Origin of the sequence: Streptomyces populi (assembly GCF_002911015.1) — a bacterium.
GTDB classification, from domain to species: Bacteria; Actinomycetota; Actinomycetes; order Streptomycetales; family Streptomycetaceae; genus Streptomyces; species Streptomyces populi.
Window position 1 is genome coordinate 1 of sequence record NZ_KZ626852.1, and the last position, 57,671, is coordinate 57,671.

Below are 57,671 nucleotides of genomic sequence, written 5' to 3' on the forward strand. Positions count from 1 at the left end.
TCGTCGCCCTCGACCACGCCTTCGTCCTGCTGACCCTGCTGTGCCTCACCACCGCCGCGGCCGCCGGAGTCCTGCGCACCGGATCCGACCGCGCACCCCATGACGAGATGGCCCCCACCGGCGGCTGACCGCCGGTGCGGCACGGTCCTGACCCCCGTGCCGCACCGGCCTCCCCCCGGCCGACAGCGCTGGGGAGGGGGAGACCACCGTCGGCGGGCAGGCCGGCGTCATCGATGAGGGCAGGGGTACCGCCCTGTCGGTCCACGAGGAGAAGCCGCCCGTCGAGGCGGCGGTCGTGCTCAACCCGTGCAGAATTGACGGGAGTTGTGAAAGGCGACGAGAATGTCGCTCGCTTCGCCGCGTCTGAAGAGAGCGAAGTGGCGCGAGTGACACGGGCGACCACGTCTTCGTCGGCCATGTCTTCATGGCACCCGTCCGTGTCGGCTGCTCGCGCTCTGCCACCTCCCACACCCTGACCTTCACAGAGGCTCATTTTGTCGCGTTCGCAACAAACAAGAATTCTCGCCGCCCTCGCGGCGACGGCCTTCGCCGGTGCCGTGGTCCCCCTCGTCGTGGCGGGATCCGCAAGCGCCGCGACGTCCGGCGACTGCCAGTCCGCCACGGTCCAGTACCGCATCGTCGACGCCGACGGAAAGCCCGTGGACGGGGACTGGTCCTCCCAGGGCGGGTTCCGTCAGTGGAACGCCGTTCCCGGAACGGTGGAGGTCCGGCTCGCTCCGGGCCAGAGCGTCGGCGAGGGCTGCAAGTACCCGGTCTCCCTCGCCGAGTACACCACCGAGGGGCCGAACTGGTTCGTCTCCGGTCACCAGAGCCTGATCGACAAGGCCACCGTCTACCTCACCGCCGCGGACGTCCCGGAATCGGACGACACAAAGCTGACCTGGCAGAAGCTGGTGGTGCGGACGCCCGACTGCTACGGCCAGATCGACCTGTACGGCGACGACGTCTCGTACGACGGGAAGACCGGCGAGGGTCACGGCCCCCTTCCCTACGAGCCCGACAACATCGCCACCCCCTACCACCTGATAGCCGCCTGGAACGGTGGCGAGAAGCCGTGTGCCCCCGCGACGCCGGACTCGCCCGCGACTTCGGACGCGCCCACGCCGTCGCAGTCCGCCCCCGCCACGCCCTCGACCCCCGTGGCCGACCAGCCGCCCGCCGACACGTCGACGTCGCCCGCCCCCACGCCCAAGTCCTCCAGCACCCCCACCACGACACCGGACGTGCCCCCGCTGACGTCGACGCCGTCCGCCACCCCGACGCCGTCGCCCAGCGACAGCAAGCCGCCGTTGGCCGAGACCGGCGCGAGCGGCTCGCTCGGCCCGATCGCGGGAGGCGCGGCCCTGGTGATCGTCGCCGGAGCCGGTGCGGTCGTCATGTCCCGCCGCACGCGTCGCTCCTGACGCGGACATAGGGGATCACCCCTGCGCTCTAGCGCACTCCACCGGCTCCGCCCGTAGGACATCGACGCCCGCCGCGTCGGCCTACGGGCGGAGCCCTTCGGTGCGCGAGGCGTCCGACGGGTCCTGTCCGTGTGTGCCGACGAGCGGCGGGTGGCCGCGACGGACGTCCGCGGGGCGTTCACCGCGCTCGGCGAACGGTACGCCGACGACCCTCGGCCCCGACGTCGGCACGGGCTCGACCGTCCGCGGCCGTACGCCACTCCCTCGCCGCCTTCCCCCGGGCCGCGGCTCGCGGCCGTGCGGTGCCACGGGGTACCGATTTCGTGGCTCCCGCCCCCGTGCCTCAGCCCTCGCGGGCGCCCGATGGCCGGCGTCGAAGGTGCTGACACTAGCCGCAGATCCGCCCGGCCGCGGCCCGCCACTCCGGAATCCGGCTCCGTCCGCACCGCGGTCCGGGCAGTTCAGGCCATGTCGTCGACCGCCCGGTTCCGGGAATCCGGCGACCGGTTCGAGAATCCTTTCTCCCGGCTCCGTCCCAGGTCGTCAGGCCGGCCCGGGGACCCTTCCCGATGCCGTGCGGGCCGCTCGGATTGTCCGGATCGCGGCACCGTACCCGCCCGGTTGTCGGTGGCGTGGCCGAAGGTTCCCTTCCACGGCCCCATCACGCCCCACCGAGGAGACCGGTGCTCTCGACGCCCTCACGCAATCCCCCGCTCGGGTCATGCCTTCGCCGCTGTCCCCTGGCCGAGTGAATCGAACGGCCGGAAGTGCCGACGGCACTTGCCCGCCGCATCGCATGTCGAACCTGCGCTCGACCCGTCGCCCGGCCCGCCCCGTATCGGCCCTGTGATCAGCAGCGTTGTCCGGGTGTTCCATCCGATCCCCGCCGAGGAGAAATCGTGAATCCCGTACGTTCCCTTCCCGCCGCCCACCCCTCGTTCGAAAATCCTCCCGCTCTGCCCGTCAGGCCCACGGTGCCCGGGCGCCCGGCGGACGCGCGCCGCGCCCCGTTCGCATCCGCGTCACGACCGTCAGCGAGGTGGGGGGCATGAGCGACGCGAAGACCCTTCCCGCGGCTCTGCGCGGCTGGGCCGAGCGTGAGGTCGGGGGCGTCATCGAGGTCCGGGACGCCTCGCACCCGCGGGAGAACTCCCGGGTGCGGGAGCTCGTGCGGACCGACGACCGCCGGTTCTGCTCGAAGGCCGCCCCCACGGCCCGGACGTACGAGAGGGAGACGTTCGCCCTGCGGCACGCGGCGCCCGCGCCGGGCGCCGGCCGAGCGCCCCGGTTGCGGGCACCCGGCGCCGAGCACCTGGCGCTGCTGACGACGGGGGTGTCCGCGTGAAGTGGTTCCGCGTCACCAGCCGACAGCCGGCGGCCACCGCGCCGGGGACCCCGCCCGCGGCCGGGGACACGGCCGCCGTTCCCGCCGCACGCTCGGCGGGACCCCAGCCCTCGGCTCCCCCCGAGCTCGACTACAACGGCCGCAAGCACCGCCGGGCCATGGACGACGCCACCTTGTGGGACATGGCCCGCCGGATCCCGATGGCGCTCGCCCAGTCGGCCCGGCTGGCCTGGTCCGTCGACCGGCGCATGACGGTCACGATCCTCCTGTGCCAGCTGCTGTCCGGCCTCGGTACCGCCGTCATGCTCACCGCGGTCTCCAAAGCGCTGCCCCACCTCGCCACCTCCGACGCCCGCACCGGGCTCCGGCAGGCATGGCCGGCGCTGACCGTCGCGGTCGCCGCGATGGCGACGGGCGCCGGGATGTGGATCCTCGCGGACTGGGCCACCCGCCGCCTGAACCCGAAGATCGCGTCGGCCGCCGATCTCACCCTGGTCGACCTCCACATGAGGGCCGAGCTGTCCGCCTACGACACCGAAGGGTTCACCGACCGGAGCCAGGCCGCGGAGATCGGCGCCCTGCGCGCGGTCGACCTCGCGGACGACGCCAAGACGCTCACCAACGGCTTCGTCCAACTGGTGTCCGCCGCGACCGTCCTCACCTCGCTCCACCCCCTGCTCCTGGGAGTGCTGGTGCTGTCGGTCGTTCCCCGGGGCCTGGGCGGGGTGATCGCCGCGCGCATCGACTACCGCGTCCACGACCGCACCCTCTCCGCCCGCAACGTGCGCGGCATGATGCGCTGGTGGCTCACCACCTCCGAGCTCGCCGACGAACTGCGCGCCAACACCATGCGCCCCTACCTGCACTCCTGGTACCGGGCGATGTGCGACCGGGTCGAAGGGCGTGAACTCGAAGGAGCCCGACCGTACTTGCTGGTGACGCTCCTCGCGGCCTCCCTGGCGGGCCTGTTCACGCTCGGCATGTGGGCGTCACTGGCCGCGCTCGCCCTCTCGGGAGCCATGTCCACGGCGATCGCCGGCACCGCCATCGTCGCCTCGCAGACGGCCGGACGCGCCCTCAACTCGATCGTGCGGTACGGCGCGGTGATGTTCCACCACGGTCTCTACCTCAGCGACTACTACACGTTCGTCGACGAGGTCCGCTCCATGACCACCTCGCGCGGCACCACCCAGGCCGAGGCGCCGCGGCGGATCAGCCTGCGCGAGGCCGAGTTCACCTACCCCGGCAAGGACGCCCCGGCCCTGCGCCCGGTCACCCTCACCCTCAACCGCGGTGAGGTCGTCGCCCTGGTCGGCGAGAACGGCGCGGGCAAGTCGACCCTGATCCGCATGCTCACCGGGCTGACCGTGCCGACCGGCGGGACCGTCCTGTGGGACGACACCGACCTCGCCACCACCGACGCCGAATCGGTCTGGCGGCACGTCGGCCTCGTTCCCCAGAAGAACGGGCACTGGCCGCTGCGCGCCCGGGAGAACATCACCCTCGGCCAGCCCCGCGAGCACGGCGACGAACGCGTCTGGGACGCCGCGGAACGCGTCGGGATGACCGAGCGCCTCCACGGGCTCCCCGACCGGCTCGACACCCTGCTGGCCCGCTCGGTCTGGGGCGGGCACGAACTGTCCGGCGGGCAGTGGCAGCGCCTGGCGTGCGCGCGGGCGATGTACCGGGAGCCCGCCGTGCTCGTCCTGGACGAGCCGACCAGCGAGATGGACGCCCGCGGCGAACACCTGATCTTCCGCGAGCTCCGTGAGATGGCCCCGGACCGGATCACCGTGGTCGTCACGCACCGGCTGGACAACGTGCGGATGGCCGACCGGGTCATCGTCCTCGACCGGGGGCGCATCCGCGAGGAGGGCACCTTCGACGCCCTCGTCGCCACCGAGGGAAGCCTCCTGGGCGAGCTGTACGCGCTCGCACAGGACCGCTGACCCCCTCACCCACCGTCGGCGGGGCCGCGTTCCGGTGCGGCCCCGCCCTTCCGGTCGCCGCCCGTGGCCGGAGACCGACGCACCTCATCGGTGTCTCCCCGTACCCCGATATCCTGGGACTTCGTCCTCACCTTCGATTTCCCCCCACCTTGAAGGGACCGCGCCTGTGGAGTTCCGGCTGCTCGGCATGGTGTCCGTCGACACCCTCGAGGGGCCGCTGTCCCTGGGGCCGGCCAAGCGCCGCAGCCTCCTCGCGGCGCTGCTGCTCTCGGTCAACACGCCCGTCCCCGTGACCCGTCTGACGGACTGTCTGTGGGACGACGCACCACCGCTGCACGCCCGTAGCGTCATCCAGGGACACGTGTCGCGGATACGCGCCCTGCTGGCCGACGGGGACGCCGCCGCCTACGGGGTCGAACTGGCCACACTGGGCGACGCGTACGCCCTGCGATCGCCCGAAACCCTTCTGGATTCACACAGGTTCGAGGAACTCCTCGCACTGGCCAGGGAGCAGCGGGACGCGCGCGACGCCGTGGCGATGCTCAAGGACGCCCTCTCCCTGTGGCAGGGCCCCGCCCTCGCGGGCACCTTCCCCGGCCCCGCGCTCCAGGCCGCCGCGCACTCGCTGGAGGAGTCACGGGTGGCGGCCGTCGAGCAACTGGCCCGCGCACACACCACGTTGGGGGAGCACGACCAGGCCGCGGCCGTTCTGCGCACGGTAGCGGCCGCCCACCCCATGCGGGAGCCGTTGGCGGCGTCCCTGATGGCCGCGCTGTACCGGGCCGGACGCCAGTCGGAGGCGCTGGACTGGTTCCACCGCACCAGGCGGCTGCTCGTCGACGAGCTCGGCGTCGACCCCGGGAGCGAACTCACCCAGGTGCACGCGCTGATCCTGCGGGGCGACCCCCTCCCGCAGGACGGACCGGACACTCCGGCGGATCCGGTGGCCGCACCGCCGCCGGAACACCCGGGTCCGACCGGTTCGTCCGACGGCCGGGCGTCCGACGGCTCTTCGCTCCCGGCGCCGGAACTCCGCACCGGCGACGCCGTGCCGGCGCCCGCGCGCTCCGGACCCGTCGCTCTCCCCCCGCTGGTCGACCTGTCGTACCCCAAGGACCTGCTGCCGCGGGCACCCCGGGGTTTCCACGGACGGGAGGCCGAACTGGCCGCGCTGACCCGGGCCGCCGCGGCCGAGGGACCCATCTGCCTGGTCACCGGACTGCCCGGGGTGGGCAAGACCGCGCTCGCCGTGCAATGGGCCCACCGCAACGCGGACATGTTCCCGGACGGGCTGCTCTTCGCCGATCTGCGCGGGTTCAGCGACACCGGCGAACCCGCGCTCACGGAGGTGCTCCGCGAGTTCCTGCCGGCGCTCGGTGTGCCCCCGCGCCGCGTACCCGAATCGGCGTCGGCCGCGGCCGCGCTCTTCCGTTCCCTGACCCACCGGCGACGCCTGCTCGTCGTACTCGACAACGTCCGTGACTCCGCCACCGTCCGGGCGCTCCTGCCGGGCGGCGCCGACTGCGTCACCCTGGTCACCAGCAGGCACCGGCTGGACGGCCTCGTCGCCTCCGAGGCGGCCAGCGCCGTCCCCCTGGACAGCCTCGAACCCCAGGACGGCACCGAGCTGTTGGCCGGTGTCCTCGGCAAGGACAGGATTCTGGCCGAACCGGAGGCGGCGCGCAGACTCACCGAACTGTGCGGCGGCCTGCCCCTCGCCCTGCGCGTCACCGCCGCCCGGCTGGCCGGACGCCCGCAACGGACGCTCGCCGAACTCGCCGACGAACTCGCCGACGAGCGGAGCAGACTGACCTACCTCGATGTGGACGACACCAGTGTCTCCGCCGCGCTGCGCCTGACCGTGCAGCAACTGCCGCCCGACGCACTGCACCAGTTCACCCGCCTCGGCCACCACCCCGGTTCGCACTTCGACCCCTTCACCGCCGCCGCACTCGCCGGCACGACCCCACGCGCCGCCGCGGCGGCGCTGGAACGCCTCGCCGCCGCCCACCTGGTGACCGAGACGGCGGCCGGGCGGTGGGAACTCCACGACCTGGTACGCCTCTACGCCCGCACCCTCGATCCCGGATCCGGGCGCGAAGCCCTCACCGGCGTCCTCGACCACTACATCGCGACCGCGCTCGCCGCCGCCGACACCGCGCAGCCGGGGGGCGAACCCTGCTTCACGCTGCCGGACGGCTTCCGCCGCCCCGCCGCCGTGCGGGACTTCACCGACCGGGCGTCCGCCATGCACTGGCTGGCCACCGAACGCGAGGACCTGGCCCTGGCCGTCGTCGCGGCTCGTGCCGCCGGACTCGACGACCGCGCCTGGCGCATCATCCTGCTCCAGTGGCCCCAGGTGGTGTGGCGGGTGAGGGACAACTGGGTGCCCTTGCTGAACATCGCGCTGGAATGCGCGCGCGCCCAGGGCGACCCGTACGCCCAATCGCGTGTGCTCACCCTGCTCGGCTGGGTGCTGAGCGAGGAAGGCCGACCGGCCGAAGCCCTCGCTCTGCTCGAGCTCTCGCCGCCACTCGCCCGGCAGGCGGGCGACCGGCTCGGCGAGGCGACCGCGCTGATCAACCTCGCCGTCGTCGAGGCCGCTCAAGGCGACCTCGAGACCGCACTGGAGAGCTGCGCCCGGGCCATCGTGCTGGCCCGGGAGGAGTCCGACGCGCACACCGAGATGCTCGCTCTTCAGCACCTCGCCCGGATCCAGCTCACCGCGGGCCGACCCCGGGAAGCGCTGCGATCGGCCCGTACGGCCCTCGATCTCGGCCCCGAGCACGAGGAGGCGGCGCGCCGCGCGCTGCTGCTGACCGTCAGCGGCGAGGCCCGGCTGGCGCTCGGCGCGGACGACGAGGCGGTCCTGCTGCTGGATCAGGCCGCCGAGGAGGCCGAACGCGCCGGCTACGACGAGGGCGCCGTACGGGCCCTGGCGACACTGCTGCGGGTGCGCCCGGGGGAGGGCTACCGCAAACGGTACGAGGAAGCGGTGCGCCGGATCTCCGACGACGGCTGACATCCGTGTGCGCACGGTCACACCGTGGACGTCAGCGGTACGCCAGCGCGACGTCAGCGGCACGTGAGCGCCGGGCCCAAGACTGATGCATGTCAGCAGTTCAGGGACGGTGCGCCGGATGTCCCGGCGTTCGCCGCAGCACTCTCTCGGGGGAACCTTCGTGAGCACCATCCGTAATCGCACCGTGTTTCTCGCCGTCACGGCCACGGCCGTACTCGGCCTGGCCGCCATCGCCTGCGGGTCCGAGGGCTCCGGCGCGAGGGCCTCGGGCCAGGAGGCCACGAGCTCTCCCCTGGCTGCCTCCTCGGCGGCATCCACGCGCGACGCGGGCAGCGCCGAGGACAGCGGTACCGCCGGTGGTTCGGCCGGCGCGACCCCGACCGGTTCCGGATCGGGTCAGGACGCGGTGTCGGGATCGGGGTCGGACACCGGATCGGCATCCGGCTCCACGCCCGCCTGCACGACCAAGGACGTCGCCATCAGCGCGGCCCGCAAGGACGGCCCGCCCTACACGCACATCGTCCTGACGGCCAGGAACACCTCGGGGCACAGCTGCCGGATGAACGGCTTCCCCGAGATCCAGTTCCTGGAGGGGCACCGCGAGAACGTGCCCGCCGTGGCCAAGAGCAAGCCGGCCGCTCCCGTCGTCCTGGCCGCCGGAGCACCCGCCTACGCTCTCGTGAGGCTCTCGGACGGCGGCAAGGACGAGGACACCGAGCCCGTGATCGCCTTCTCCGTGACGGTCCAGGGCAGCGGTGCTGCGGCCACCGTCAGGGCCCCGGGAGCCGAAGGGGTCGCCGTCGACTCCGCGAAGTGGGCCACCGGCTACTGGACCCCCGAACTCCGCAACGGCGCCGACGACTTCTAGCCCCGTTATTTCGCTTGGGCCCGGGGCGCGGCACACGGCATGATGGCGACCATGGACGGATACACCTCTGACCTGGTGACCCTCTTCCGCTTCGAGAACGTCGCGGGCCGTCCGCGGCCCGGCCGGCTGATGGCGGTTTGACTGCGTGACCGGGGGATCGACTGGAACCCCTTCGCCGAGCACGACATCCGGATCGACCTCATGTGCGGGGTGCGTTCCGACGGGCACTGGCACGGCACGATCGTCGTCAGCGTCCGCGCGGACGCCCTGCGACGGCTCGGACTCCATCCCGATCAGCCGACATCGGGTCCGGCCGACCCGCTGCCGCCCAAGTGGTGGGGTCCGTGGGCACGCTGAGCGGTGTTCCGCTCCCGGCGCCGACGGTTCCGGGTCGGCCGAACTTCCCTGGGAAGCCGAGGTGGTGGGCGGGGACCTGGCCGGGCCGGACACGCTGGAGGGTGCGCTGACCGATGACAGGCACGTCGGTGGGAAACACGTCGCGATCGGTCCGCGGGTACTCGGCAGGGCCGAGCAGGTACGCATGACCGGGGAGCGTGTCCGTCCCGGATCGTCGGATCACGCGTCCGAACCGCTGCCGGGCGATCGTCAGTGGGCGATACCGTCGATCAGTTCGCGCGCGCCCTGTCGCAGCAGGGCCAGGGCGACGGAAGCGCCGAGGTCCGACGGGCTGAGCCGCCCGGCCCATTCGTGGGCGTTCAGGACGGTCTTCCCGTCCGGGCTGAACACGCAGGCGCGCAGCGACAGGTCACCCCGGGAGGCTTTCGCGTATCCGGCGATCGGGCTGTTGCAGTGGCCCTGGAGGACGTGCAGGAACATCCGTTCCGCGGTGGCCTCCCGATGAGTGCCCGGGTCGTTCAGGGCGCTGACGATGTCGATCGTGGAGGTGTCGGCCTCACGGCACTGAAGGGCCAGCACGCCGGCTCCGATGGGCGGGCACATGGTCTCGGTCGACAGGACCTCGGTGATCACGTCGGAGCGGCCGATGCGCTCCAGTCCGGAGACGGCCAGCAGCAGTGCGTCGACCTCGCCCGCGGCGAGCTTGTCCAGGCGGCGGTTGGCGTTGCCGCGGAACGGTACGCACTCCAGGTGCGGGTGGGAGTCCGCGAGTTGGGCGACCCTGCGCACCGAGGAGGTTCCGATCCGGGTTCCCGCGGGAAGCTCGTCGAGGAGCAGGCCGCCGGGGTGGACGAGGGCGTCACGGATGTCGTCGCGCTTGAGGAACGCCGCGAAGGTCGTGCCGGCCGGCAGCGGTCTGTCCGCGGGCACGTCCTTGACGCAGTGCACCGCGAGGTCTGCCTCCCCGGCGACGAGCGCGGCGTCGACCTCCTTGGTGAACGCCCCCTTGCCCTCGACCTTGGAGAGGTCCCCCATCCATTTGTCGCCGGTCGTCCTGACCGGGACCACCGTGGTCCGAAGACCGGGGTGGAGCACGCCGAGCTCGGCGCGGACACGTTCCACCTGGGCCAGGGCCATGGGTGAATCACGGGAGACGATGCGGATCAGCTCGGGTACGGACATGTCGTACACGATAGTGCGTCGGGGCCGGACTCCGAGCGTCAACCCCGAGGCCCATCTCGACTGTGCGAAAAGGAAGTTGGAGGTCTCGGACGGGCGTGCGAGGAAGTCGCCGACGTGTTCGGGGAGGGCGGGGCGTCCGGTCAGTTCCAGGGGGTGACCGTGAGCCGGATCCGCGCGTCCTTCCCGAGGATCGGGTCGGCGATGGCGGGCAGTTCGACGTGGTTGACCCAGACGCCGGGAGCGGGGTTCTCGTCGACGAGGGTCCGTCTGTCGGGCACGTAGTCGCTGATCCGGCCGGTGATCTCGGAATTCCAGCCGGCCGAGATCGCGGGCATGGCGGGGTCGGTGCCGATGTCGATGACGAGGATGTCGTCGAAGTCGGCGACCTGTTCGAGGTGGTCGTTGAAGCTCAGAAGGCCGTCGTGCCGGTGCAGCGACAGGACCCGCAGGTGCAGCGCGTACCGCAGGGTGCCGGAGCCGCCGGCCCGCAGGCCGCTGTTCAGGAAGGTCCGCACCAGCGGGACGCACGCCTCGCCGTCGGCGGTGCCGTCCGGCGGGGTTCCGGCGGACGCCGAAGCGTCCTGGAGCTGGATGGGGGACCACTGGGCACTCGTCCGTTCGTGCGTGGCGATCTGGAGCCCACGCACCGACAGGCGGACCTCGGCCTGCCAGGTCGTGTCACTGCGCTGCGGCAGGCGGGCGCCGACGAGCGCGGCCTCGGCCTTGCGGTCCCCGAACAGGAAGCGCCGCAGATTCTGGTAGCCCTCCTCGGAGTTGACGAGCCCGTAGCGTCCGCTGTGGCTGCGGTGCACGTACGCCTGGTACGCGCCGGGGACGTACGCGTTGTCGATCTGCACCAGACCGTCGCTGCGGGGCCCCACCGCGGCGGCCGACAGCCCGTGCGCCACCTCGTAGTCGGTCGGGTCGGTGCCGACCAGGCAGAAGACCCTCTCGAGGGGGAAGGGGAACGGCCCGTCCTGGGGCATGACGCGGGCGTCCCACGTCCGGGGCGGTCCGTCGGAGTCGAAGAGCGCCTTCGGCGTCAGGTACTCGTACATCCGCTCCGGTCCGAAGATGTCGGCGCCGTTGATGCCGGTGATGTCCCGCAGTCGCTCCAGCACGCCGAGACCGACGTCGAAGGAGATGCCGCCGTGCGGGGTGCCGTAGGTGAAGAACTTGCCGACGTAGTCGGCCGGATCGAGGCCGAGGTCGGGGAGGACCTTCTGGATCAGGCAGCGGCACACCAGCCCGCCCATGGAGTGGGCCACCAGGTGGACCCTGGGCGCCCCGGACTTCTCCCTGAGCGTCTCGATCAGCTTCAGCAGATCCTGCGCGGCGGTCTCCAGCCGGAACTCACGGGCGGCGGTTCCCCAGGTGTCCGCGGACGCGTCGTAGAAGCGGTGGATCCAGATGCTGTCGGGCGCGATCGTGTCGTGGGTGGCGAGATAGAGGTCCTGACCGCCGTCGACGAGGATCTGGTACCCCTCGTCCAGGTGCAGGCGGAGCAGGGGGCTCTCGAACTGGTAGAAGCACGGTGCGTCGTCAGGTCCGACCCGGATGTGGGTGGAACCCTCGTTGAAACCGTAGAAGGGGTCCGTCACGGCCTTGTCGATACCGGCGGTGTTGCCGGCGTATCCCCGTACGTAGACGACCGGAAGCTTCGGGGACGGTCCCATGAGCTCCTCCAGGATCAGCGTTCACCGACGTCCGGGAGCCAGGGGTCCGGGTGGTCGATGAAGATGTCGGACGTGTGTCTGTCGAGTGCCGGGACGAAGGGCCGGGCGGTCGCCCCGTACGACGCCGAGGCCGCTTCCGCGAGGGCGCGCGCATCGACGCGCTAGGCCGTGACGCACGCCGCCGGGCCCCGGTGCGCCGGACCGGTGGCCGATCACCGCGCGGAGGCTTCCGCGGACCGGTGCGCGGGCCGTTCCCGGTGTGCTCTTCGGCGACCCCGGGGCACGATGTCCCGGCGAGGACCGTTCGGTGCCCGCGTCCGCGCGGTCCGGCGAACGCCGGCAGCCGTCGGCCGGTACGGCACGGTCCGACGGGTTCCGCGTCGCGTTCCGGCCGGAACCGACCGGGCGACCGCGATCGAGGAGGGGGACACCACCTTGATCGCCTCGCTCGCCCGGTCCCGCAGGGCGCGTTCCGCGAAGGCCGCGCCCGCGGGCCGGCGGAGCACCACCGGCAGACGGTGCAGGTCGAGAGTGTCACAGGCTCCGAGTGAGCCTTCCACCATCAATTCCAGCCGGTCCGACCGATCGGTGCAAGTCCTGGGCCGACCGGGCGGTCACCAGCCGGGACAACGGTTCCGCCGGTGCGGGTCCCGGCCGCCTCCGTACCCGTCGCCGCTGGTCGTCGCGCAGCCTCGCCCCGAACTCGTAGGGCCCGCCCGACGCGTCGCCCACCACCGCGCCGAGCAGTGCACCGGAGGCCCGGTCGGTGACCCATGTGTCCGGGCGGGGCGCCGGAGCGGGCCGGGAGCGACGGGACGTCAACCGCTCGGTGAGCCGGGTCGGAGTCAGGCCCCGGTGAGGGGGCAGGTCAGGGGGAGCACGCGTTCGCTCTGCCGTCCGACGAGGTGGGTGTCGGTGAGGGTGGCTTCGGCGAGCCAGTCCGTCGTGGTCAACTGATCGACCAGGTGCTGTAGTTCGCCGGGATCCACGGCAACGCAGGCGGCGAGTGGATCCCGGGCGATGCCCTGGCCCTCGGGGCCGAGCAGCCCCGAGGCGGTGGCGCGGGTGGCCAGCGTCAGGGCGAGCAGCCGGGCGGCGGGGGTGGCCTTGGCCTTCCGGAGCTTCTTGTCGGAAGTGACCTTCTGGGCCCAGCCACTGACCTTGGCCCGTGCCTTCTTGCCGAACGTGAAGGGCCCGGAGCCGTCGTCCCGGGGGAGCAGGGACGGGACGGTGGTCAGCACCGCGTTCTCCGGCCGCGAGGCCAGCAGTTCATCGGCGGTGCCCGGGATCCGCAGCCAGCCGCAACCGGTCAGCTCGTCGAGCAGACGGTGCGGATCGCTCAGGCCCAGGGCGGCGATGTCCTGGCCGACGAGGTTTCCGGTGCCCGAATGCGCGGCGCGCAGGGTCAGCATCAGCACCAGCAGCCGGGCCTCCGGGCCCGGCAGCGGGCTGTGGTCGGCCGCGTACGCGAGGACCGAGCGCGCGTGTTCCCACAGCGTCGGCGTGGTCAGCAGCCGGTCCACGGCCGGCCCGTCGGCACCGGCGCCGCGGCCGGTGCGGTTCAGGTACTGGGAGCGGGCGGTGGCCGCCGCCTGTTCGGCGCGCTGTGCCTCCAGCCGCAGGTTTCCGTCGCCGGTGACCTCGGCCCAGGTGCTGAAGGCGCGGGCCTTTCGGTCCTGTAGCTCGGCGAGCAGCGACAGGTCGGGTTCGGCGCGCTGCTGGTAGGCCCGGAACAGATCCCCGAGCTCGACCAGCTCGTCACGCAGGACGACGGGTTGCAGTCCTGGGGGAACGACCCGCTGCGCGATCTTCCCGGTCGGGCGGCCGCGCCGTACGGGAGCCGGGCGCGGTCGTGGCGTCCTGCCCGGTTCTGCCGTCGCCCCGGACGGGACCGGGGGAGGGGCGGAGAACTGCGGCAGGCCGGCGGACGCGGTCGCGGTGCGGTCGGTGCGGCTCGGGGAGCCGGTGGGCGGACGGGGCACCGCGGGCGCGGTGGAGACGACCTTCGCGCCGGGTGTCGCGGCCGCGCAGCGTGAGCAGCATTCGACGACTTGCCACCAGCGGCCTTCCCGGTCGGCCACCACGGCCAGTACGACCGCCCCGCCGCACCGCCAGGGCTCGGCACGCGTCTGCCGGTGGCCGGGATCGAGGTGACCGCGGCAGCTCTCCGCCTTGCACGCGCAGAAGGCCTGGGGGCGAGGCGCCGCGGCGGCCTTCAGATGGGCCTTCAGATGGGCGACGGCGGCCTGGCGGCCGTCGGCCGCGGACGCCAGGCGCTGCTGGGCACAGTTCGGACGGCTGCACGAGACGCGTACGGCTGTGCTCCCCCGGCCGACAGGGTCCAGTCGTACGGTCCAACTGCGTCCCCGGACACGATCGTCCAGTTCGCCTGCCGCGGTCTCCGTCATCCTGCTCTTCCTCCCGCCACTGGCTTCCGCCCGCCCCGTCCTGGCACGGTATGTCAGCAGTGATCACCGTACGCGGCAAACGGTCCCGCCGACCGGGTAACCCGCTCAGCGGGCCCCGCAAGGATCAACTCCCGTGCGGTTCTGACGCCGACAGCGGTACGAGAAGGGTTCGTCGCATGTCGGCGCCGCATCACCGGTCGGGGGGAAGGCGCTGTCGGCCGGTCCGGTGCCGGTGAACGCCGAGCGGCGGGGGCCGAGAAGACGACGTCTCCGCGCATTACCGCCCCCCGTGGAGCCACCGGTACGGAACAATCGGCCAGGCACGAGGAACCGCCGGGAAGTCGAGGAAGCCATGGAGGCGCAGTGGGCGTAGGCACCACCAATCTCGGAGTGGTGTTCATCCACGGGCTCTTCTCGTCCGAGCGGACCTGGGACCCGCTCGTCCGGCTCCTCGAATCCGACGAGGAACTGGCCGCCGTCACGGTGAGACGGTTCGACTACGCGTCACCCAGGCTCCGCCGCTTTCGCCCCGACCGGCGCACCGCCGACTACAACGACCTCGCGGATCGGCTGAAGGCGTTCCTGCACTACGAAGCGGCGGGGCACGACCGCCTGCTCCTGGTGGCCCACAGTCAAGGCGGACTGATCGTCCAGCGCCATCTCGCGCGGATGATCAACAGCGGGCAAGGGCGGCAACTCACCCGGATCCGCGGGGTCGTGCTGCTCGCCTGCCCGAACGACGGCTCCGACTTCATGCTGCCGCTGCGCAGCGCATGGTGGCCCGGCCACCCCCAAGTACGCGCGCTGACACCGCTCGACCCCGACGTGAAGGACGCCCAGCGCACGGTCCTCGACCGGATCGTCTATGCCAAGGACGTCGGAGCCTCCTCGTGCCCCGTCCCTTTCTGGGTCTTCGGGGGATCGGAGGACAAGGTCGTCGTCCGTGCCTCCGCCCAGGGGGCCTTCCCCCGCTTCTTCATGCTGCCGGGTGACCACTTCGGCATCATCAGACCCAAGTCGCACACGGACCCCGTCTACGTCGCCCTGCGCACCCACCTGCTGGAGGTTCAGCGGCAGCCGGATCCGGATCCGGCCCCGGAGCGGGTGGTGCCAGGTGCGGTCACCCCGGATCCCTCCCCGTCCGCGGCCCAGGACGTGCCGTGGGGCGACGGCGCGAAGGCCGCGCGGATCCTGGACGTACTGCCCCCGTACGCCGACTGGCTCAAAACGCTGCGCACCCAGGACTTCCTCGTCGTCAGCGGCCGGGTCGACAGGCTCTTCCACGAAGCGGCCGACGCCCTCGGCGACGACCCCCTCCAGTTCATCGACCCCGTCCTGCACGATGCCGCGACCGCGTGCGGCAGGGCCGCCACCGGCCTCGGCGAAGCGATGACGGCCCTTCTCGCCGCCGACCGCGCCGACGCCGAGGCGTACGAAGGTCTGCCGGCCCGGGAGAAGGGGGACGCCCGGACGCTCTTCCTCGGCGAGCACCGGCGCGGTGAGGACGAACTGCGACTGAACACGCTCCGCGACACCTTCTTCGACACCTACGACGTCCTGGTGCGCCTCCTCAACGAGCGTCTGCACGCACCGGAAGGAACGGCGTTCCCGCCCAGGGGCACGAGCGCGCCGGAGGCCGTCGCCGCTCGCCCCGCGGCACCCGGCACCGCCGACGGCCGGTCGCGCGTGGGCCGGGGCCTGCCGAGGCACGAACGCGAGCTGCGGACGGCGTACGACCGGCTCCGGACAGCGGGGATCGGGGAGCCGGTCTCCGACGCGTACCTCTCCGGCGCCACCGCCGTGCAGCACTTCGCGGCCGGCGATGAGACCGGTCCCGGCTGGGTGCTCGGCCTGAGGAACGGCAGAGCCGTGGCCGTGAGTGAACCCATCTGGAACGCCCTTGTGGAGGCGGGGGGTTCAGCGGCGCAGGGCGACCCGCTCGGCAGGGTCGGACACCCCACCGCCCCGGGGGCCGGGCCCACAGCGCTCGGCCCGGACGAGCGGCGCGTCGACCTCGAAGGCGGAAGCTGGGGCAGGGGACTGCTGGTCCGCGGCGACGACGGCTGGCGCTGGGAACCCCGAGTGGGCCTGAGCCTCGACCGGACGAGCTCGGCCGACCGTTGGACCGCCGGCCGGCCCGCACCCCGGCTGCGGCTACGCGTACTCGTCACGCTGCCCCGGGACGCGGCCGAGGGAATGGAGGTCACCCCGGAGCGGCGCCGTGACCTCAAGGACAGGCTCCCCTTCGGCCGCCTCGCCGGCGCGGTGACCACGCTGTCGCTCAGGAGAGGGGCGGACCTCCGCGCCGCGAACTGGAACCCGGGGCCGTACCGCAACGCGATCGACTCCATCAGCTATTCCACGACCGTCGCCCCCGCGGACGGGCGGCCGGCCCTGACCGGCGCGGTCATGGCCTCCCTGCCCGGCACCCCGCGGGCGTCGACGGTGACCTGCGCCGAGATCGCGATCCAGGACACCGCCGCCTGGGCCGCCGCTCTCCCCCCGGACACTTCGACCAGGCTCACGCTCGAGGAGGTGCAGCAGGTTCTGCTGGCATCCTGGGAAACGGCCGCCAACCTCCTGCCGTCGGCGGTGTGTGACGCGACGGCGACGCGGTGGGCCGGCCCGCCCACCGTCGAACTGCGTCTCACGGCCGAAGGTCCGCACGACCGGCCCCGGGCGGACCTCGGCACCCTGATCGATCTGAGCGGGCTCGGGCCGACCGACCGCGGCCCGCTGTCCGAGATGGCCGTGACGATCACCGTTTCTCCGATGCTGGGGGACACCGAGCGCCGACGGCTGTTGCGGCGCGCCCTCGTGCACATGCTCCAGGGCTTCGGATACGTCGAGGTCGACGAACATCTCCTCGCGTGAGGTACGGACGCCCGTCCTCGAAGCCGGTGCGGAAGGACACACGGCGACGAACCGCGAACCGCTCCGACGGGCGCGTACGCCGGGCCCGTCAGGGCGGGCCGGGCACCGGCGGACCGCACCGGCGACGTGATCGGCCCAAGCACAACGGAAGACACCCGCTGTACCCTGTCGCCACTGTGCGTGAGGAACTGCAGACGCTACGCGGGGGATAGGGCGGATGAGTCTCCAGAGATCGCGGTTCGAGGCCGAGGACGAGCAGCGGCGGCTGTCGGTGTTCCATCTCGTCGGTCTCGCGGCGGGCGGTGTGGTCGGTTCGGGCTGGATGCTGGGGGCGAACGAGGCGTTCGGCAAGGCCGGTTCGGACGCCTGGCTCGCCTGGCTGTTCGGCGGTCTGCTCATGCTGCTGATCGCGGGAGTCATGGTCGAACTGGGGACGGCCGCGCCGAAGACCGGCGGGTTGATCTTCCTGCCGCTGCAGAGCAGCGGTGCGCTGGTGGCGACGGTGGCCGCGGCGGGGCTGTGGCTGGTCTACGCGATCAACCTGGCCAGCGAGGCCGTCGCGATGACGAGGGGCCTGTCCTGGAAGGTCGGGGGACTGCTGGCCTCCTCCGACTCCGACGCGCTGACCACCAAGGGCTGGTGCTACGCGCTGGTGTTCATGGCGGCGATCTCCGCGGTCAACCTGGTCGCCCCGCGGATCTTCTTCCGGATCAACTCCTGGCTGACGGTGCTGAAGGTCGTCGTTCCCGTCCTGACCGTGGTGCTGCTGATCGTGGCCGGGTTCGACCGGCACGGTCCCGGGGCGGGTGGGCACATGGCGGGGAAGGGCGCCTCCGCGGCGATGACCGCGGTCGTGACCAGCGGTGTGATCTACGCCTACGTCGGTTTCCAGGGGCCGTTGGACTTCGCCGGGAACGTCAAGCAACGGCCGCCCGGCGAGGCGGCGCGGCTGCGCCGGGCGGTCTTCGGGACGATCGTCGGCTCGATGGTCCTGTACATAGCGCTCCAGGTCGTCTTCACCAGGTATCACGACTCCGGGTGGAGCACGGCCCACATGGCGTCGTCGCCCTACGCCCACTTCGCCGACGCCATCGGGCTGTTGTGGCTGGGAGTGCTGCTCAACATGAACGCCGTGGTCTCGCCCATGGGCGCGGGACTCGTGTTCGCCCATGCGCTCACCCGCGAGGTCGCGGCCCTCAGCCGGGCCCATCTCACCCACCGGGGGCTCCAGACCGCCCGCAAGGCGTCCCTGAACCGGCGGTACGACGTCTACTGGCTGGTGCTGGTGGTCGACTTCTTCGTCGCGGCGATCGCCCTGTGGGCGATGGGCGGCAGTTGGAAGACCCTCGTCGCCGTCACCGGGGTCCTCACCCTGGTCGTCTACGCCGTCCCGGGCGTCACCCTCGTCTCGCTGCGCGCGCACCTGGGGTACTCCGGCCTGCGGCGCGATGCCCACGAGGTCCTGGCGCGCACGAGTTTCGCCCTGATCGCGCTGATCCTCTACGGGGCCGGCTGGACGTCCCTGTGGCAGGGCATGGTGACCCTCGCGGTGGGATGCGTGCTGTTGCTGTTCCTGCCGAGTCTGGCCCGGTGGCTGCCCGCCTTCGGGCGGGTGTACGACGCCAAGGTGCATGTGACGCTGTTCCGGGACGCGCGCGAGAGCCCCGCGGCCCAGGCGGCGCTCTGGCTGCTCGGCCACCTCGTGGTGCTGCTGTCGCTGGCGCTGCTGTTCGGTGATTCCCCGATCGGCTTCCACCAGAAGTTCCTGGGCGGCTTCCTGGCCGTCACCACGGCGCTCGTCTCCTTCGAGGGGCTGGTCAGGGCGTCCAGGCGTCATATGGACGAAGTCCCGCCGATGCTGCCGACTCCGGCGCGCGCCGCCTCTTCCGTCTCTTCCGCCGAGGCCGTCAGCGCAGTGACCGAATGACCTCCCGGGCCTCCTCCTCGTAACCCCTTCCGGTCAGCACCGTGACCGCCTCCTCCCGGCGGGGCACGTCGGACCAGCGGCCCACCGTGGCCCGCAACAGGAAGTGCCGGTCCTCCTCCTGCATCGTCGGGGTGCCACGCAACCGCTCGATGATCAGGGCCACTTCCTCAGGAGTGACCCGCTGCTCGTTCTCCAGGCAGCGTTCGAGCAGGTCCCAGCCGTCGCGGGAGAACCCCGCGGCGTACAGTCCGGCCGCGATCTCGGCGATGACCGCACCCGAGCCCGCGGGCGGCCGCACCGGGTCGGCCGGGTCCGCCAGCTCCTTGCAGGCGAGGTAGACCGCGTCGGCGCGGCCGGCCGTCCGCAGCCCCCGCACGTACTCGACGAACAGGGCGGCCCCGTCGTCGTGTTCGAGGACGTGTGCCGCGAGGCGCTGGGCGATGGTCTGGGCGGCGCGGTTGCGGTCCCGCGGCCGTTCGATCTTGACCAGCAGGGCCACCAGATCGGCCCCGGAGCGATTGTCGGTGTGCACCGCGGCGGCGATGCGCAGCAGACGCCGGCACTCCGGCGGGGCGTTGACGTTGCTCAGTGCCGTGTCCAGGCTGTCGAGCTCGTGGAGGGAGCGCGGTCCTTCGTCCGCCGCCGTCCCCCGGGCCACGATGTCGGCGAGCAGGTCCCTGGTCGTCCTGTTCAGGGCGTCGGACTCGTGCCAGATCCGGACGATCTCGGCGAGGTCCTCCGTCCGGGCGCGTGCGGCGGCGTGCTTGCGGATCTTCGCGCACTTCTCGGAGTGCGGCGGCCTGATCAGCTGGCCGCAGATCTCCGCGATGTCGTGCCGGGTCCGCGACCCGCCGACGTGTTCCACGAGGGTGTCGTGGATGTCCGTGCGGGTGGCGATCAGCCGGGCGATGATCCGCCTGGTCTCGTGCACGCGGTCGTCGCGCTGCAACTGCGCGTCGACCCACTCCTCCAGGATCCGCTCGGAGGGGCTGAGGTGGTGCAGCGCCCCGGCGAGGTCGTGGAACTCCTTCGGCACGGTCTCCGGCGTCTGCGGCGGGCCTTCGTCGGCGAGCGCGACGAGGGCCCCGTAGAGGAACTCGGCCGCGTCCTCGGCGCACTCCTCGTCGCGCAACGCTATGTACAGCAGTGCCTTGTCGAGGTTGGTGCGGCCCGAGCCCGGTTCGGTGAACGCGTTCATCGTCCGCTTCACCAGTTCGTCCTCGTCGGCGTCACGGCACACCCGGACGAACACGGCGACGTCCGCGACCGTGCGCTGGCACGCGATGTCGTGGATGACGCCGTCGGTCAGCCGGGGACGGCCCTCGTCCCCGCTCTCCCGCTCGGTGTCCCACTGCCTGATCGCGAGGTCCGCCGCCTGCCTGATGTTCCGGCACAGCGCCGCCGTGGCCAGGACGTTGACGGCGTCCCGGTAGTCGAAGCACCGCGCGGACTCGATGAGCTGGTCGATGGGTCGCCTGAGGGCGAAAGCGTGCAGGGCGCGGATCGCGGTGGCCGGGCGCGGCTTCTCACCGTTCTCCGGGTCCCCCTCCCGCATGGCCTGCATGCGCTTGACGAACGCCTCGACGGTGCAGGTGGTCACCCATTCGTAGCCGAAGCTCAATGCCTCGCCGTCCTCGTTCTCGAGGGTGCCGGTCCTTTCGGGGCCCGCCGCCCTCCGGCCGTCCCTCATACGCGCAGTGCCTTCTCCACCTGGTTCCAGTAGCGGGCGAAGGCGCGGGGTTCACTGAACCTCTTGTTGGCCCGGGCGTCTATGTGCCGGGCGAGGAGCCTGCTGGCGTCGTCCGTCCGGGAGCTGAGGATGGCGACGACGTCACCGGTCTTGCGCTCGTCCCTGAGCAGGTCCTCGAGGCGGGAGTCGCGGTCCAGCATCAGGGTCCTGACCCAGTCCTCCGGGGCGACCGGGAGGGAGGGGGCGCGGTCGCGGCGGGTGGACTCCATCCGGTTGGTGAACAGCGGCGTACCGTCGCGGGCGTCGTTCAGCGACATCCTCGGCACCTGGTGCCGGGCGGCGGCGCAGCTCTCCATCTCCTGCTTGACGGCCTCGCGCAGCAGCCCGATGGTCAGCCGGGCCTCATGGTCCTTGGTGCCGTCCCGCAGGACGCGCAGCAGGTGCCCGCTGAACGGCGTGCACCCGGCCAGGTCCCCGGGCAGGGCCGAACAGCCTTCGGCGGAGGCGAAGTTCGCGTTCTTGACGGCCGTGAAGACACAGGTGCCCTCGTCCAGCTCGCCCAGCACTCCGGGCAGGACCGGCTCCTCTCCCAGCTGCGGCAGCAGGTTGGAGTAGCAGCAGTCGGCGATGAGGACCTTCAGCTTCGCCCGGGCCCTGCGCATGACGCGGTAGACGTACCAGCTGGACAGCCAGGTCCAGGGCTCGTTCTTGTGCGAGGACCCCACGGAGAAGTGCACCTGGGCGCCGGGCAGATCGCTCCAGTACTGGCCGTGGCCGACGTAGACCACCAGGAAGATGTCCTCGGGCTCCGTCTCGTCCGCGGCCTCCTGCAAGGCCCGCATGACGCCGTCCGCACGCTGGACCTCGCCGTGTCCGAGGACCCGGCAGCTTTCGGCACCCCACATCGCGTCGCCGGCCAGGACCTCGCCGTACATGCGCGCGCTCTCGCCGATCGAAGGGTGACTGTCGATCCCCGAGCCGGTGGCGTACGCCGCCGGTCCGATCACCACCGCCCTGGACGCCATGTCAGTCGTCCTGGTCCGCCGGGCCGGGACCGGGCTCCGTGTCGACGGACGCCTCCAGCCCGTCCAGCCGCTCCCCGCGCCACCGCGCGACGGCCCGCTTCGCGGCGTCCACCGCCGCCGTCACGGTGATCTCGGCGGTCTTGGAGACCACGGCCACCAGGATGATCTCGACGATGCCGCCACTGAGGACCGTGTCCTCGTCCGCGACCTCCTGCGGACGCCAGGGCAGACCGGTCTCCGCCTCGAGTTCGGCGCGCATGCGGGCCGGATCGTCCAGCCCGATCAGCCCCTTGACGGACACCGAGATCTTCGTAGCCATGCGAACGCCCCCGAGTCAGCTCAGAATGCCAATCAACGCCCGCTTCAGATTACTACTTCGGCGTGCCCCGCCAACCGGCAGTCGTGCCACGGGGGCGATTTCGCCAGGCCGCTCCGCCGGGCGGCGGCGAACCGCCCCGGTTCGGACAACACCCCTTCGGAGCCCGCCCGTTCGCCCGGCTCACCGTCGGACGCGGGCGGGCCCCGGCCGGCACCGGACGGTCACCCGCGTCGCGCGATCGCCCCGGGTGGGTCACGTGGTGCGGCTCCGAGCGGCGGCCCGCCCGCCGAGCGTCACCAGGGGTGGTATACGCTCCACCTCCCGATCATCCGGTCGAGTATCGACAACCCGCTGACCTGCACAGTTACCGGGTTCAACGCAGAGGACCGCACGACATGGCACGACCCGTCCGCTCTCTCACCGCGCTCGCCGGTTCTGTCGGTGTGGCGGTTCTCGTCGTGGCCCTTCCCGGCTCCGCGGACGCCGCGGGCGCGGAAACCGCCGTCACCATCGACGCCGTCACCTCGGAGCACGACGCCCCGGGCGCCGAGAACCCCGGCCGGACCGTGACGGGGACCGCCGACGTGACGTTCACCGTGCACGCCGATTCCGACGACGAGCCCTACGCCGCCGTCGTGAGCATCGCCGGGTACGGTGCGGGGACCGGCACGGTCAGCCGGCGGATCGACCTCGCCCCCGGTGACTGCCTGCCGTCGTGCACGCTCCACGCGGCTCTGGACACCGCCGCGACCAAGCCCTTCCCGGGCGCCGAGTCCGTCGCCGCGCCCCTCGTCCAGGACGGTGACAACGACATCCACGTCGAGGTCCTCACCGCCCGTCCCTCGACCGTCATGGCCGATGCCGACGTCACCGTCGACAACCACCTGCCCGTGGTCACCCTCCCCGATCTGCCGGGCGACGACGCGTGGACCGGGAATGAGCCGGTGGGCCTGTCCGCCGACCGCGAGCTGAAGGTGCGGGCCGTCGCCACGGACGCCGGTGGCAGCGGCGTCTCCCGCGTGGAGTTCTTCTCCGACCACCCGGCCTGGCCCGCACCGACCGGGCTGGCCGACGGAGGCGACGGCACCTGGACGGGCACCGTCGACACCAGCAAGATCTACTCGGCCCTGTGGACGTCCCAGTACGTGGTCGCCTTCGACAAGGAGGGCCACGCCGGCGTCCCCGTCCGGGCGTACGTCCTCGTCGACCACGGTTTCACGGTCACACCGGCGATCGGCACGGTGATCCGCAACCTGCCCTCCACGGTCACCGTGGCCTACAAGTACTCCGGCAGTCTCGCCCAGCCCTTCCCGCGCAACCTCAACTACGCCTACCCGGTCTCCACCCGGGTCCTGCTGGACGGCCACGTCCTGGCCACGACCCCGGTCACCGACTTCACCTACAAGGGCTACCCGGACCGCCTCTACGCACGGCTGGGCGACAAGCCCCTGCCCTACGGCGAGCACACGCTCACCTTCGACGTCACCGACAACCGGGGCGCCCACGGCACGGCGGAGATCCCGGTCGTCGTCGTCTCCGGGGTCGACCCGAGCTGGGTCTCCGGCTTCGGCGAGTTCCCGGTGGCCGGCAAGACATGGAAGCCGCAGGCCACCACCACGGCCGAGGACGGCGTCAGCCGCGCCCAGACCTGGACGATGGCCGTCGACGGGAAGACCATCGGCACCGGTTCCTACCCCGCGCAGCCGTCCGGGTCCTGGAAGGCGGACACGCCCGGCCTGCACGAGTTCACCCTGACCACGGTCTCCCAGTTCGGGGACACCTCCGTCACCACGGAGCCGCTGCGCGTCCTCGCGGCGACGACGACCAAGCTCGGCGGTCCCGCCCTCACCACCTACGGCGCCCGGCAGGCCCTGACCGCGACCGTGACCCGGACCGGCGACAAGCCGGCCGCCGGAGCCGCGGTCTCCCTGCAGTTCCGACCGCAGGGCAGCACGACCTGGAGCACCGTCGCCAAGGCCACCGCGGACAGCAAGGGAACGGCCCGCTTCACCACCACGGCCAGGCGCAACGGGACCTGGCGCGCGGTCACCGCCGAGAAGAAGCTGACCTGGACGTCCTCGACGAGCGCCACGGTCACGGGCAAGGTCAAGGCGACCCTCACCGTGAAGAGCCCCGCGACCGGCGTCCACCGCGGCAAGAACGTCACCTACCACGCGACCAGCACGCCGTACGTCTCCGGAACCAAGATCCACTTCCAGGTCCGGAAGAGCGACGGCACCTGGACCACCCTCACCGCCGCCAGGCTCAACGCCGACGGAACCGCCGCCGGCACCCTGGTGTTCTCCCGCGCCGGTACCTACACCGTGCGCGCCCACCGTCCCGCGGGCACCACCCTGACCGACTCGTACTCCACGACCTGGACCGTCCGAGTCAGCTGAACCTGCCCCGGCTGTCCGGGAGGGGGCTCCCCCTCCCGGACAGCCGTGACCCGGCACGGCGTCGGCCGGCAGGACGGGGAAGCGGAGTCCTGCCGCTGTTTCCAGCTCGACGGAGGAAGGCGGATCCGGGTGCGGTCCTCGAGACGCCCTCGAGACGCCTTCGAGCCCCCGTGTTCGAGGTGCGGGAGGTGGACGCCGACTGCCCGATGCCGTGTTCGGTGCCGACGGGCGCTGTCTTCGCGATGGTCCTGCCCGGCACGGGCATGTCGGCGGCGGCGATGCGGGCCGGTCCGTTCGAGCGGCACGGGTCCGACCGGGAGCCGGGGTCCCGCCGGACGCCGAGGCGCCCGACGGGACGGCGCGGACCTGTCCCGCTTCTTCGCGACGGGAGGGCCGACCGGGGTCAGTCGAAGTAGTCCGGCTGGGTCTGGACGTTCAGCTCGCCCAGTCGCACCCGCTTGGCGGGGTCCGTGCGCCGGTCGTCGATCTTCAGTACGTCGAAGCCCTTGGCGATGTCGTTCGAGTAGATGTGGCCGTTGTAGTAGTACGCCGACCAGGCACCGCCCGTGACCAGTCCGGTGGTGGACAGCGGACCTCGCTCGAAGTAGGCGATCTCCTTCGGGTGCGAGGAGTCGGTGAAGTCCCAGACCGAGACGCCGCCCTGGTACCAGGCCTGGACCATCAGGTCCTTGCCCTTGACCGGGATCAGCGAGCCGTTGTGGGCGACGCAGTTCTCGGTGGCCGCCTGGTAACGGGGGATCTTGTAGTAGCTGCGGAAGACCAGTTTGCGCTTGTCACCCTTGCCGACGATGTCGTAGATGCCGTCCGCGCCGCGGTTCGGGCCGATCTCGGCGTTGCAGGTGGCCGCGCCGCCGCCGCCCAGCTCGTCGGTGAAGACGACCTTGTTCGCCTTCTGGTTGAAGGTCGCCGAGTGCCAGAACGCGAAGTTGACGTTGTCCTGGACCCGGTCGATGACCCTCGGGTTCTCCGGGTCCTCGATGGAGAACAGGATGCCGTCACCCATGCAGGCACCGGCGGCCAGGTCCTTCTCCGGCAGCACGGTGATGTCGTGGCAGCCGGTGGTCTTGGACACGCCCGGGTTGGTGGGCGAACCGGGGTTGCCGCCGCCGTCCGGGCCCTCGCCCGGGAAGAGCACGGGGAAGTTCACGACCGCCGCCCGCTCGGGGGCCTTGCGCGGCACCTTGATGACGGAGATGCCGTCGTGCGGGGGCTGGCAGTCCGGGTAGGTGGCGTTCGGCGAGTACGAGGAGACGTACACGTAGACGTTCCTGCGCTCGGGCACCAGGGTGTGGGTGTGCGAGCCGCAGGCGGTCTCGACGGCGGCGACGTACTTCGGGTTCCTCTTGTCGCTGATGTCGAAGATCTTCATGCCCTCCCAGGAGGACTTCTCGGTCGCGGGCTGCGTGGTGCTGTTGCAACTGCTGTCGCTGCGCGAGGAGTCGGTGGAGAGGAAGAGCAGGTCGCCGGAGACGGAGATGTCGTTCTGCGAGCCCGGGCAGAGCACCTGCGCGACGGTCTTCGGCGCCCTGGGGTCGGAGATGTCGAAGATGCGGAAGCCGTCGTAGTTGCCGGCGAAGGCGTACCGGCCCTGGAAGGCCAGGTCCGAGTTGATGCCCGGCAGTACGTCCTTGGGGATGTTGGCGAGGTGCTCGATGTTGTCGGAGTGGACGATCTCGTCCTGTCCGGGTAACTCGCCGTCGGCGATCGCCTCGGCCGCCCGGGCCCGCGCCTCCTGCGACACCTGGCGTTCCGCGGCCGGGCCGTCCCCGGGGTCGGGGGTGGCGGCTGCGGGGACGGCCGTCAGGAGCGCCGCGAGGAGTCCGGCGCAAGCCGCGACGACACCCAGCCGTCCTGGCCGCGTTCGACCCAGCCGTCCGGGCCGCGTTCGGGGGTGGTTCAACAGGGTCACTGCATCCTCCCTTGTCGCCGTTCACGAGGGAACGGTTCACGGTCCTCCGAAGTATCGTCTTCATCATGCACAGATCAAAGGTGGGTAACGCATTCGTCATGAATCTCACCGGTGATCGGTGCGAAGATCCATGAGTGTCGGTCAGGTTCATCAACTCCCCCGCACCAGGAGGTCGTTGTGTCAAGAAGCCGGGCGCCCCTCGCCACCGCGGCCGCGCTGCTCGTGCTCGCCCTCGCCGGCTGTGACGCGGACACCGGCGACAGGTCCGCCGACGGCGGCGGGCCTTCGGTGATCGTTCCCGGCGCACCGGGCGAGGGGAACCGCACGCTCTCCGCCGACGAGGCGGCCGCGCAGCGCGCCGAGGACGACAGCCCCAACGCGGCCGACGTCTCGTACGCCCGGATGATGATCCAGCACCACGCCCAGGCCCTGGAGATGACCGGGCTCGTCCCGGGCCGCGCCCGGTCGGGGGACCTCAAGCGTCTCGCCCTGCGCATCTCCGCGGCTCAGCGCCCCGAGATCGAGGCCATGCGGGGCTGGCTGAAGACGCACGGGAAGACGGAGACCGGGGACGCCGGGGACCATCGGCACGCCGGGATGCCCGGAATGGCGACCGAGACCCAGATGGAGGAGCTGCGCGCGGCCCGCGGCGCGGACTTCGACGCCCTCTTCCTCACCCTGATGATCACTCACCACGAGGGAGCCGTCGCCATGGCCACCGACGTCAAGGCGCAGGGCAACAACCTGCTGATCGAGGAGATGGCCGACGACGTGGTGGCCCAGCAGACCAGCGAGATCACCCGTATGCGCGGGATGCGCTGAACGACGTCCCGTGACGGGACCGCTGGACGCGGCGCCACCGGAGTTCGACCGGAAGCGTGAACACCCCGGCCGGGAGTCCGAGGGGCAGTCCTCGCGCGAGAGGCCCGACCGGAAGATCCGGCCGGGCCTCTCGTACGAAACCTCGGTCCCGTCCAGGGAACGAGCTTCAGCAGCTTGTTCGGGGAACCCGACCCGATGCCGCTGAGGACTCCACCGGTCGCGCCGTCGACCAGTGCGCCGCCGACGGCCGCCGGGGAGGCGCCGGGGCGGGCGGTCAGATAGAGGGCGGCGGCTCCGGAGACGTGCGGGGCGGCGAACGAGGTGCCGTTGCCCGTGTACGTGGCCGAGTCGGAGCCGGCCAAAGCGGGCGGGGCGGACGGCATCGCGCGCCGCCGTGCGTCACCGATCGTCAGGCCGCCGGCCCCTGGGCTTCGCGGACCAGCCGCCAGGCCTCGGTGAACAACTCGGGGAGCGTACCCGGCAGCAGATCGAAGGCGTACACCTCGTTCTTTCCGTAGGTGTGCACCTTCGCGCCGATCAGTGGTGCCTTCCAGGTCTCCATCGGCGGCAGAGGTTTCTTGGCGTGCGCCCACGGGCCGGGCAGGAAGTGCTTGCGGCCCGCCCGGGCCCTGCGGTCCTCCACCACCAGACCGCGCGCCACCAGCTCCGTCGCGGCCGCCTTGTGACGGGCCGGACTCCAGGCGTTCCAACGCCGTACGTTGCGGTCCGAGGGCACGGGGAGCAGCAGGAGCTGGAGGTAGAGGGCGGCGGCGTCCTCGGACAGGTCGAGAGTGGTGGCGACGTCGGCGACCAGGTCCGGGACACAGGCGCGCGGGTCGGACTCGTAGCGGCCCGGGGGCAGATCGCCGACGGCGACGCGGGCGGTGATGCGGTCGCAGGCGCTGCCCGTCAGCCAGGCCCAGCGCTCGTTCCCGCTGCGGCCGTGGATCAGGTTCGGGTGGAGGAGCCCGGCCTGCGCGTCGTCCCGGGCCAGCACCTCGCGCAGGTGGCGGGCGGCCTCGGGCATTCCCTCGCGCACGGGATCCCCGGCGGGCAGGTCCGTGTACGCCCACGTCAGGCCGGCGAAGACGGCGTTCGCGACGGTATGGGCTCCGTACTTTCCCATGAACTCCCACGGAGTGTACGGGCGCAGGGGCTCGGGCCGGCCGGACCGGACCTGCGGGTGGGAGTCCGGCGGCAGGGCGGAGTCCGTCGGGTCGAGGAACAGATGGCACAGGCGGGCCGCCGGCACCTCGGCCTCCAGGGCGAGCGCGGCCTGCCAGGTGCTCCACGGCGGGGCCGGACGGACGCCGTGCTGCTGTGCCCAGACCGCGGCGGTGCGCTCCGCGAGGCGGGCCACACCGCCCGGCTCCCACAGGTCCGCGGGGTCCTCGGGCATCACGTCGGCGAGCAGGTCGAGTCGCCCTTCGATACTCAGGATCCACGACAACTCGGCCTGTGCCGATTCGAGTTCACCGCTCTTGAAGCCGAGCACGGCACGTTCGTGCTGGTCGAGGAAGGAGTTGCCGTGGTAGCTGCCCGTGCCGGGGTTGCCGGCCAGGACGAGGGCCGCGGCGGGGCGGCTCATCCCGGTCGCCTCGCTCAGGGTCAGGACCGCGTCCGGGTCCCAGGCGACGGGGCCGCGCTCCCGGACGAGCTCCACCAGGCGCAGCAGCTGTCCGGGAGTGCCCCAACGGTGGTGGCGGTCCACGACGTCGAGCGGTTCCTCGGGACGCGGGGCGGCCTCGCCGCCGGGCAGCACGGCCTCGAAGTAGAGGTTTCTGCGCGCTGCCGGCAAGTACAGGCCGAAGGAGACGCCCTGGTGGTCGCGGGCGTTGAACGAGGTCGTCCCGTCGAGCCGGCCCACGCGGAAGCGGTAGGCCGGATCGGCGAACGGCGTCCCCGCCCACATCTCCAGGAAGTCGAGCACCATGTCGCGGCGCTCCGGCCTGGTCGCGGGGGACGCCGCGCGCAACGCGAGCGCGCCGGGGCGTCCTATGGCCTCCGTCCAGGTACCCGCTCCGGGCAGGCGGACCTTCCGTCCGTCCGGATCGGGTTTCCAACTGTCCAAGATCTCTGCCGTGTTGCGGCCCGGCGACAGATGGACCTCCTGTTCGGCCGGACCGAGGGACCGACTGCCTTCGACGTAGCGCCCGATGTGCCTGATGTCGTCGAAGATGCCCGAACGCCAGCAGTCCGGGACCCGGACGAGCCCCTGCAGGGCGCTGCCTATGGCGTAGGTGAACCGTACGTGGGGAGGCGGGGACGGGACCGTGGCGATGTCGTTCATGCCTCCGATCATGGCGGACGGCACCGACAACGGGCCGCGCGGGCACCCCGGCCCGCCCGCCCGTGCGATCTCGGGACGCGGTCGCCGCACACGCCGTCGGCGTCGTCCTCGTGCCGTCGGGAGGCGGCGGTCCGGGTTCAGCCGGCGGAGGCGTGGGCCGGGGACGACGCGTCGGCGGGACACGGCCCGGCGGCATGCTCCGGATGGTCCGAGCGCGCCGTCCGCAGTCGGACGTCCGCGGGGTCCAGGCGGAGCATGGCCGTTTCGTCCGGGGTGCCGGGGGCCGCCTGGTAGACCACCATCCGCTGGCCGCCCGACCGGGCCAGTCGCATGACCTCGTAGGTCAGGGTCATCGGTCCGACCTTCGGATGCTGGAAGGTCTTCTGTCCGCCGCCGCGTTCGCAGACGTCGTACCGCTCCCAGAGTCGCGCGAACTCCGGTGATTTCAAGACCAGTTCACCGACGAGCGTAGTCAGTTCGGGGTCGTCGGGGTCGGCTCCGGCGACCGCCCGCAGATGCGCCACCGAGAGTGCCACCGTCTCCTCCCACGGCTGGTAGAGCGTGCGGCCGACCGGGTGGAGGAAGAGGTAGCGGGTCAGGTTGCGCTGCTCCTGCGGCCAGTCCCAGAGTCCGGGCAGCAGTCGCCGGCCGGGCGGATTGGCGGCCAGTACGCGGTTGTAGCGGCTGACTATGTAGGCGGGGAGCGGGCGCACCGACTCCAGCATCCGCAGCATGGAGTCGCGGACGGTGTGATCGGGGGAGGCGGGCAGTTCACCGATCCGGCCGGAGGCCAGCTCCGCGAGCTCGTGCAGGCGTTCATAGGCGTCGCCGCGCAGCCGCAGGGCGCGGCCCAGGGCGTCCACGACGGCGGGGGAGGGGTTGGCCTCCCTGCCGCGCTCCAGCCGGATGTAGTAGTCGACGCTCACTCCGGCCAGCGCGGCCAGTTCCTCCCTGCGCAGTCCGGGAGTGCGGCGCAGTCCCGCACCGGCCGGGAGGCCGACGTCCTCCGGGAGGACCTGCGCCCTGCGGGCCTTCAGATATCTGCCGAGCTCGGTGCCCCGTGAGTCTGCTGCTGCCATTCGGCCCATTGTGGCAGGTGGACCGGGAACGTGGGGGGCCCTGTCAGGGCCTGGAACGCCGCACCCCGGGAACAGCCCGGTCTGCCGGATCGCCGCACAGGGGACGAGAGTTGGTCCCGCAGCGGGCGGCCCGGCCGCCGGGGCCCAGGGGGTGCGAGGCACAGGACCGCGGCCCCGACGGACCGGAGCCGCCCGCCGATCCCTTCCCGACCCACAGTCGATTCCGCTTTCCTGCACAGGAGTTCGTCATGCGGCCCACATCCACCCCCTCCACGTCCGCGTCCACCGCGCTCGCCCACGGGCACGGTCGGCGGTCGTCGGCGCCCACCCTCCGGAAGCGACAGTCGCAGCAGCCCCGACCAGCCGTGCCACCCGCCGACGTTCCCACCCCGCCGCGTCACGGCGGTGTCGCACTGGTCGCCTCGCTGCTCGGCTTCACGGTGATCACCATCGACGTCTCGGCCGTCAACATCGCCCTGCCCGCGATAGGGAAGTCCCTCAGCGGCGGGATGACCGGACTGCAGTGGGTGGTGGACGCGTACACCCTGATGTTCGCGGCCCTGATGATCTCCGCCGGCGCCCTCGCCGACCGTGCGGGTGCCCGTCGCGCCTACGCCTGGGGCGTGTCCCTGTTCACCCTCGCCTCCCTCGGCTGCGCACTGGCGCCCGGCATCGGCGTGCTGGTCGGCGCGCGCGTCGCCCAGGGCGGCGCCGCCGCGGTCGTGATGCCGGCCTCGCTGGCGCTGATCCGGCAGTCCTACGACGACGCCCGGGCGCGTGCTCGGGCCATCGCGCTGTGGACGGTCGGTGGTTCGGTGGCGATGGCCGCGGGTCCGGTCCTGGGCGGGCTGCTCACCGAATCGGCCGGCTGGCGGGCGGTCTTCCTGCTCAACCTCCCGGTGGGCGCTGTGATCCTGGGCCTGCTGACCCGGGTGCCGCGCTCCGTGCGTCGGCCTGCCGCGGTGGACGGCGGCGGCCAGCTCACCGCCGTACTGGCCCTGGGCGGACTGGCCTTCGCGGTGATCGAGGGCGGTCACCTGGGCTGGACCAGCGGTCCCGTGCTGGTCGCCGCCGGGCTCGCCGTCGCCTCCGGGTACGCCTTTCGCGTGGTGGAGGCCCGTCACCACCGGCCCATGGTCCCGCTGGACATGCTGAAGGACCGCCGGGTGACCGTCGCGCTGGCGGTCGGTTTCGCCGTCAACGCCGCCTTCTACGGAGGGATCTTCCTCCTCGGGCTGTACTACCAGCAGCTGCGCGGAATGTCGGGGATCGCGGCCGGGCTGATGTTCGTCCCGATGTCGGCGGTGGTGACGGCGACCAACCTCGTCTCGCCGCGGCTGGCGGAGCGGATCGGGCGGCGGCCGGTGATCGTCGCCGGCCAGCTGATCTTCACCGGAGCGATGCTGGCCATGCTGCCGCTGGCCGCGCACACCCCGGTGTGGCTGGTGCTGGTCCTGCTGCTGCCGCTGAGCGTCGGCGGTGCGCTCGCGGTGCCCGCGCTGACCGCGCTGCTGATGGACGCCGTGCCGGGAGAGCGCGCGGGGACGGCGTCGGGTCTGCTCAACTCGTTCCGCCAGACCGGCGGTGCGCTGGCCGTCGCCCTCTTCGGCGGCCTGCTCTCCGGCTCCGGCGGGAGCTTCTCCCTCCCGGGCATGCGCATCGGCCTCCTCGCCGTCACCGCCCTCCTCATGGCCACCACCGCCCTGTCCCGCCTCCTGCTGCCCCGGGGCTGACTCCCCTCGATCGGCCCCACCTGGCGGGCGCGATCATCGGGACCCGACACCGCCTCCTGCCGCCTCGTCCGGACCCGGGTCAAGACGGTGCACCCTGCCGCCGACCGACGGAGCGCAGGCGCTCAGGCTCGGCCGGTCCTGTGGAGGACTGTCGTCAGGCGTGCCAGTCCCTTCGGTCCGTAGCCGTCCGCGACGGCCTGGTCGATGGTGCTCTTCGCCGCGGCGAGCATCCCCACATCGATTCCGTGGCCGGTGGCCGTGCTGATGACGTGCGCGATCCCGGACGCCGCGGAAGCGATCGTGGACCGCTCTCCTGGGCAGTGGCCGGCCCGGATCCGGGCGGCACGGCTCGTATGGATTCCACCTCTCACGCTTACGGCTCACCCGCGATGCGGCATATGCCGTTGGCAGGAAAGCTGGTGGCGACTTTCCGGGGCCGGAACGAGAGGAAAACGGTGCGCGACGACACCTCGGACCCGTATTCCGCTGGACGGCGGAGGCCGCATTCCGGTCGAGCAGCCAACTGCCGTGCGGGACGGGCTGGTGAAGACCGGCCGTGCAGGCGATGCCGTGCGCGAATAGCCGGTGCCCCGGAAGGTGCCTCGGAGCCGGTCACGGAGGCGGTGCGCGCCACGCCCGACCGACCACGCAGAGCCCGTCCGACCAGATCACCGTCGAGTTCGGTGTTGACCTGGTGTCTGACGCTGGGGACGTGATCGCAAAGAGCCAGGCCGGTTGTCATCGGAACGTGCCCGGGGAGAGAGGTGGCTCCGGGCACCCGCGCGTGAGTTGGAGCTGATCGCGGTGACCAGCACGGACAAGAACACCAGCGGCGGCATGGCATCGGTCCTGCCCGCAGCCGTTGCCCAGATTCTGGGCCCCGACGGCGTGGTGGCTGGAGCGGGTTTCCTGGTCGCCGAGAGTGTGGTGGTCACCTGTGCTCACGTCGTCGAGGCGGCCGGAGCCGGTCCGGGGGAGACGCTCTTGCTGGCCTTCCCCCACGCGAAGGGGGAGGGGCAGGTACATGGCCATGTCGTGAGCGAGCTGTGGCGTGCGGCACAGAACGAGGACGTGGCGTTCCTCCGGCTGACCAGCGTACCGAGCGGTGCGTGGCCGCTTCCGCTCGGCTCGGCGAAGAACTGCCGGGGCCACGCTGTCCGCTCCTGGGGGTTCCCCACCCAGGCACCGCGGGAAGGACACCACGGCTACGGTGAGGCGGGCGATCTGCTGCCGGGCTCGGACGGCCACGGCGCGCTTCTGCAGCTTACGGGTGCCAACGACCTCACCACCGGCTTCAGCGGCGGGCCCGTCCTCGATGAGGAGACCGGCCTGGTCATCGGTATGGTCACCGCGATCACCGCGCCCGACGCATTCGAACGGGGCCAGGGCATCGCGTATGTCACGCCGACGCAGGTGCTGCGCGATGTCATGCCGGAGCTGGTGGAACGCGCGGTGTGCCCGTACCGGGGGCTCGAACCGTTCACCGCGGAGCACGCCCAGTGGTTCCAGGGCCGACAGGACGCTGTACGGCAGGTCCTGACCAGCCTGGCACGCCAACACCGGCTGACACTACTGCTCGGGCCGTCGGGCTCGGGCAAGTCGTCGCTGATCCAGGCGGGGGTGCTGGGGGCGCTGGCGGAAGGGGCCGTTGCGGGCAGTGACCGGTGGCTGACCGTGCTTGTGCGGCCGAGACAGGACCTGGCTGCGGAAATCGAGCGCGCGGGGCTACCCGAAGCGTCCACGGACGGGATCGCCGCCGCCGTCACCCGTCGGCTCGCAGCCGAACCCGAGCGCCGGCGCATCCTGCTGATCATTGACCAGTTCGAAGAGCTCTTCACCCAGTCGGGCAACAGCCATCACAGCAGGCGTCCGGCCGTCGCGGACCAGATCGTCGATGGAGTCGACTCGCATACCGAACTCACCGTGATCCTGGTCATGCGCGACGACTTCTACCCCCAACTGGCCGCCTTTGCCCCCCGGTTGCTGGAAGCCGCGACACCAGGGCTCCTCAACGTCCCGGGCAGCCTGAACCATCGGGACCTCCACGACATCATCACCCTGCCCGCCCGGGACGTGGGCCTTCGCTTCCAGCCAGGGCTGGCGGAGCAGATCGTCACCGACGTCCTGGCCATCACTCCGGAGGACGCCTCCGCCCGGCAGGCGCCCGTGACCGTGCTGCCCCTACTGGAGCTGACTCTCGAACAGCTGTGGCGCCGGCGGGAAGACGGATATCTCACCCATGATGCCTACCGCCGCATCGGAGCGGTCAGCGGAAGCCTGACCACCTGGTGCGACAGCGCCCTCAACGAACTGTCGCCCGGTCAACGGTCCGTCGCCCGCCGTATCCTGACCTCACTCGTGCACCCCGCCGACTCCAACCGTCGTATCCCGGACGTGCGGGCGCAGATCCCCCTCGGCGAACTGCGTGATCTCGCAGTGGGGCCGGACGAGACAACCGACGGCGAAGTCGACACCGTCTTGGCTACGCTCACCCGCCACCGCATCATCACCACCCAGACCCTGCGTGACCCCCGGCACCCCGACGCGCCTCCAGGGGAGCCGGTGGCGGAACTGATCCATGATGCGCTCATCCGCGACTGGGGCATGCTGCGCAAATGGGTCAGACAGGATCGCCATTTCCTTGAATGGCTTGAGCGCACGAGGGAACGACGGACTCGCTGGGCGGAGAGCGCCGATCCGGGCGACCTGCTAGGGGGTACGGCCCTCGCGGAAGGCCTCGAATGGTCGCAGAAACGACGTCTCCCAGCTGATATCGCGGCCTTTCTCACCGCCAGCCGGGACCGCCAGCGTGCAGGCATCCGGCGCAGCCGACGCCTCAACATGATTCTCGCCTGCCTGCTCGCCCTCACCCTCATCGCTGCGGGTGGCGTTCTCTGGCAATGGAGGAAAACAGTCACCACACGTCAAGCGGCCCAGTCCCGTCAGCTCGCCGCCCAGTCCAACGCCCTCATCGAGTCGAACCCCGAACTCGCATCGCTGCTGGCCGTCAAGGCGTACCGCACCAGCCACACTCCCGAATCCCTTGAAAGCCTGAACAACGCAGCAGCTCTCCCGCTGCATCGACGCCTGTCCGGCCACGCCCGTGACGTGCTGTCGGTGGCCTTCAGCCCCGACGGCCGCACTCTCGCCAGTGGAGGTGGCGACGGCACCGTACGGCTGTGGGACGTGGTCACCGGAAAGACCCGTACCACCCTGGACGCTCCTGGAGTGGTCTCGGTGGCCTTCAGCCCCGACGGCCACGCCTTCGCCACCGGTAGCTCCACAGGGCCGGTGCAGTTGTGGAACCTGGCCACCGGCAAGGCGTGGATCACGCTGACCGGGCACACCAGTGAGGTGGCTACGATGATGTTCAGCCCCGACAGCCGAACCCTCGCCACCGGCAGCGACGACTCGACCGTGCGGCTGTGGGACGTGGGCACGGGGAAACTCCGCACGACCTTGGACGACCACACCGACTCGGTGCACGCGGTGGCCTTCAGCCCCGACGGCCGCACGCTCGCCACCGGCAGTGGTGACTTGACCGTGCGCTTGTGGGACGTGTTCACCGGCAGCCCTCGCATGACCCTGCCCGAACAGGGCGGATCCGTGGCATCGGTGGCGTTCAGTCCCGACGGCGCCACGCTCGCCGTAGCGAGCGGTGACGGGACAGTGGGGCTCTGGGACGCGGTCACCGGAAAATCCCTCGCCACTCTGCAGGGGGACGTCAGCACGATGGCGTTCAGCCCGGACAGCCGCACACTCGTCATCGGCAGTTCTGACCACTCCGTGCAGTTGTGGGACGTGGCCACGGGAGCGGTCCGCACCACCTTTCGCGGACACACCAACGAGGTGGTTTCCGTGGCGTTCAGCCCCGATGGGCGCACTGTCGCTTCCGGTGGCCGCGACCACAGTGTGCGTTTGTGGGGTGTGGCCGACCGCACCATCCTGACCGGACACACCACCGGGGTGTTGTCGGTGGCGTTCAGTCCTGACGGTCACACGCTCGCCACTGCGGGTGGCGAAGGAACCATCAGGCTGTGGGACGTCGCCAGTGGCACGACCCGCGCCGTCCTCAAGGACGACACCGCGGCGCTCTCCGTGGCGTTCAGCCCCGACGGCCGCACCCTCGCGGCCGGCTTGTGGGACCACTTCGTACGGTTGTGGGACGTAGGAAGCGGCAAGATCCGCACCACGCTGGACGTGCATGCGGAGCAGGTGAACGCGGTGGCGTTCAGCCCCGACGGTCGCACCCTCGCCACCAGTACCGTTGACGGAACAACAGTGCTTTGGGATCCGGCCACCGGCAAGAGCCGCACGACCCTGAGCGTCGAAGACGCCGCCTACGTGACGTCGGTGGCGTTCAGTCCTGACGGACGTACCCTTGCCACCGGCAGTGGCGCTCGCACCGCGCGACTGTGGGACGTGGTCACGGGCAAGACCCGCACCGTCTTCTCCGGCCATACCGACAGGGTGGAGACAGTGGCGTTCAGCCCCGATGGACATACCTTGGCCACCGGCAGTTTCGACCGTACTGTGCGACTGTGGGATGTCGCGTCCGGTAAGACCCGCACCACGCTGATCGGACACACCAGCGAGGTGAATTCTGTGGCGTTCAGCCCCGACGGTCGCACCCTCGCCACCGGCAGCAACGACTACACCGTGCGGCTGTGGGATGCGGCGTCCGGCAAAACCCGCACCACGCTGATCGGACACTCGGCCGGTGTGCTGTCGGTGGCGTTCAGCCCCGGCGGCGGCACCTTCGCCAGTGGCAGCGTCGACCAGACCGCGAGGCTGTGGAAAGTCGACCTTCCCCGACCCGCCGCAGCGATCGAGAAGATCTGCCAGGCCGTCGACCGCGACCTCACCTCGGCGGAACGGACGGCCTACCTGTCGGACCGGTCAGGCAGTCCCGTCTGTAAAACAGGTTGAGGACCTTCGGCAGCCCCGACCCGAGGGGCGGAAGCGATTCGATCGTCTCGGGGAGGCGCTCGTGGTCGGGACAGTACCGACGGGCCCGCATGATCCACGGCCAGGACCGTTTCATCACCCACGTGGGTGGTTCATGGGCCGGGCTGTCCCGGTGACGGTGTGTTCAGCCGGTGGCGGGGAGCTGCCGGGCGAAGCGGCGGACGGCGTCGGTGAAAGCGGCCGGGGCGTCGAAGTTCGCGAGGTGCCGCGCCCGCGGGATCAGTTCGACGCGCGCCCGGGGGTGCGCGCGGGCGAAGTCCGTCTCCTGCGCACGGAAGAAGGTGTCCTTCTCGCCGTTCAGGATGAGGACCGGAGCGCTCACGTGGCGCATCGCGTCCGCGTCGAAGCGTCCCAGCACTTCGCCCCAGGCCGCCGGCAGCGTGTGGAAGGCGTAGCCGGAACGGATGGTCGCCTCCACCACTTCCGGTGGGTAGAGCCGCCGCAGCAGCCGGTCGTTCCACCGGGTGAGGCGATCCGCCGGTACGCGGGGGACCAGCCTGGCAGCCCACCGGTACGGCGCCGTCCGGAGGCCGCGGGTGGAGGCACTGGCTCCCGCGAGGACCAGTCCGCGCAGCTGTTCCGGACGGCGCCGCGCGAATTCCAGCGAGGCGTATCCGCCGAGCGAGTGCCCGACGACCAGAGCCGGTCCGTGGCCGAGCGAGTCCACCGCGGAGGCGATGACCTCTGTCGCGCCGCTCAGGCTCCATGGCTGGGCCGAGCGCTCCCCGTGCCCGGGAAGGTCGACGGCGGTCGTCGGGAACTCGTCCCGGAGCGCGGCGAGTTGTGCGCTCCACTGTCCTGCGCTGAAGCGTGTCCCGTGAACGAAGACCACGGGTACTGCGTCCGCTGCCGTCATCGGCTCCCCCAGTAGTGCCGTCCGGCCGACTCTACTGGCGTCCCGCTCGAGACCGGGGAGAGGCACCGCACGGTATTCGGTCATCCGGATCGCCGGATCGCCGGATCGCCGGATCGCCCGAGCCGTCCTCGCTCTTCGGCCGGCCGACTCGGGGTGAGGACGGAAAGGGCCCGGCGAGCGCCGGAACGGCCGGTGCCACCCGGCGTGCCCGGCGCCGGAGCGCACCCCGGACCGGGCCGAACCCGTACACCACTTCCCTGGGCGCGGCCGGTGGGCCGAACACCGTTCGGGGTGCGTGACGTGGTTCGCATGCTGTTCCGGCGCATCTCGCGTACCAGCGACTTCATCCGGTTCACCTGTGGTGACTGACCGTCGGATAGCCCAATTCCGCATTTAGTACCCGGGGTTACAGCGGTGGAGTCGATCAGGCTTGCTATCGTGTTACTAGTTGGTAGCAATCCGTAGGGGGCTCCAGGGGGTCGGCGCGAGCATCATCGCCGTTTCCCGGGCGGATTGGCCGAGACGGACGTTCTGGCAAGGGGGCCAGGCGGACACGCCATCTGCGCGTACCCATGACGCGGCCTTCGAACTCCAGTCTTCTCGCTCGCTTATCCGAACAGGTGAGACTCCTCTCATGGCCCGTTCCCTGGTCGACCTATTGACCGTGCATGCCTCCAGGCAGCCCGACCGGACCGCCTACCGATACCTCGTCACCGGTGACTGTGACGGAGAGATCCAGGACATTTCGTACGGACGGCTCGCCGAGCGGTCCCGGGCCGTCGCCGCCTGGCTGCAGGAGCGCGGCCTGGCCGGCTCCCGCGCCATGCTGCTGTACCCGCCCGGCATCGAGTTCATCTGCGGTTACCTCGGCTGCCTCTCGGCGGGTGTCGTCGCCGTGCCGGGCCTGCCCCCGCACGGGCGCTCGCAGAACCACCGTGCCCTGCTCCGGATGAAGCGCCTGATCGCCGACGCGGACGCCAAGGTGATCCTGGGCGGCCGCGAGGTGATCGCGGTCCTCGCCGCCATGTCGGAAGACCTGCCCGAGCTGGCCGACATCACCTGCGTCGCCACCGAGGACATCCCCGACGAGGCGGCCGCCTCCTGGCGCGAACCCGACCTCGACGCCGACTCGGTCGCCTTCCTCCAGTACACCTCCGGATCCACCTCCGCCCCGCGCGGGGTGATGGTGACCCACGGGAACCTGCTGGACAACGAGCGGGTCATCACGGAGCGGATGGGCCACACTCCCGACGTGATCGAGGAGTACGACCATGAACTCTTCGTCAGCTGGCTGCCCGTCTACCACGACATGGGCCTCATCGGCCCGGTCCTGAACGCGGCCTACCTCGGCGTGACCGCCACCCTCTTCTCCCCGCTGCACTTCCTACAGCGGCCCGAGCGCTGGCTGACCGCCATCAGCCGGTACCGTCCGCACACGAGCGGCGGCCCCAACTTCGCCTACGAGCTGTGCCTGAAGAACGTCACACCGGACCTGCTCGACGGCCTCGACCTGAGCCGGTGGAAGGTCGCCTTCAACGGCGCCGAACCGGTGCGGGCCGCGACCCTGCGCCGGTTCACCGAGACCTTCGGAGCGGCCGGCTTCCGTCACGAGGCCCTGTATCCGTGCTACGGCCTGGCCGAAGCCACGCTGATCGTCACCGGCGGTTCGGTGCAGGACCCGCCCACACTGGCCATCGCCGCCACGGACACCACCGCCGCCGCCGACGGAGCCTGGCCGCACACCGGCGCGGCGGACGTCAGGTCGGTGGACGCGGCGGCGGTCGGTTCCGGACGGCCCGGCCCCGGCGTCACCGTGGTGATCGCCGATCCCGAACGGCGGGAAGAACTGCCCGAGGGCGAGGTCGGCGAGATCTGGGTCTCCGGCGCGAGCGTCGCCAAGGGCTACTGGCGCAACGCGCTCGCCACCCGGCAGACCTTCCGGGCCACCCTCATGGGCCGCGAAGGCCGTTTCCTGCGCACCGGCGACCTCGGATACCTGCGAGGCGGCGAACTCTTCGTCACCGGCCGCCTCAAGGACCTGATCGTCGTCGAGGGACGCAACCACTACCCGCAGGACCTGGAACTGTCCGCCGAGATGTCCCACTGGGCGCTACGGCCCGGCTGCACCGCCGCCTTCTCCGTGGACCGCGGAGAGGAGGGCGAGCAGCCCGTGGTCGTCGCCGAGACGGCACCGGAGGCGGCGGGCGAGGCCGAGAAGATCATCGATCTGATCCGCGGGGCGATCGGTGAGGCGCACGGCCTGCGGGTGCGCGACGTCGTGCTCGTCCACCCCGGCACCATCCCCAAGACGTCCAGCGGGAAGATCCAGCGCCATGCCTCCCGGGCGGCGTATCTCGACGGCACGCTTTCCCTGGTCAGCGGGCCCGTGACGACATGACCTCCCCGCCGACGGCGTGTCCGCGCGCCGTCGGCGGCTCGTCGGCGGCCGTGGGCAGGCCTGTCGCCCGGCCGTAGGCCGTCGGTGGGGTGATCGTGCGTCGGGCCGGGGGGCGTACCGCGCTCGCACCGCCACCGGAACCCGCCGCACGGAGTCCGCCGTACGAAGTCCGCCGTACGCCCCTCGAATGCACAGCCCGCCCCCCGAATTGCTGTCTGCCGTCTGCCGTCTGCCGTCTGCCGTCTGCCGGGCGTCGGGCGTCGACGGCGTCGGTCGTACGCCGTGCGCACCCGTCGCGTCGGCCGTACGGAATCCACCTGAGCCCGAGTTCACGAGGACACCAGCCCAGATGCCTGCGAACGAGTTGCCGAAGCAGTTCCCCGAGATGTCCCCGACGACCGCCGACGGGGTGCGGGCCTGGTTGACGTCCGCCGTCGCCGAAATGGCCGGGATCGCCCCGTCGGCCGTCTCGCCGGAGCGTCCGATCGCCGAATTCGGTCTGGGATCGGTGCAGTTGGTGAAACTGGCCGCGGGCTTGTCGGAGTGGACAGGACGGCCCCTCGAACCGTCCGTCGTCTTCAACCACCCCACGATCGCGGGGGTCGCCGAGGCAGTCCTCGGCGAACAGCCCCTGGGCGCGGCCGATCCGGCTCCGGCCTCCGTGCCGGCCGGCCCGTCCGTGCGGAGGGACGACGACATCGCGATCATCTCCATGGCCTGCCGGTTCCCCGGCGGCGCCGACGACCCGGAGGCCCTCTGGCGGCTGCTGGACGCGGGCGAGGACGCTGTCGGCGGGGTGCCCGCGGGCCGCTGGGACACCCAGGGGCTCTACGACCCCGACCCCGAGGCCACCGGCAAGGCGTACACCCTGCGCGGCGGCTTCCTGACCGGCATCGACCGTTTCGACGCGGCCTTCTTCGGGATCTCGCCGCGCGAGGCGGCGGCCATGGACCCGCAGCAGCGGCTGCTGCTACAGACCGGCTGGGAGGCGATCGAGCGCGCCGGGATCGTCCCGGAGACGCTGAACGGCAGCCTGACGGGCGTCTACGTCGGCCTGTACGACAGCGGCTACCTCGCCTCGGCCCCACTGGACCGGCTCGACGGGCACGTCGGCACGGGCTCGGCGTCCAGCGTGGCGTCCGGACGCATCGCCTACACCCTCGGGCTCCAGGGGCCGGCCGTCACGGTCGACACCGCCTGCTCCTCCTCCCTCGTCGCCCTGCACCTGGCGGCGCGGGCCCTGGCCGGCGGCGAGTGCGACCTCGCGCTGGCCGGTGGCGCGACGCTCCTGGTGACACCGCGCGGGCACGTCGAGTTCAGCAGGCTGCGCGGGCTTTCGCCGTCCGGCCGGTGCAGCCCGTTCTCCACCGACGCGGACGGGGTGGTGTGGGCCGAGGGCTGTGGTCTGGTGCTCCTCAAGCGGCTCGCGGACGCGCGCCGGGACGGTGACCGGGTCCTCGCGGTCGTCAAGGGGTCGGCGATCAACCAGGACGGCCGCAGCCAGGGACTGAGCGCGCCGAACGGCCCGGCGCAGGAACGGGTGCTGCGCGCCGCCCTCGACGACGCCGGGCTCCGGCCGGACGACCTGGACTACGTGGAGGCGCACGGCACGGGCACGCGCCTCGGCGACCCGATCGAGGGCCGGGCGCTCGCGTCGGTCTTCGGACCCGGACGCCCGGCGGAGCGGCCCCTGGGCGTCGGTTCCCTGAAGTCCAACATCGGTCACACACAGGCCGCGGCGGGCATCGGCGGCGTCATCAAAACGGTCCTGTCCCTCGGTCACGAACGTCTCCCGGCGTCCCTGCACGCCGAGACCCCGACCGAGCACGTCGACTGGTCGGAGAGCGGTCTGCGCGTGCTCGGCGACGTCGAGGCCTGGCCGCGGCGGGACGACCGGGTGCGGCGGGCCGGGGTGAGCGCGTTCGGGATCAGCGGCACCAACGCGCACGTGGTGCTGGAGGAGCCGCCGCAGGACCTGGCACGACCGGCCGCGGCATCGACGCCGGCCGTGGCACCGATGCCGGCGTCCACTCCGACGCAGGCCGTGGCACCGGCATCGGCCGCCACCCCGGTGCAGGCCGTGACACCGACGTCGGCGACCGCTTCGGCCCAGGGCACGGCACCGGCATCGGCCGCCGCTCCGACGCCCGTCCAGCACACCCGTACCGGGCAGCCCGTCCTCTTCCCGCTGTCCGCCCGCACTCTTCCGGCCCTCCGGGGCCAGGCGGCCCGCCTCCTCGACGCGCTCTCCGTACGACCGCGGCCGGCACCGGCGGACGTGGCCGGAACGCTGGCCCACCACCGCACCCACTTCGAGCACCGTGCCGTCGTCCGGGCGGCCGACCACGACGAACTGCTCACCGCGCTCCGCGGCCTGGCCGAGGGGAAGCCGGACCCCGACCTGATCGTGGGCCCCCAGCAGGCGCTTCCGGCGGGCAAGTTGGCGTTCGTCTTCCCCGGTCAGGGCGCCCAGTGGTCCGGCATGGCCCGTGACCTCCTCGACCGTTCACCGGTGTTCGCCGACGAACTCGACCGCTGCGACGCCGCGCTGCGCCCGTTCACGGACTGGTCGGTGGCGGCCGTCCTGCGTGGCGACGAGGGCGCGCCCTCCCTGGAACGGGTGGACGTCGTCCAGCCCGTCCTGTTCGCCGTGATGGTCTCCCTGGCCGCGGTGTGGCGGGCCCGTGGCGTACGGCCGGACGCGGTGATCGGGCACAGCCAGGGAGAGGTCGCCGCAGCCTGCGTCGCCGGGGCGCTGAGCCTGAGCGACGCCGCGGCGGTGGTCGCCCTGCGCAGCCAGGCCCTGACCGAGGTGTCCGGCACCGGGACCATGGCCGTCGTCGCCCTGCCGCACACCGAGGTCGAGGCGCGCCTCGCCGGCCTCGCCGGGCTCGGCGGCCGGGTGTCCGTCGCCGCCGTGAACAGCGGCCGCTCGACGGTGATCGCCGGTGAGGCGGAGCCGCTCGACGCCCTGCTCGCCGGCCTCGCCCACGAGCAGGTGTTCGTCCGCCGCCTCGACGTCGACTACGCCTCCCACAGCGCCCGGGTCGAGCCGCTGCGCGCGACGATCCTCGACGAACTCGACGGCGTCACCACCTTCCCGACCTCCGTCGCCTGGTACTCCACGGTCACCGGTGAGCCGGTCACCGAGGAACTGGAGGCCGACTACTGGTACACGAACCTGCGTGAACCCGTGCGCTTCGCGGCCGCGGTGGAACGCATGACGGCCGACGGCTACCGCCACTTCGTCGAACTCGGCCCCCACCCCTCCCTTCTCACCGCCGTGCGCACGGTCGCCGAGGACCACGGTCACGAGGACGTCGTCGCCGTCGGATCGCTGCGCCGGGGCGAGGACGGGCCCGCCTGCCTGGACCGGGCCGCCGCCGAACTCCACGTCCACGGACGGCGGATCGACTGGCGCCGCGTCGTTCCGGACGCGGACACGGTCGACCTGCCCACGTACGCCTGGGATCCGCAGTCCTACTGGATCGATCCCGAACCCGGGGGAGCCGGTGCCGTGGCCTCCGGCCTCTTCGACCGCGCCGCGCACCCGTTGCTGGGCGTCCACCTGCAGTCGGCGGACGAGACCCGCTGGACCTTCCGCGGCGAATGGTCCCCGGCCACCGCCGACTGGCTGCCCGATCACGCCGTGTTCGGGCGGACCGTGGTGTCGGGCACGACCGTCATGGAGCTGTGCCGCGCCGCGCTCGCGGTGGCCCGCCCGGACCGTCCCCACGACATCACCGACCTGCTCCTGCTCGCGCCCCTCGTGCTGCCCGGGACCGGCACCGTCGAGGTGTCGGTCGAAGTGATCACCACCGGATCCGAGCCGGAGATCACCGTGCACAGCCGCCCGCGCGGCCAGGAGGCTCAGGGCTGGACCCTGCACGCCACCGCGTCGGCCACCGCGCCCGCCCCGGTGACGGCGGCGCGGCCGCCGGTGTGGCCGGAGTCCGCCGAGTCCGCCTGGAGCGCGGGCACGTACGAACGGCTGGCCGCCCTCGGTCTCGGCTACGGGCCCTCCTTCCAGTGCGTCCGCTCGGCGGTCACGACCACCGCCGACGCCGAGCTGCTGGCCCGGCTGTCGCTGCCGGCCGCGGCCCGCGACGCTTCCGATCCCTACCCCGTCCACCCGGCACTGCTGGACGCCGCACTGCACGTCGCCGCCGCGCTGGACGCGTCCGAGGGCCGGGTGCTGCTGCCGGTCTCGGTGGGCCGCTGTGTCCTGCCGCCCGGCGGCGCGGGTGACCTCACGGCGCTGGTCCGGCGGTCGGGCGGCTCGGGCACGGACCTCGTCCTCGACGTGACCCTGTGGGACACCGACGGCTTCCCGGCGGGACGGCTGGAGGACGTGCGGCTGCGGGCCGCCGACCCGTCGGACCTGAACGGCGCCTCCGAGAACGGCCGTCACCTGTATGAAGTGGCGTGGACGGCCGTGACCGACCGGCCCGAGACGGTGCCTCCCGCCGCGTGGGCCGTCCACGGCGACCGCTCCGACCCGCAGGTCGAGGCCGCCCTGCGGGACCTGGCGGCGGCGGGCGTCCAGGTGCGCGAGACGGGCGCCGACATCGTCGTACGGTTCTGGCCGCGTCCGGGGACCGGAAGCGAACCGGCCTCCGCCGCGCAGGAGTTGGCCGCGTCGGCGCTGACCGAACTGCATGCCTTGATCGCAGCCGCATCCGGGCCTGCGTCCGGGGCCGGGTCCACGTCCGACCCGATGCCCGCCCGGACCGTCTGGGTGACCCGTGGCGCGGTCGCGACCGGTGCCGGGGACACCGTGCCCGGCCTCGCCCAGTCCGTGCTGTGGGGCCTCGCCCGCAGCGCCCGGGCCGAACACCCGCACCTCGGGCTGACCCTGCTCGACCTCGAGGGCTCCGAGCCCGCCGACGTCCTGCCGACGGCCGTCGCCCATGCCGACGAGCCCGAACTCGCCTCCCGGGAAGGCTCCCTGCTCGCGCCGCGGCTGGTGCGTGCCCGTGCGGCCGACGCGCTGCGGATCCCGGCCGGTGACGCCTACGAACTGGCCGGTCCCGCGGCCGACCCGACCCTGCGCGCGACGGCGCCACCGGTCCTGACGCCGGGCCGGGTGAGGATCCAGGTGCACGCCGTGGCCGTTCCCGGGCCCGGCGGGGAAGGGGAACGCACCGCCTGCGCCGGTGTGGTCACCGAGACCGCCGCCGACGTGACGGACCTGGGGCCCGGCCTGCGGGTCGTCGCCCTGGCCGACACCCCGCCCGGCTCCACGGCGGTCGCCGACGCGCGACTGGTCGCGGTGCTTCCGGACGACGTACCGTTCACCACCGCGGCCGCCCTGCCCCGCACGCCCGACGGCGCCACCGGCACCGAAGAGGCGGCCCGGACGCTGCGTGAGGCCGTCGCGGGCCGGACGCGTCCCGCCCGCCCCCAGGTCCTGCCCGTCACCGCCGCGCGTGAGGCGATACGGCGGGGCAGGGCATCGAGCGCCCCGGTCGTCCTCGACCTCGCGGGACACGGTGTCCTGGTGCCCACCGACGGCACGGTCCTGATCACCGGCGGCCTCGGTGCCGTCGGCCGGCACATCGCCCGGCTCCTCGCCGGACACGGCGTCCCCCGGCTCCTCCTGACCTCACGTCAGGGAGCGGCCGATCCGCACGCCGCCGAGATCACCGCCGAACTGGCCTCGCTCGGAACCGAGACCGAGATCGCGGAGTGCGACGTCGCGGACGAGGCGTCCCTGGCCCGTGTGCTCGCCCGCGTCGGCGACGCGTCGCCGCTGCGTGGTGTCGTGCACTGCGCCGGAATCCTGGACGACGGGGTGGTCGCCGAGCTGACGCCCGAACGTCTCGCACGGGTGCTGCGCCCCAAGGTGGACGGCGCCGTCCACCTCCACGGGCTCACCGCCGGCACACCGCTCGACCTGTTCCTGCTGATCTCCTCGGCGGCCGGCGTGCTCGGCAGCCCGGGCCAGGGCAACTACGCGGCGGCCAATGTCTTCCTCGACCAACTGGCCCACCACCGGCGGGCCCTGGGCCTGCCCGCGGTCTCGGTCTCCTTCGGCGCCTGGGCGGGAGAAGGCCTCGCCGCCGAACACGCCGACCTGGAGCGCATGGCACGCCTCGGCCACCGCGCCCTCACCCCCGACCAGGGCCGCGAACTCGTCGAACTCGCCCTGCGCCGGGGCGCGCCGCACCTGATCGCCTGCTCCCTGGACCTGCCCCGCCTGCGCGAGAGCACGGCCGTCACGGACGGCGGCACGGCGGCCCTGTGGCGCTCACTGCTGCCGGCGTCCCGCACCGGTCAGGACGGCGGCACCGGTCTGGCGGAGCGGCTGGCCCGGCTCCCGGAGGCCGACCGCGCCGCACGTGTCCTGGACCTGGTCCGTGAGGAGACGTCCCGGGCGCTCGGCCTGCGCTCGGCGGAGTCCGTCGGCCCCGACCAGCCGCTGCGCGAGCTCGGCATGGACTCGGTGACGGCGGTGGAGCTCCGCAACCGCATCGGCGCCCGGATCGGCGCCCGGCTCCCCGCCACCCTGCTGTTCGACCACCCCACCGCGGCCCGGCTCTCCGCCCACCTGCTGACCACCGCGCTCTCCGCGGACGCCCGCACCACACGGCACGGCACACCCGCTCCACGGTCCCTCCGCACGGTGGCGTCGGTGCCGGACGAGCCGCTGGCCCTGGTGGGCATGTCCTGCCGTCTGCCCGGCGGCGTGAGCGACCCCGAGGACCTGTGGCGACTCGTCGCCGAGGGCCGCGACGCGGTGGGTCCGTTCCCGGCGGACCGCTGGGACGTGGAGTCGCTGCACGACCCCGACCCGGAAGCCCTGGGCAAGTCGTACGCCCGGGAAGGCGGCTTCCTCGACGACCTGGAGTCCTTCGACGCGGGCTTCTTCGGCATCACCCCGAAGGAGGCGGAGGCCATGGACCCGCAGCAGCGGATGCTGCTGGAGACGGCGTGGGAGGCGCTGGAGCGCGCGGGGATCGTGCCGGGCGAGCTGGCGGGCAGCAGCACCGGTGTGTACGTCGGCATGTTCGGCAGCGACTACCTCGCGGGCTCCCGGCTCGACCAGCTGGACGGCTACGTCGGCACGGGCTCGGCGCCGAGCGTGGCCTCGGGCCGGCTCGCGTACACGCTGGGCCTGAACGGACCGGCGCTGACGGTGGACACCGCGTGCTCCTCGTCCCTGGTGGCGCTGCACCTTGCGGCACAGGCACTGCGGTCGGGCGAGTGCGACCTGGCGCTCGCCGGCGGGGTGACGCTGATGGTGACGCCGGGCACCTTCGTCGAGTTCAGCCGTCTGCGGGGACTGTCTCCGACGGGTCGCTGCCGTTCCTTCTCCGACGACGCCGACGGCGCCGTGTGGGCCGAGGGCGCGGGCATGGTCGTACTGAAGCGGCTCGACGACGCACGGCGCGACGGCGACGAGGTGCTGGCCGTGCTGCGCGGCACGGCCGTCAACCAGGACGGTCGCAGCCAAGGCCTTTCCGCGCCGAACGGACCGGCCCAGGAACAGGTGATGAGGCGGGCGTTGGAGCTGTCCGGTCTCGAACCCGCCGACATCGACTACGTCGAGGCGCACGGAACCGGCACCACGCTCGGAGACCCGATCGAGGCGAACGCCCTCGCGGAGGTCTTCGGCACCTCACGTCCCGAGGGCCGCCCCCTGCGTCTCGGCTCGCTCAAGTCCAACATCGGTCACACACAGGCGGCTTCGGGCGTGGCCGGGCTGATCAAGGTCGTGCAGTGCCTGCGGCACCGCTCCCTCCCGCCCACCCTGCACGCCGGGACGCCCAGTCGCCATGTCGACTGGGACGACAGCGGACTGAGTCTGCTGCGGGAGGCGGCCGCCTGGCCGTCGACGGACGGACGCGTACGGCGGGCCGGTGTCAGCGCTTTCGGGATCAGTGGCACCAACGCGCACCTGATCGTCGAGGAGGCCGAGCCGGCCGAGGTACCGGCTGAGGCATCGGCGAAGGAGGAAACCGCCCCGGGCGCCACGCTGTTCGCGCTGTCCGGGCGCGGTGAGGCCGCCGTGCGCGGACAGGCCGCCCGACTGGCCCGGCGTCTGGACGAGGACGTCGCCCTGTCCGACGTCGCCCACACCCTGGCGCGCCACCGCAGCCACTTCGAACGGCGCGTGGGGATCGTGGCCGCCGACCGGGACGAACTGCGCGCACGGCTCGACGCGTTGGCGAGCGGACGGACGCCGCTGCCCCCGCCCCGCGCCGAACGGACGGGCAAGGTGGCCTTCGTCTTCGCCGGACACGGCGGCCAGTGGCCCGGCATGGGCATGGAGCTGGCGGCCGATTCGGAGGCTTTCCGAGAGGAGCTGACCCGTATCGACGAGGCGGTGCGCCGTCGTGCCGGCTGGTCGGTGCTCGACGTGCTGCGGGCGCCCGAGGAAACCGCCCCGTTCGACCGCACCGAGTTCCTGCAGCCGGTGCTGTTCGCGGTCAACGCGGCCCTGGCCGCCGCCTGGCGTGCGCTCGGCGTCCGCCCGGACGCCGTGACCGGACACAGCCTGGGCGAGATCGCCGCCGCGTACAGCGCGGGCGCCCTCACCCTGGACGATGCCGTGACCGTGGTGACCGGGCGCGCCCGCGCGGTCGCCCCCCTGGTCGGACAGGGCGGCATGCTGGCCCTGGAACTGCCGCGCGCGGAGGCCGAGAAGCTGCTCGCGCCCTACCCGGACCGGCTGTTCGTCGCGGCGGTCAACAGCGCGCACTCCACGGCCGTCTCCGGCGACACCGAAGCCCTGGCCGACCTGCGCGGGCACCTCGAAGCGCGGGACGTCCCGGTACGGCGGCTGTCGACGCCGTTCGCCTCCCACACCCCCTTGATGGATCCGGTCCGCGCGGACCTGGTGAACCTGCTCTCCGGGGTCCGCGGCACACGCACACCGACCCCGCTGTACTCGACGGTGGCGGCCGAACCGGTGCCCGGAGACCGGCTGGACGCCGACCACTGGTACGCGAACCTCGGGCGTCCCGTCCGTTTCGCGGACACGATCCGGCGGATGCTGGACGACGGCTACCGCTACTTCGTCGAACTGAGCCCGCACCCCTCGCTCACCGCGTCGGTCGAGGCGGTCGCGGCCGAGGCGGGCGTCGACGCCGTCGTGGTCGGCTCGCTGCGCCGCGGGCGGGACGGACGCGGCGAACTGCTGCGCAGGTCGGCCGATCTGTACGAGGCCGGGCACAGCCCCGACTGGCCGACGCTGCTCCCGCGGGGCCGCCGGACCGACCTGCCCACGTACGCCTTCGCCCGCGAACGCCACTGGCGCACGCCCGCCCCGGCCACCGGAACGGCCGGGGGTTCACCGCTCCTCGGCACCCACGTCGAGGCCAGTGACACACCCGGCCGGCACATCTTCCAGAGCGACATCGACCTGCGCGACAGCCGCTTCGCCTACCTCGCCGACCACCGGGTCACCGGCGAGGTCTGGCTGCCCGGCGCCGCCTTCCTCGACCTCGCGCTGGAGGCCGCGGCCACACTGCGGGACGGCGGCGAGGCACGGCTGGCCGACGTGAGGTTCGAGCGGCCCCTGGCCCTCGACCCGCACGAGCCCGTACGGCTGCAACTCGTTCTGCAACCCGCCGGAGAGGACGGCTCACGGGACTTCACCATCGCCTCGGCGACCACCGGCGAACGGCACGTCCCGTGGGAGCGGCACGTCACCGGACGGATCGTCGACGGCGCCGAACCCGCGCCCGACGCGGGCGAGGAGCTCGCCGTGCTGCGCGAGCGGTGCGCCGAGGAGGCCGACCTGTCCGCCGTCTACGCGGGACTCACGGCCCTGGGCATCGACTACGGCCCGGCCTTCAGGCTCCTCGAACAGGGGCACCGCGCGGACACCGCGGCCGTCGGCCGGCTCGCCCGGCGGCCCGCGGCCGGTCATCTGCTGCACCCCGCGGTCCTCGACGCCGCCTTCCACACGGCGGCCCTGCCGGCCGGCGCGCCCGCGGGCCGGGCCTTCGTGCCCGCCGGTGTCGGACGGCTGCGCCTCACCGGGCTGCGCTCCGCGCCCGCGTGGGTGACCTGCCGACTGCGCTCGGTGGACGGCGACACCGCGCTCCTGGACCTGCGGCTCTGGGACGAGAAGGAGCAACTGCTTCTGGAGGCGACGGAGTTCGAACTCGCCGCGCTCTCGCCGCTGGACGGCGCGCTCTTCGAGACCCGCTGGCAGCCGCGCCCGGCCGCGCAGGAGCGGCCCGTCGACGGCGGCTGGCTCGTCCTGGCCGACGGGACCGGGGTGGCCGACGCACTCGCACAGCGGCTGGCCTCCGCCGCCGTGCCCCACGTGATCGTACGCAGGGGCGCGGAGTTCGGCGCCGAGAGCCCCGGCCGCTACGTCCTCGATCCCACCGATCCACGGCAGTTGACCCGTCTGCTCGACGAGGCCTTCGCCGACGGGCCGCCCGAGCGGGTGGTGCAGCTGTCCGCACTCGACGCGCCGGCCGTCGAGGACGCCGTCACGGCCGAACAGGCCGCGCGGCACTGCTGCCTGAGCACCCTGCACCTGGTGCGGGCGCTCGCCGACCGGCCCCGGGGCCGCGCCCCGCGCCTGTTCGTGGTCGTACGGGGCAGCCAGGCCGCCGGTGACAGCACACAGGTGACCCACCCTCAGCAGGCCCTCGCCTGGGGCTTCGGACTCTCGGTGGCCCAGGAGTACCCGGAACTGTCGACCACGCTGATCGACCTGCCGGCCACGAACGACGACGACGGTCTGTGGACGCAGTTGCGGCACGCGGACGACGAACGGCTCGTCGCCCTGCGGGAGTCGGGCCGGCTGGTGCCACGGCTGGCCCGTACCCGTCCCGACGAGGGCGGGCACGACGGGGTCACCGCGGACGGCGTGCACCTGATCACGGGCGGTCTGGGCGGCCTGGGCCGGGTGGTCGCGGAGCGGCTGGTCCGCCGGGGCGCCCGCCGACTGGCCCTGCTGAGCCGGAGCGGGCCCGACGCGGCGACGCGGAGCTGGATCGAGGGGATCGAGGCGCGCGGTGTCACCGTGCACCTCGCCCGCGCGGACGTCGCCGACCGTACCGCGCTGTCGGCCGCCCTGGACGCCGTACGGAGCGAGGCCGGGCCGATCGCCTGCGTCGTCCACGCGGCCGGTGTCCTCGACGACGCCACGGTGGCGAACCTGACCGACGAACGCGTCCTGCGCGTGCTCGCCCCCAAGGTCCAGGGCACCACCCTGCTCACCGAACTGGCCCCGGAGGCCGAGAGGTTCGTCCTCTTCGCCTCGGCCGCCGGCGTCCTCGGCTCGGCCGGCCAGAGTCCGTACGCGGCGGCGAACGCCTTCCTCGACGCCTGGGCGCACCACCTCTCCCGCACCGGGCGCCGGGCACTGAGCCTGGACTGGGGCGCCTGGACCGGGGTCGGCATGGTCGCCGGTTCCGCCGACCGGGCCGCCGAGACCGGCCGTTCGGGTCTGGTCGCCTTCACCCCGGCGGAAGGCGGTGAGATGTTCGAGCGGGTGCTCGCCACCTCCCGCCGCCAGCTCGCGCCCCTCGCCCTGGACCCGGAGGCGCTGGAACTCGACCGGGACGCGGCGCGCACCCGCCCGATCCTGGGCGACCTGATCACCGTCGCCGCAGCCCCCGCGGGCACGGACGACCTCGTCGCACGGATCTTCACGGCGACGACGGACGAGGACCGGACCGGGCGCCTCGAGGCGTACGTACGGGCCAAGGTCGGCCACGTCTCCGGCGGCGTCGTGGAGGTGTCCGCCACCACGCCCCTCAAGGAACTGGGCCTGGACTCGCTCATGCTGGTCCGGCTGCGCAACGCCTTCACCCGCGAGCTGGGCGCCGAACTCCCGGCCGCCGCGGTCTTCTCGGCGTCCGACATCCGGGGCCTCGCACGGGCCCTGGGCGAGGTGCTGCCCGAACGCGACACCACGGCACGAGACCAGGAGCCCCGGCCCGACGTCACCTCCGAGGTGCCCGAGACCGAACTGCGGCCCGCCACCCGTGACGTCGTACGGCTGTTGCGCAGCGCCCAGCCGGGCATGCCGGACGCGGCGCACGCCGTCGGCCTGGCCGTCCGGCTCACCGCGCCGACCACCCGCGAGGAGCTCACCGGCATCGTCACCCGGCTCGCCGGCCGGCACGCGGCCCTGCGCACGACCGTGGTCACGGACGGCGGCCGGGGCCGGCGACTGTGTGTGGAGCGGGAGCCGGCCGGGACACTGCTGCGCTGGACGGACGTGTCCGCCGACGCCGTACCCGACGCAGACGCCGACGCCGACGACCGGTTGTCCCGGCTGCTGGAGCCGCCGTTCGACCTGGCGCGGGGGCCGCTGTGGCGGTTCGAGCTGCTCGACGCCGGTACGCGCGGCCAGATCCTGGTGTTCGGCGCGCACCACGCCGTGAGCGATCTGCAGTCGCTGCTGCTCGTCGCGGGGGAGATCGACGCCGAACTGTCCGGCACCTCGCTCGGCGACGCCGTCACCAACCGGGACGTCGACCTGCTGGTCGAGGCCCAGCGGACCGGTGAGGTCTCCGGCACCGCCGCCACCACCGAGTGGCGCGAGGCATTCCACGGCAGCGAGCGTCTCGACCTGACGCTCGCCCGACCGCGTCCGGCGACGCGTTCCTACCGGGCGGGGAGCGTGACCGTGGCGATACCCGACGGGCTGATGGAGCGGGTGTCGGCGGCCGCCGCCGGGCTCGCCGTCACCCCCGCGGCCTTCTGCCTCGGCGCCCTGACGGTACTGCTGGCCAGGACCCGCGAACGGGAGCGCTTCGTGCTCGCCGTGCCCGTCGACACGCGCATCCACGTCGACGCGTACGACGCGGTGGGCTTCTTCGGCGTACCGGTGCCGTTCCCGGCCGAGGCGGCGGCGGGGGAGCGGATCGAGGAGGTGCTGCGCCGGACGGACGCGCGCCTGGACCGGGTCCTCGCGAAGGGGGCCATGTTCTCGGACGTGCTGGCGACCCTGGCCGGACAGGGACTGCACCGGGCGAACGCACCGCTGGTGGAGGTGTACTTCAACTACGTACGCTCCGCGGCGGCCCCCCTCGGCCGACTGGAGGTGCTCCCGGCAGGAACGGGGTATTCCGACCTCGACCTCATGATCACCATGACCCCGGACGCGGGCCTCGTCCGGCTCGACCACAACCTCGACATCCTGGACGCGGCGACCTCCACCGAACTGGCGGAGGAATTCCTGCGGCTGCTCGCCGTGACGGCCGACGACCCGACCGGGGCGGTCCGCACGGCGGGTACGACGGGTGCGGCGGCAATCGTCGCGACGGGTGTGACGGCGGGCCCGGTCACGAAGGCACCTCCGGTCGGGACGGCGGCCCCGGTCGGGACGGCGGCCCCGGTCGAGACGCCGGCCCCGGTCGCGGGGGACCCCGCCGTCCCCCCGCGCCGCTCGCTCGCCCTCGCGGCCACCTTCGCGCTCGGCAACCTGCCGCTGCTGTGCGAGGCGGCCGTCGAGGAGGGCACCCGTGAGGGAGCGCGGGAGGAAAGGACCGGGGGCGAGGGCCTGACGGTGACGGAAGCGCCGTACCACCAGGTGCTCGCCGCTCTGCGCGATCCCTCGGGCGTCTTCACCGATCCCGCCACGGCGGTGGGCGTGGTGCTGCTGCGGGCGGCGGACCTGGAACGCTTCGGCCCGGTGACCGACACGGTGCTCACCGAACTGAGCACCGCCTACCCGGCCGCCCTGCGGGCCCTGACCGAGCGGACCCGGGGACCGCTGATCGTCGGCATCCTCCCCTCGGCGCGACCGGACGACCGCTTCGCGCGATGGGAGAGCGACCTCGTCGCCGAGCTGACCGACGTGCCCGGCATCGCGGTGCTGGGCCCGGACGAGTGGACGCGGCACCACGCCGTGGCGGAACGCTTCGACGAACGGACCGAGCGGCTGGCCCATCTCCCCTTCACCCCGCGCTTCCAGGCGGCGGTGGCCCTGCGGCTGGCCCAGACCGTACGGGCGGTCCTGCGACCCGCGCCGAAGGTGATCGCCGTGGACGGCGACGAGACCCTCTGGGGCGGGATCGCCGGGGAGATCGGCCCCGAGTCGGTGGACCTGACCGGACCGCGCGCCCGGCTGGCACGGACGCTGCTGCGGTGGCGGGCCGCGGGCGCGCTGCTCGCCCTGGTCAGCAACAACGACGAGGACACCGTACGGACCGTCCTGGAACGCCCGGACAGCCTGCTGAAGGCGGAACACTTCAGCGTGCTGTCCGCCGGCTGGGGCCCGAAGCCGGACCGCCTCACGGAAGCGGCACGCACTCTCAGCCTGGGACTGGACAGCTTCCTGTTCCTCGACGACAACACGGTCGAGATCGGGAAAATGCGGTCGGCACTGCCGGAAGTCCTGTCCGTGACCTGCCCTCCGACGGCCGAACTGGACGACTTCCTCGACCGGTTGTGGCCGCTCGTTCCGGCGGCGGCGACGACCGAGGACGGACTGCGGGCGGGGTTCTACGCACAGGAGCGGGAGCGGGACGCGGCGCGCGAGCAGGCCGGTTTCGAGGAGTTCCTCGCCCAGTTGCGGCTGGAGGTCGACATCCGGGCCCTGTCCGCCGACGACGTCGAACGGGCCGAGCAACTCGTCCGCCGCACCAATCAGTTCACCCTCCACCCTCGGTCCGTCGGCGGCGGCGATCTGGCGCGGTGGCGGGAGCACGGCGAGGTGTGGACGGCCGCGGCACGGGACCGCTTCGGCGACTACGGCCAGATCGGCCTGCTCGCCCTGTGCGTGGACGGTGACCGACTCGACGTCCTCGACTGGAAGTTGAGCTGCCGCGCTCTCGGCCGAGGCGTCGAGGAACGGCTGTTGCAGTGGCTGGCGGACCGCGCGGACGAGCTCGGCTGCGTGAAGGTCCGGCTGACGGCGGAGCGCACCGACCGCAACGTACCGGCCCGGCGTCTGCTGGCCGCTCTCGGCGGCGGAGACCAGGACGACGAGCACCTGGAGAGCGTGGTCACGCCGGAACACCTGCGGGCCTTCCGCTCCTGGCGGAGGAAGTGAGCGGGGCGGCGGACCGGTCCGCCGGAGCGGTGCGGAAAAGGACAGCGCACGAGGTGAAAGGCTCACATGAGTGAAGTGAACGAGACCGCGTCGGCCCACGCCGGACAGCGAGCGGTCGGCGAGGCGATCGAACGGGGTGACGGCGGGCCGAGCGTGGAGGCACTGCTGGCCAGGATCGGACAGGCCGCCGCACCCCCGGCGGCCGGAACCGGCACGGAGCCGGGTGCGGACGCCTCGGCGTCCCCTGCGGGGCACGGCGCGGACGCGCGGACCGACGCGAGCGCCGCGACGTCCGGTGCGGGGACGGACGCGGGTGCGCCCGCCGTCCTGCCCCACGCCGGTGCGGCTGCCGGGCCGTTCGACGCCGACGCCGGCCCGCACGCCGACGGGTCCACCACGCCGCCCGGCAAGGACGCGGGTGCCGGGGAGTCCCGCACCCGCGTCGACGCCGTGCCGTACGGCACGGATCCCGGTGGCGACACCCGTACCGGAACGCCCCGCGGTGCCGACACCACGTCCGGGCCCTCCGCGCCCGCCGCCCCCGGCCCGGTCGGTCCAGCCGCCCCCGCCGACTCCGACGCGGACGCGCTGGCGGCCGTCATCGCCGCGGCGGCCGGACCCTTCGTACCCGGAGGACACCTGTCGCCCGACACCGACTTCTTCGACGCCGGCGGCACCTCCGTGGGAGCCGTGGAACTCGTCGCGGCGCTGGAGGACGAGCTGGGCATGGAGATCGACCTCGACGAGGTGTTCGCCGACGCCCGTCCCCGCAGCATCGCCCGGCGCCGGCTGGCGACCGCGGGTGCCACGGCGGCCGCCTCGGTCCCCGGTGCGCCGTCGATCCCGACGGCCGCGTGGACCACGGCCCCGGCGGTCGGCACGAACGACACCGCGGGGGCCCCGGACGGCTTCGCGCCCTCCGCCCCGGCCTCCACCTCGGGCGGCGTGAACCCTGTTCCCCTCCCGGCCCTCGCACGGGGTACGAGGCCGGCTCCCGCCCCCGCCGCGGACACCCCGGGCATCTCGTCGTCCCGCACCCCGCCCGGAGCGACGGTCGCCGCCCGGGCCCCCGGTGACGGCACCCCGTACGCCACGGCCCGTCCCGAAGACCTGGAGCAGATCCTGGCCGACCTCTCCCTGGCCGACCGCCTGCCCTGGACCGGCTCGCCCGAGCCCCTGCCGCCCCGCCGGATCCTGCTCACCGGCGCCACCGGCTTCCTCGGCGGTCATCTGCTCCTCGATCTGCTCAGACACAGTGACGCGCATGTCCACTGCCTCGTCCGCGCGGCCGACGAGGAGGCTGCCACGGCCCGTCTCGGCGAGGCCCTGAAGAGCCACCGGCTGCCCTGGTCGTCGGAGGTCCGCCGTCGGGTGACGGTACTCCCCGGCGACATCAGGCGTCCGCACCTCGGTCTGTCCGACGGCGCCTGGAACAAGCTCGCCCACGAACTGGACAGCATCGTGGGCGTGGCGGCGGCCGTGGACTTCCTGCGCGGCTACCAGTCGCTGCGCGGGAGCAACGTCATCGGCGCGCTGACCCTGGCCGAACTGGCGGCCACCGGCCCGCCCAAGCCGCTGCACCACATCTCCTCGATCGCGGTCTTCAACGAGGTCGGCATCTCCTCCATGGGCGAGGACGACCCGCTCGCCCACGTCGACCGCCTCGTCGCGGGCTACGACCAGACGAAATGGGCCGCCGAGGTCGCCCTGCGGCGGGCCCGCGACCACGGTCTGATCGTCACCGCGATGCGCCCGGGAGGCATCGGAGGCCACACCCGCACGGGTGCCCACAACCCGCAGGACCTCAGCAGCGGTCTCATCTCGGCCTTCGGCCGCTTCCGTACCGTGCCCGCCTTCCACCGTCTGAACGCGGCCCCGGTGGACTGGGTCAGCCGGGTCGCGGCCGCCGTCGTCTGCGAACCCGACGCCTGGGGATTCGACTACAACCTGACCGGTGTCCCCAACACCCTCGACGACGTCGTCCGGGACATGGCGTTCGCCGGGATGCACGTGCGCGTACAGGACTGGGACGAATGGCGCACCGACGCCCTGGCCCGGCTGGAGGCCGAACCCGTTCCCGAACTCGCTTTCCTCACCAGGGTTCTGCAAAGCCCCACCGCCCTCAAGCTCTGCGAGGCGACCCTGAAGGGGCCCGC

Annotated in this window: 25 protein-coding genes and 1 pseudogene (1 of these 26 running past the window's edge); 14 read left to right on the plus strand and 12 right to left on the minus strand. The window is 72.5% G+C overall.

From position 1 onward, the window contains the following. Nucleotides 1-494 precede the first annotated feature (494 nt). The 5 genes from CW362_RS09510 to CW362_RS09530 all read left to right on the plus strand — a co-directional run bounded on the left by CW362_RS09510 (nt 495) and on the right by CW362_RS09530 (nt 8,608). Nucleotides 495-1,424: an LAETG motif-containing sortase-dependent surface protein gene (locus CW362_RS09510; RefSeq protein ID WP_103548945.1), complete on the plus strand. Its 930-nt coding sequence runs from the start codon at nt 495-497 to the stop codon at nt 1,422-1,424. A gap of 1,048 nt (nt 1,425-2,472) precedes the next feature. Then, nucleotides 2,473-2,769 (plus strand): hypothetical protein, encoded by a 297-nt coding sequence (locus CW362_RS09515; protein ID WP_103548946.1) that lies wholly within the window; start codon nt 2,473-2,475, stop codon nt 2,767-2,769. Nucleotides 2,770-2,951: 182 nt separating this feature from the next. Beyond that, complete coding sequence (locus CW362_RS09520; RefSeq protein WP_240657737.1) at nt 2,952-4,718, plus strand: ATP-binding cassette domain-containing protein; 1,767 nt, start codon at nt 2,952-2,954, stop codon at nt 4,716-4,718. A 166-nt stretch (nt 4,719-4,884) separates the two neighbouring features. Continuing rightward, the gene (locus CW362_RS09525) at nt 4,885-7,740 is read left to right on the plus strand and encodes an AfsR/SARP family transcriptional regulator (RefSeq protein ID WP_103548948.1); all 2,856 of its coding nucleotides are present in this window, start codon (nt 4,885-4,887) and stop codon (nt 7,738-7,740) included. 160 nt (nt 7,741-7,900) lie between these two features. Next, entirely contained in the window at nt 7,901-8,608 is a 708-nt protein-coding gene (locus tag CW362_RS09530) for a DUF4232 domain-containing protein (protein ID WP_103549023.1), read from the plus strand. Between the two features lie 606 nt (nt 8,609-9,214). Here the strand turns inward: CW362_RS09530 and hemC are convergent. The 3 genes from hemC to CW362_RS09550 all read right to left on the minus strand — a co-directional run bounded on the left by hemC (nt 9,215) and on the right by CW362_RS09550 (nt 14,231). Continuing rightward, on the minus strand, nt 9,215-10,147 hold the full coding sequence (hemC, locus tag CW362_RS09535) for a hydroxymethylbilane synthase (protein WP_103549024.1): 933 nt from the start codon (nt 10,145-10,147) through the stop codon (nt 9,215-9,217). 140 nt (nt 10,148-10,287) lie between these two features. After that, a complete protein-coding gene (locus tag CW362_RS09540; RefSeq protein WP_103548949.1) occupies nt 10,288-11,823 on the minus strand; it encodes an esterase/lipase family protein in 1,536 nt (511 codons plus the stop codon). Nucleotides 11,824-12,668: 845 nt separating this feature from the next. Continuing rightward, complete coding sequence (locus CW362_RS09550; RefSeq protein ID WP_103548951.1) at nt 12,669-14,231, minus strand: hypothetical protein; 1,563 nt, start codon at nt 14,229-14,231, stop codon at nt 12,669-12,671. Between the two features lie 363 nt (nt 14,232-14,594). Here CW362_RS09550 and CW362_RS09555 point away from each other — a divergent pair, with 363 nt between their 5' ends. Together CW362_RS09555 and CW362_RS09560 are read left to right on the plus strand one after the other, a co-directional pair. Next, entirely contained in the window at nt 14,595-17,105 is a 2,511-nt protein-coding gene (locus tag CW362_RS09555; protein ID WP_103548952.1) for an alpha/beta fold hydrolase, read from the plus strand. A 217-nt stretch (nt 17,106-17,322) separates the two neighbouring features. Further along, nucleotides 17,323-19,032 carry an APC family permease gene (locus CW362_RS09560; protein WP_103548953.1) on the plus strand — a complete coding sequence of 570 codons (1,710 nt, stop codon included), beginning with the start codon at nt 17,323-17,325 and terminating at the stop codon, nt 19,030-19,032. Here the strand turns inward: CW362_RS09560 and CW362_RS09565 are convergent. From CW362_RS09565 to CW362_RS43235, 3 genes are read right to left on the minus strand one after another with little or no spacing between them, the layout of a single operon-like run. Beyond that, entirely contained in the window at nt 19,013-20,722 is a 1,710-nt protein-coding gene (locus tag CW362_RS09565) for a hypothetical protein (RefSeq protein WP_103548954.1), read from the minus strand. The two genes, CW362_RS09560 and CW362_RS09565, sit on opposite strands and share 20 nt — an antisense overlap. Next, a complete protein-coding gene (locus CW362_RS09570) occupies nt 20,719-21,747 on the minus strand; it encodes a caspase family protein (RefSeq protein ID WP_103548955.1) in 1,029 nt (342 codons plus the stop codon). The genes CW362_RS09565 and CW362_RS09570 overlap by 4 nt, the downstream gene beginning before the upstream one ends. Nucleotide 21,748: 1 nt before the next feature. Further along, entirely contained in the window at nt 21,749-22,066 is a 318-nt protein-coding gene (locus CW362_RS43235; RefSeq protein ID WP_103548956.1) for a hypothetical protein, read from the minus strand. A 395-nt stretch (nt 22,067-22,461) separates the two neighbouring features. Between CW362_RS43235 and CW362_RS09580 the strand changes: the two genes are divergently transcribed. Continuing rightward, nucleotides 22,462-24,465 (plus strand): hypothetical protein, encoded by a 2,004-nt coding sequence (locus tag CW362_RS09580; RefSeq protein WP_103548957.1) that lies wholly within the window; start codon nt 22,462-22,464, stop codon nt 24,463-24,465. 403 nt (nt 24,466-24,868) lie between these two features. Here the strand turns inward: CW362_RS09580 and CW362_RS09590 are convergent, their stop codons facing one another. Then, nucleotides 24,869-26,395: an LVIVD repeat-containing protein gene (locus CW362_RS09590; protein ID WP_376452239.1), complete on the minus strand. Its 1,527-nt coding sequence runs from the start codon at nt 26,393-26,395 to the stop codon at nt 24,869-24,871. Between the two features lie 177 nt (nt 26,396-26,572). On the opposite strand from CW362_RS09590, the gene CW362_RS09595 reads away from it, so the two are divergent. Continuing rightward, nucleotides 26,573-27,217, plus strand: a complete 645-nt coding sequence (locus tag CW362_RS09595; protein WP_103548959.1) for a DUF305 domain-containing protein — start codon at nt 26,573-26,575, stop codon at nt 27,215-27,217. 155 nt (nt 27,218-27,372) lie between these two features. Here CW362_RS09595 and CW362_RS09600 read toward each other — a convergent pair. The 3 genes and pseudogenes from CW362_RS09600 to CW362_RS09610 all read right to left on the minus strand — a co-directional run. Then, nucleotides 27,373-27,576: pseudogene (locus CW362_RS09600) on the minus strand (S8 family serine peptidase); the annotation flags it as partial. Between the two features lie 50 nt (nt 27,577-27,626). Continuing rightward, entirely contained in the window at nt 27,627-29,507 is a 1,881-nt protein-coding gene (locus tag CW362_RS09605; RefSeq protein WP_103548960.1) for a hypothetical protein, read from the minus strand. 137 nt (nt 29,508-29,644) lie between these two features. After that, a complete protein-coding gene (locus CW362_RS09610) occupies nt 29,645-30,586 on the minus strand; it encodes a helix-turn-helix domain-containing protein (protein WP_103548961.1) in 942 nt (313 codons plus the stop codon). Between the two features lie 248 nt (nt 30,587-30,834). On the opposite strand from CW362_RS09610, the gene CW362_RS09615 reads away from it, so the two are divergent. Continuing rightward, complete coding sequence (locus CW362_RS09615) at nt 30,835-32,319, plus strand: MFS transporter (protein ID WP_103548962.1); 1,485 nt, start codon at nt 30,835-30,837, stop codon at nt 32,317-32,319. Between the two features lie 122 nt (nt 32,320-32,441). Here the strand turns inward: CW362_RS09615 and CW362_RS09620 are convergent, their stop codons facing one another. Next, a complete protein-coding gene (locus tag CW362_RS09620) occupies nt 32,442-32,690 on the minus strand; it encodes an imine reductase family protein (protein WP_206300910.1) in 249 nt (82 codons plus the stop codon). Between the two features lie 433 nt (nt 32,691-33,123). Between CW362_RS09620 and CW362_RS09630 the strand changes: the two genes are divergently transcribed. Continuing rightward, a complete protein-coding gene (locus tag CW362_RS09630; RefSeq protein WP_240657732.1) occupies nt 33,124-37,248 on the plus strand; it encodes an nSTAND1 domain-containing NTPase in 4,125 nt (1,374 codons plus the stop codon). A 163-nt stretch (nt 37,249-37,411) separates the two neighbouring features. On the opposite strand, the gene CW362_RS09635 is transcribed toward CW362_RS09630, so the two are convergent. Continuing rightward, nucleotides 37,412-38,143, minus strand: a complete 732-nt coding sequence (locus CW362_RS09635) for an alpha/beta fold hydrolase (RefSeq protein WP_103548963.1) — start codon at nt 38,141-38,143, stop codon at nt 37,412-37,414. 634 nt (nt 38,144-38,777) lie between these two features. On the opposite strand from CW362_RS09635, the gene CW362_RS09640 reads away from it, so the two are divergent. From CW362_RS09640 to CW362_RS09650, 3 genes are all read left to right on the plus strand, one after another. Next, nucleotides 38,778-40,541 carry a fatty acyl-AMP ligase gene (locus tag CW362_RS09640; protein ID WP_103548964.1) on the plus strand — a complete coding sequence of 588 codons (1,764 nt, stop codon included), beginning with the start codon at nt 38,778-38,780 and terminating at the stop codon, nt 40,539-40,541. A 349-nt stretch (nt 40,542-40,890) separates the two neighbouring features. After that, a complete protein-coding gene (locus CW362_RS09645) occupies nt 40,891-55,515 on the plus strand; it encodes a type I polyketide synthase (protein ID WP_103548965.1) in 14,625 nt (4,874 codons plus the stop codon). Between the two features lie 66 nt (nt 55,516-55,581). After that, nucleotides 55,582-57,671: the 5' portion of a thioester reductase domain-containing protein gene (locus CW362_RS09650; protein ID WP_240657733.1), read on the plus strand. The gene runs 769 nt beyond the window's last position; 2,090 of the gene's 2,859 nt are visible here — the first part of the coding sequence; the start codon lies at nt 55,582-55,584; its stop codon lies off the right edge, out of view.

Bases quoted from the DNA above. Each gene is read 5' to 3' on its own strand.
- CW362_RS09550 (WP_103548951.1), bottom strand. From the start codon at position 14,231: ATGACGGAGACCGCGGCAGGCGAACTGGACGATCGTGTCCGGGGACGC.
- CW362_RS09540 (WP_103548949.1), bottom strand. From the start codon at position 11,823: ATGGGACCGTCCCCGAAGCTTCCGGTCGTCTACGTACGGGGATACGCC.
- CW362_RS09605 (WP_103548960.1), bottom strand. From the start codon at position 29,507: ATGAACGACATCGCCACGGTCCCGTCCCCGCCTCCCCACGTACGGTTC.
- CW362_RS09635 (WP_103548963.1), bottom strand. From the start codon at position 38,143: ATGACGGCAGCGGACGCAGTACCCGTGGTCTTCGTTCACGGGACACGC.
- hemC (WP_103549024.1), bottom strand. From the start codon at position 10,147: ATGTCCGTACCCGAGCTGATCCGCATCGTCTCCCGTGATTCACCCATG.
- CW362_RS09560 (WP_103548953.1), top strand. From the start codon at position 17,323: ATGAGTCTCCAGAGATCGCGGTTCGAGGCCGAGGACGAGCAGCGGCGG.
- CW362_RS09515 (WP_103548946.1), top strand. From the start codon at position 2,473: ATGAGCGACGCGAAGACCCTTCCCGCGGCTCTGCGCGGCTGGGCCGAG.
- CW362_RS09570 (WP_103548955.1), bottom strand. From the start codon at position 21,747: ATGGCGTCCAGGGCGGTGGTGATCGGACCGGCGGCGTACGCCACCGGC.
- CW362_RS09615 (WP_103548962.1), top strand. From the start codon at position 30,835: ATGCGGCCCACATCCACCCCCTCCACGTCCGCGTCCACCGCGCTCGCC.
- CW362_RS09580 (WP_103548957.1), top strand. From the start codon at position 22,462: ATGGCACGACCCGTCCGCTCTCTCACCGCGCTCGCCGGTTCTGTCGGT.
- CW362_RS09640 (WP_103548964.1), top strand. From the start codon at position 38,778: ATGGCCCGTTCCCTGGTCGACCTATTGACCGTGCATGCCTCCAGGCAG.
- CW362_RS43235 (WP_103548956.1), bottom strand. From the start codon at position 22,066: ATGGCTACGAAGATCTCGGTGTCCGTCAAGGGGCTGATCGGGCTGGAC.
- CW362_RS09565 (WP_103548954.1), bottom strand. From the start codon at position 20,722: ATGAGGGACGGCCGGAGGGCGGCGGGCCCCGAAAGGACCGGCACCCTC.
- CW362_RS09645 (WP_103548965.1), top strand. From the start codon at position 40,891: ATGCCTGCGAACGAGTTGCCGAAGCAGTTCCCCGAGATGTCCCCGACG.
- CW362_RS09610 (WP_103548961.1), bottom strand. From the start codon at position 30,586: ATGGCAGCAGCAGACTCACGGGGCACCGAGCTCGGCAGATATCTGAAG.
- CW362_RS09520 (WP_240657737.1), top strand. From the start codon at position 2,952: ATGGCCCGCCGGATCCCGATGGCGCTCGCCCAGTCGGCCCGGCTGGCC.